Raw genomic sequence first — 53,778 nt, forward strand, 5'->3', positions numbered from 1 at the left:
AAACGCCCGGTTACATTCCGAACCCGGAAGCTAAGCCTTACAGCGCCGATGGTACTGCAGGGGGGACCCTGTGGGAGAGTAGGACGCCGCCGAACTCCTCTTAGAGCTCTGGCTCTTGGGCACACAGCCCGAGAGCCAGAGCTTTTTTGCGTTGAGGTAAGGTCAGGGAGCATCATTGGCTCGTTCCACCCCAGGAGGCCCCCGCGTGGAGGTCCAGGAGACCCGCGTGCAGACCGACCGGGTCCTCACCATCCCGAACATCCTCAGCATGGCGCGTCTCGCCGGCGTTCCGCTGTTCCTGTGGCTGATCCTCAGGCCCGAGTTCGGGGGCCCGCAGAGCGACGGCTGGGCGCTGTTGGTGCTGGCTCTGAGCGGAGTCAGTGACTACCTGGACGGGAAGCTCGCGCGGCGCTGGAACCAGATCAGCAGTCTTGGACGGCTTCTGGACCCCGCGGCCGACCGGCTCTACATCCTGTCGACCTTGGTGGGGCTCACCTGGAGGGAAATTCTTCCGCTCTGGTTGACCCTTGTACTGCTTGCCCGCGAAGCGGTCCTGCTCGTGATGGTCGGCATCCTGCGCCGGCACGGCTATCCGCCGCCGCAGGTGAACTTCCTGGGGAAGGCCGCCACCTTCAACCTCATGTACGCCTTCCCCCTGCTCCTGCTCAGTGACGGAAGCGGATGGATCGCGTCACTCGCTGCCGTTTTCGGATGGGCGTTCGCCGGATGGGGTACAACCCTGTACTGGTGGGCAGGTGTTCTCTACGTGGTGCAGGTCCGCCGCTTGGTCCGTGCGGACGCCACAGCCGATTGAACTCGTTCGCGATAGTGCGGCACTGACGCCGGATGGCCCGCGCTGCAAAAGTGCGGGACCCTGGACGGGTGAAGTCGGTCAATCCGTCGTCTCTTAGAGGAGGACGCTTCCGACATGAAGGCCGTCGTGATGGCTGGGGGCGAAGGCACGCGTCTTCGCCCGATGACCTCGAGCATGCCCAAGCCGCTCCTGCCGGTGGCCAACCGGCCGATCATGGAGCACGTTCTGCGGCTGCTGAAAAGGCACGGGCTCAACGAAACCGTCGTCACCGTGCAGTTCCTGGCCTCGCTGGTCAAGAACTACTTCGGCGACGGCGAGGAGCTCGGAATGGAGCTCACCTATGCCAATGAGGAGAAGCCACTCGGTACCGCCGGAAGCGTCAAGAACGCCGAAGAGGCGTTGAAGGACGATGCCTTCCTTGTTATCTCCGGCGATGCCCTGACCGACTTCGACCTCACCGACCTGATCAATTTCCACAAGGAAAAGGGCGCGCTCGTCACCGTGTGTCTGACACGCGTGCCCAACCCGCTGGAGTTCGGTATCACCATCGTCGACGACGAGGGCAAGGTCGAGCGGTTCCTGGAGAAGCCGACCTGGGGTCAGGTCTTCTCGGACACCGTGAACACCGGCATCTACGTCATGGAGCCCGAGGTGTTCGACTACGTCGACCCCGACGTGCCCGTGGACTGGTCCGGTGACGTCTTCCCGCAGCTGATGAAGGAGGGCAAGCCCGTCTACGGCTATGTCGCCGAGGGCTACTGGGAGGACGTCGGCACGCACGAGAGCTATGTGAAGGCCCAGGCCGACGTTCTGGAGCGCAAGGTCGACGTCGACATCGACGGCTTCGAGATCTCGCCCGGAGTATGGGTGGCAGAAGGCGCGGAGGTGCACCCCGACGCCGTGCTCCGGGGGCCCCTCTACGTCGGCGACTACGCCAAGGTGGAGGCCGGCGCCGAAATCCGGGAGCACACCGTCGTCGGCTCGAACGTCGTCGTCAAGAGCGGTGCCTTCCTGCACAAGGCCGTCGTGCACGACAACGTGTACGTCGGCCCGCACAGCAATCTGCGAGGCTGCGTCGTCGGCAAGAACACCGACATCATGCGTGCCGCGCGGATCGAGGACGGCGCCGTCATCGGAGACGAGTGCCTGGTCGGTGAAGAATCGATCATCCAGGGCAACGTGCGCGTCTATCCGTTCAAGACCATCGAGGCCGGTGCGTTCGTCAACACGTCGGTCATCTGGGAGTCGCGGGGCCAGGCGCACCTCTTCGGGGCCCGCGGGGTCTCCGGCATCCTGAACGTGGAGATCACACCGGAGCTGGCCGTACGGCTGGCGGGCGCCTACGCGACGACCCTCAAGAAGGGCTCCACCGTCACCACGGCCCGCGACCACTCCCGTGGTGCGCGTGCGCTGAAGCGGGCGGTGATCTCCGCGCTCCAGGCCAGTGCCATCGACGTACGGGACCTGGAGAACGTACCGCTGCCCGTCGCGAGGCAGCAGACCGCGCGGGGCAGTGCCGGCGGCATCATGATCCGGACCACGCCTGGCGTGCCGGACTCCGTGGACATCATGTTCTTCGACGGACAGGGTGCCGACCTGTCCCAGGGCAGCCAGCGGAAGCTGGACCGGGTGTTCGCACGGCAGGAGTACCGGAGGGCGTTCCCCGGCGAGATCGGTGACCTGCACTTCCCGTCCAGCGTTTTCGACTCTTACACCGGGTCGCTGCTGCGCAACGTCGACATCACCGGGATCGCTGAATCCGGGCTCAAGGTGGTCGTCGACGCCTCCAACGGCAGTGCGGGGCTGGTCCTGCCCAGCCTGCTCGGGAAGCTGGGTGTCGACTCGCTGACCATCAACCCCGGCCTCGACGAGTCCCGGCCCACCGAGTCCGCCGACATGCGGCGCTCGGGGCTGGTGCGCCTCGGGGAGATCGTGGCCTCCTCGCGGGCGGCGTTCGGTGTGCGGTTCGACCCGGTCGGTGAGCGGCTGTCGCTCGTCGACGAGAAGGGCCGCATCATCGAGGACGACCGGGCGCTGCTGGTGATGCTCGACCTGATCGCGGCCGAGCGGCGCAGCGGACGGGTGGCGCTGCCGGTGACGACCACCAGGATCGCCGAGCAGGTGGCCGCCTACCACGGCACCCAGGTCGAGTGGACGACGACTTCTCCCGACGACCTGACGCGGGTCGGGGGAGAGGACGGGGCGATCTTCGGCGGTGACGGCAAGGGCGGTTTCATCGTTCCGGAGTTCAGCAGCGTCTATGACGGTACGGCCGCCTTCGTGCGGCTGATCGGGCTGGTGGCGCGGACGCAGCTCACCCTGAGCCAGATCGACGCGCGGATCCCGCGCGCCCACGTCCTCAAGCGCGATCTGGCGACCCCGTGGGCCGTCAAGGGCCTGGTGATGCGGCGGGTCGTCGAGGCGGCCGGAGACCGCTTCGTGGACACCACCGACGGTGTGCGCGTGGTGGAGACGGACGGGCGCTGGGTGATGGTGCTGCCCGACCCGGCGGAGGCCGTCACCCACCTGTGGGCGGAGGGTCCCGACGACGCCTCCGCGCAGGCGCTGCTCGACGAGTGGTCCGCCGTGGTGGACAGCGCGGGCCGCTAGGAACACACCGCACGCGTGCGTGCCGGACAAGTGTCCCCAAGGGGGCCTGTCCGGCACGCCGGTGGGGCCGTTCGGAGGTAGCGGCCGGGGCGTGCGACGATGTGCGGCATGCCGCAGCAACCCCCCGTTCGGAGCACATCCACGCGGCCCGCGCGCCCGGACGCGTCCATGTCCTTGCTCACCAACGTCATGGACCACAGCCTCGACGACGGATACGCCGAGGCCGCCGCGCGGAAGAAGGCCGAAGGCAGTGGCGGTCTGCCCAAGACCCTCCGTGCCAAGCTCGGCCTGGCCGCCGGTCTGGTGCTGGCGGCGTTGGTCGTGACGGTCGGTGCCGCCCAGGCGAGGGTCGCCGCTCCGGCCCTCGCCAAGGAGCGCGAAGAGCTCATCGACCGCATCGAGGAGGAGACCTCCGCGGCCGACAAGCTCGAGGAGAGCATCGAGGAGCTGCGCGGTGACGTCAGCGCCCGGCAGCGCGAGGCGCTGGAGAAGAACGGCGACAGCGACCGGTCCGACCTGGTCGGCGTCCTGTCGGGTGCCGTAGCGGTGCACGGCCCCGGTGTGAAGCTCGTGGTGGACGACGCCAAGGACGTCGGTACCGGGGGCGACGGGCAGCCGCGCGGCACCTCCGGTTTCTCCGACACGGGCCGGGTGCGCGACCGGGACATGCAGCGTGTGGTGAACGGGCTCTGGGAGTCGGGCGCCGAGGCGATCTCCATAAACGGGCAGCGTCTGACGGCGCTGTCGGCGATCAGGGCCGCGGGTGACGCGATCCTGGTCGACAACAGGCCGCTGGTACCGCCGTACACGGTGCTCGCGGTGGGGGACGGCGAACGGCTCAGCAGCCGGTTCCAGGACAGCGCCGACGGGTACTACCTGCACGCCCTGCAGGAGAACTACGGCATCCGCACCGCCATCTCCGCCTCGGACGACCTCGAGCTGCCGGCCGCTCCGAGCGTGATCGTACGTACAGCACAGCCGATAACCGAGAAGGGCACATCGTGATCGCCGTACTGGGCCTCGTCGTGGGAGTCGTGGCCGGCCTGTTGGTCCGGCCGGAGGTCCCGGCGGCCGTCGAGCCCTATCTGCCGATCGCCGTCGTGGCGGCGCTCGACGCCGTCTTCGGCGGCCTGAGGGCCATGCTCGACGGCATCTTCGACGACAAGGTCTTCGTGGTGTCGTTCCTGTCGAACGTGGTCGTCGCCGCGCTGATCGTGTTCCTCGGCGACAAGCTGGGCGTCGGGGCCCAGCTGTCCACCGGTGTCGTGGTGGTCCTCGGCATCCGCATCTTCTCCAACGCCGCGGCCATCCGCCGCCATGTCTTCCGGGCGTGAGGCCGATGAGCGACCAGGACGACCGGCGGCAGAGCGGTCTGCGCAGGGAACTGCCCGACGAGGTGCCGCCGGCAAGGGAACTGCCCGACGAGGTGCCGCCGGCAAAGGCTCAGGCGGAGGCGGACGCCTCGGCCGGTGACAGCCCGGAATCCACCGGCAGCCCGGACGGGAGTCCACTGGGGCCGCGACAGCCCGGACTGACCGGCAGACAGCGGCTCGTCAAGGGCCTGTGGCCGCCGCGTCTCACACGGGCCCAACTGATCGTGGCCCTCCTCCTGTTCGGCCTCGGATTCGGCCTCGCGGTCCAGGTGGCCTCGAACAGCGAGGGCGACGGCGCGCTGCGCGGCGCGCGGCAGGAGGATCTGGTCCGCATCCTCGATGAACTGGACGACCGCAGTCAGCGTCTAGAAGACGAGAAGCAGGGTCTCGAGAAGCAGCGCGACGAGCTGGAGAACAGCTCCGACCAGGCAGAGGAGGCCCGCAAGCAGACGCTCGAAAGGGAGCGGCAACTCGGCGTCCTCGCGGGCACCGTGGCCGCGCAGGGACCCGGTATCACGGTGACGATCGAGGACACGAAGGGTGCGGTCGAGGCGGACATGCTGCTCGACGCGATCCAGGAGCTGCGCGCGGCGGGGGCGGAGGCGATCCAGGTGAACGGTGTCCGGGTCGTCGCCGGCACCTACCTCACGGACTCCGACAAGTCCGTGAGCGTCGACGGGAACAAGATCAACGCGCCCTATCGTTTCCAGGTCATCGGCAAGCCGCAGGACCTCGAACCGGCTCTCAACATTCCTGGAGGCGTGGTGCAGACTCTGGAGAAGGAACAGGCCACCGTTACTGTTGAGCGGTCGAGCAAGATCGTCGTGGACGCCTTGCGAGCGGCGAAGCGGCCTGACTACGCTCGGTCGTCCTCCCAGTGAACCGGCGGTGCATGGGGGACGTCCGGCGAGGGCATGAGGTTGCGGGGGGTCGGCGCACCGATTGGGTGGTGCGTGGTGGAAACTGTCTGGTGGAGACGGACGTTGTGAAGGTGTCCGGGTCGGCCAGTACGTTCAGTCAGGGTTCGTCCTGCCCCACGGGCGGGTCTGTTTCGGTCAAGGGGAATCGCCCGTGAAGTTGTTTGCGAAGTTGTTCGGCAAGAGTGCGCGAGAGGGCCGCGAGAACGCGACCGCTCGCCATCGGGCACAGCCTGACGCGGAGGGTGGGCGCCCGATGTTCCGGGACCAGGTGGCTGGTCCGGGCGGTGATGTTTCCGGTGGTCAGGGCGCGCCGTCTGTTGACCCTGCACAGTCCGGCGGCATAGGTTTCGGCCAACCGTCAGCCTCAGGTACGGGTGGAGGGTTCCCGCCCGGCCCGTACGCGTCGAACGCCCCGGCGGGGCAGCCGCGGCAGGAGGATCCGTCCATGTCGGCCCTGGTGTGCACGAGGTGCGGTAACCGCAACGCGGAGAACAGCCGCTTCTGCTCCAACTGCGGAGCGCCGCTGCGCCCGGGTGCCGTCCCGGAGCGTGCGTCCGAGACGACCTCCACGATCTCCATCTCGGGGCTGGAGGCGTACGACGCCGAGGCCACCGGCCAGACCGCGATGCCGTCGCTCTCGCCCGAGGCGCAGGCCGCCGTGGACGCGCTGCCGCTCGGCTCCGCCCTCCTGGTCGTGCGCCGTGGCCCGAACTCGGGCAGCCGCTTCCTGCTGGACGGCGAGCTGACCACCGCCGGGCGTCACCCGCAGAGTGACATCTTCCTGGACGACGTGACGGTCTCGCGCCGGCACGTTGAGTTCCGCCGCAGCCATGACGGCTCGTTCACGGTCGCCGACGTCGGCAGCCTGAACGGCACGTACGTCAACCGCGAGCGCATCGACCAGGTCGCCCTGTCGAACGGGGACGAGGTGCAGATCGGCAAGTACCGGCTGGTCTTCTACGCGAGCCAGCGGGGTTACTGACCGCCCCCGGGCCACCGCCCGGGGAACCTCCAGGGAAGGTCCATGCTTCAAACACCGAGCGGTGGTGCCGGGAACGGCACCACCGCCACGGACAGTGGGCTGATGAGCATCGGCGCGGTGCTGAACGCACTGCGCGACGAGTTCCCCGACATCACCATCTCCAAGATCCGTTTTCTGGAGTCGGAAGGGCTCGTCGAGCCGCGGCGGACCCCGGCCGGGTACCGCAAGTTCAGCGCGCACGACGTCGAGCGTCTCGGCCGGGTGCTGCGCATGCAGCGGGACCACTACCTGCCGCTGAAGGTGATCCGCGAGCACCTGGACGCCATGGAGCGCGGCGAGGCCGTACCGCTGCCGACGCTGGGCCGGCAACGGGACGGAGAGCCGGCGCCGGGGCGCGCGGAGGAGCCCGCGGCGGCCCGGATCGGCCGGGAGGAACTGCTCGCCGCGGCCGGTATCGGTGAGCAGGAGCTGAAGGAGTGGGAGTCGTACGGACTCGTCGCCCCGCTCTCCGACGGCGCCTACGACGCCGAGACGGTGACCGTGGCGTCGCTGGTGGTCCAGCTGGGCCGGTTCGGCATCGAGCCGCGCCACCTGCGGGTGATGAAGGCCGCCGCCGACCGGGAGGCCGGTCTCGTGGACCAAGTGGTGGCACCGCTGAAGCGGCACCGCAATCCACAGACCAGGGCTCACGCCGAGGCCCGCACCAGGGAGCTGGCGGGGTTGGCGGTGCAGCTGCACGCGGCGCTGGTGCAGACCGCCCTGGGGGTACGGCTGCCCTGACCGGGCCCGACGGCCGGCCGGTACGAGGCCTGGCCCACAACCCGGATCGCCCACCCGATCCCGGCCCGACTACCCAAATGTCCCGGGTACGGCCTAGGGTTGCTGTGTGAACGAGCTCGATGTCGTAGGTGTCCGGGTCGAGATGCCCTCCAACCAACCGATCGTGCTGCTGCGCGAGGTGGGAGGCGAACGTTACCTCCCCATCTGGATCGGGCCGGGGGAGGCGACGGCGATCGCCTTCGCCCAGCAGGGCATGGCTCCCGCGCGCCCGCTGACCCACGACCTGTTCAAGGACGTACTGGAAGCCGTGGGCCAGGAGCTCACGGAAGTGCGCATCACGGACCTGCGCGACTCCGTCTTCTACGCCGAGCTGGTCTTCGCGAGCGGCGTCGAGGTGAGTGCCCGGCCGTCCGACGCGATAGCGCTGGCGCTGCGCACCGGGACGCCGATCTACGGCAGCGACACGGTCCTCGACGACGCGGGCATCGCCATCCCGGACGAGCAGGAGGACGAGGTGGAGAAGTTCCGCGAGTTCCTCGACCAGATCTCGCCGGAGGACTTCGGGACCAGCAATCAGTGAGCCGTACGGGTGAGGTGCCCCGAGGCGGCGCACGGCCCTTTCCGGGCACATTCGGCTAGCCTTTCCCCGCGATGGGGCACGGGAAACCACTCGTAGGGTGATTATCACTCGGCGTGCCGAGTGTGGCGATCGTTGACGCACCCTTGGTGACTGCCTACCGTCGAGGAGGCAGGTCAAGGACGGAGGTCGGCGTGAGAATCAGCGGCGACGGTACGGCCGGGGGTGGCTCCGGGCACAGCCTCGGGGCAAGCGGTCCGTACCCTCCCCCGGGCTTTCGGCTCCGTGCGGGCGGGGGCTACCCGCAGCACGGCGGCGTGGCCGACCCGGCTCCACAGCGACCGGCTGCGGTGCCGAGCAGCGGAGGGGCGGCGTCCATGGCGTCCGAGCAGATCGGCTACCGCGGGCCGACGGCCTGCGCGGCCGCCGGTATCACCTACCGGCAGCTCGACTACTGGGCCCGCACCGGCCTGGTCGAGCCCAGCGTGAGGCCGGCGCACGGGTCCGGGACGCAGCGCCTGTACAGCTTCCGCGACGTGGTCGTACTGAAGATCGTCAAGCGCTTCCTCGACACCGGCGTCTCCCTGCAGAACATCCGCACCGCCGTCCAGCACCTCAGGGAACGCGGCTTCCGTGACCTGGAGCGGATGACGCTGATGAGCGACGGCGCCACGGTCCACGAGTGCACCTCGCCCGACGAGGTCCACGCATTGCTCCAGGGCGGCCAGGGCGTCTTCGGCATCGCCGTCGGCGTGGTCTGGCGGGACGTGGAGAGCGCGCTCTCCCAGCTGCACGGTGAGCGGATCGACACGGGCGAAACCCTGATCGGGCACAATCCCGCCGACGAACTGGCGCGGCGGCGCAACCGGGCCGTCTGAGCACTGCCGCACGCCGACGGGGCTTTGTCAGTGGTGTGAGGCACCATCGGACATGTGAGAGCCGCGCCCACGATCCTGCATCTCGACATGGATGCCTTCTTCGCCTCGGTGGAGCAGGCGTCCAAACCGAGTCTGCGCGGGAAGGCCGTGGTCGTGGGAGGCCTGGGCCCGCGCGGAGTGGTGGCCACCGCGTCGTACGAGGCGCGGGTCTTCGGTGTCCACTCGGCGATGCCCATGGGGCAGGCCCGGCGCCTGGCCCCCAACGCCGCGTACCTCGTCCCCCGCTTCGAGCTGTACCGGACGATCAGCGAGCAGGTGATGCGGCTCCTTCGGGCGCTGTCGCCGCTGGTGGAGCCGCTGAGCCTGGACGAGGCGTTCGTGGACCTGGAGGCCGGCGGCGCCGCCTGGGACGCGGACTCCGCGCGGCTGGCGGGGGCGAGGCTCCGTGCGGACATCCGCACCGTCACCGGTCTCACTGGCTCGGTGGGGCTGGCCGCCTCCAAAATGCTCGCCAAGATCGCCTCGGAGGAGGCCAAGCCCGACGGGCTGGTCCTGATCCCGCCGGGCACGGAGCGGGCCATGCTCGAGCCGATGTCCGTGCGGACGCTGCCCGGTGTGGGACCGGCGACCGGCGACCACCTGCGGCGGGCCGGCATCGCCACGGTCGGTGAGCTCGCCGAGGCGGGCGAGGACGAACTCGTACGGCTGCTGGGCAAGGCGCACGGGCACGCCCTGTACGCGATGGCCCTGGCACGTGACGAGCGGCCCGTGGTGGCCGAGCGGGAGACCAAGTCGGTGTCGGTCGAGGACACCTACGACGTCGACATCCACGACCGGACGCGGGTCGGCATGGAGGTGCGGCGGCTGGCGGACCGGTGTGTGCGCCGGCTGCGCGGCTCCGGACTGTCCGGGCGGACCATCGTCCTCAAGGTGCGCAGGTACGACTTCTCCACGCTGACCCGCTCGGAGACCCTGCGCGGGCCGACGGACGACCCCGCGGTGGTGCGGGAGGCGGCGGCCCGGCTGCTGGACCTGGTGGACACCACGGGCGGCGTACGGCTCCTGGGCGTCGGCGTGAGCGGCCTCGCCGACTACACCCAGGAGGATCTCTTCGCGCAGGCGGCGGGAGACCGGGCCGAAGAACTCGCCGAGGAGCCCGACGCCGAGCCCGCCGAGGAGCACCGTCCGGCGCCCGGTGAGCGCCGGTGGCCGGCGGGTCACGACGTGCGGCACACGGAGTACGGGCACGGCTGGGTGCAGGGCAGCGGACTGGGGCGGGTCACGGTGCGCTTCGAGACGCCGTACTCGGGGACGGGCCGGGTGCGGACCTTCCTGACGGACGACCCGGATCTGGCACCGGCGGATCCACTGCCGCTGGTCCCGCCGGCGGCGCGAAGACCCGGCAGCGCCGGGCCGGGGCCGGTGGAAGCCGGTGCGGAGAGGGGCCGGGGTTCCGAGGGGGAGACCGGCCCGGTGGCCGGCGCGGAGGCCTGTCCGGGTTCCGGCGCCCGGACCGGCCCGAACTCCGATGCGGGGGCGGGCCCGGGCGCCGACGGGGAGACGGCCCCAAGAGCCGGGGTGGAGGGGGGTCCGGGTTCCGAGGTCGGGGCCGGGTCGGTGGGCTCCGGCTGACGGTGGGTGTCGCCGGGCGGCGGGGCGGTCCGTCAGGCGTCCTCCTTGTCCTGGCCGGCCAGCTTGCCGAAGTCGTGGTCGGGCGGCGGGGGAGGGGCGGCGACGTCGAGGCCGTAGTGGTGGTAGAGCTGCAGTTCCTGTTCCGGAGAGAGGTGGCGGCCGACGCCGAAGTCGGGCGCTTCCTTGATCAGAGCCCGGTCGAAGGGCACGCGCAGTGTGCCGTCCACCAGCTCGCTCGGCTCCAGGGGCACGAAGGCGTCCCTGCTGAACAGGCCGGTGCGTATGGCCGCCCACTCGGGCACGCCGGTGGCGTCGTCGAGGTAGACCTCGTCGACGGTGCCGATCCGGGTGCCGTTGCGGTCGAACGCCTTGCGGCCGATCAGGTTGCGCGGGTCTATCTCGGTACGCACGGGCCCTCCACGTGGTCGTACTGGGGTCGTGCACCAGCCGACCCGCCAGCCGCCGAAATCATCCGTAGTACTACGAAAGAGCACATAGAGGCGGTCGGCCACTCGAAGGTTCGTGCGGCGGGCTCGCTGGTACCCTGACAGCGGCTGCTGACCCCGTGCGGGAGAGTCCTCCGGGCATCACCGGAGGCGCCGAAGGAGCAAATCCTCCCCGGAATCTCTCAGGCTCACGTACCGCACGGACGAGGTCACTCTGGAAAGCAGAGCGGGTGTCGACGGCTTCCGCTCTCACCGACGGTGAAAGCCGGCAGGGCCCTCGGGCCGCCCGGTGAAGCTCTCAGGTCGAGATGACAGAGGGGGAGGCCGTCCGGGTACCCGCGCCGTGGTGCCCCTCGAAGGTCGTCAGACCAGGAGGCCTCCGCAAATGACCGCCCATCGCACCCCGCTCACCGAACTCGAACAGGCACTGCCGTTCGAGCAGCGCCACATCGGCCCCGACCACGAGGCCCGGGCCAAGATGCTCGCGCAGGTCGGTTACGGTTCGCTCGACGAGCTGACGGCCGCCGCGGTGCCGGATGTGATCAAGAACGCCGACGCGCTGGACCTGCCCGGCGCACGCTCCGAGGCCGAGGTACTGGCCGAGCTGCGCTCGCTGGCCGACCGGAACCAGGTCCTCGACTCCATGATCGGCCTCGGCTACTACGGGACCTTCACGCCGCCGGTCATCCTGCGCAACGTCATGGAGAACCCGGCCTGGTACACCGCGTACACGCCGTACCAGCCGGAGATCTCCCAGGGCCGTCTGGAGGCCCTGCTGAACTTCCAGACGATGGTCGCCGAGCTGACCGGTCTGCCCACCTCCGGCGCCTCGCTGCTCGACGAGGGCACCGCCGCCGCCGAGGCGATGGCGCTGTCCCGGCGCATGGGGAAGAACAAGAAGGGCCTGTTCCTGGTCGACGCGGACGCGCTGCCGCAGACCATCGCCGTGATCCAGACCCGCGCCGAGCCGACCGGCGTGGAGGTCGTCGTCGCCGACCTGAGCGAAGGCATCCCCGCCGAGGTCGCCGAGCGGGAGATCAACGGCGTCCTGATCCAGTACCCGGGCGCCTCCGGGGCCGTACGCGACATCAAGCCGGTCATCGACCAGGCACACGAGCTCGGCGCCCTCGTCACCGTCGCGGCCGACCTGCTCGCGCTCACGCTGCTCACCTCGCCCGGCGAGCTGGGCGCGGACATCGCAGTCGGCACGACCCAGCGCTTCGGTGTGCCGATGGGCTTCGGCGGGCCGCACGCCGGATACATGGCCGTGCACGAGAAGTTCGCCCGCAGCCTGCCCGGCCGCCTGGTGGGCGTCTCGGTGGACGCGGACGGCAACAAGGCGTACCGCCTCGCCCTGCAGACCCGCGAGCAGCACATCCGCCGCGAGAAGGCCACCAGCAACATCTGCACCGCGCAGGTGCTGCTCGCCGTCATGGCCGGCATGTACGCCGTCTACCACGGCCCCGAGGGGCTGCGGGCCATCGCGCGCCGCACCCACCGGTACGCCTCGGTCACCGCCGCGGGCCTCGCGGCCGGCGGCGTCGAGATCGTGCACGGTTCCTACTTCGACACGGTCACCGCGCGGGTGCCCGGCCGAGCCGACGCGATCGTCCACGCCGCCCGCGAGAACGGCATCAACCTGCGCCTCGTCGACGCCGACCACGTGTCGTTCGCCTGCGACGAGACCACCACCCGTGCCCAGGTCGGCGGCGTGTGGAACGCCTTCGGTGTCGAGGGCGACATCGAAGCGCTGGACGCGGTGACCGAGGAGACGCTGCCCGAGGCGCTGCTGCGCACCGACGACTTCCTGACCCACCCGGTCTTCCACCAGCACCGCTCCGAGACGGCGATGCTGCGCTACCTGCGCCGCCTCGCCGACCGCGACTACGCGCTGGACCGGGGCATGATCCCGCTGGGCTCCTGCACCATGAAGCTCAACGCGACCACCGAGATGGAGCCGGTCACCTGGTCCGAGTTCGGAGCGCTGCACCCCTTCGCGCCCGCCGAGCAGGCGCAGGGCTACCTGACGCTCATCCGTGAGCTGGAGGAGCGGCTCGCCGAGGTCACCGGGTACGACAAGGTCTCCCTCCAGCCGAACGCCGGGTCGCAGGGCGAGTTCGCGGGTCTGCTCGCCGTACGCGGCTACCACCGGGCCAACGGCGACGACCAGCGCACCGTCTGCCTCATCCCGTCCTCCGCGCACGGCACCAACGCCGCGAGCGCCGTGATGGCCGGCATGAAGGTCGTCGTCGTCAAGACCGCCGAGGACGGCGAGATCGACGTCGAGGACCTGCGCGCCAAGATCGAGAAGCACCGCGACGAGCTGGCCGTGCTGATGATCACCTACCCCTCCACGCACGGCGTCTTCGAGGAGCACGTCGCCGACATCTGCGCCCGGGTGCACGACGCCGGCGGCCAGGTCTACGTGGACGGCGCCAACCTCAACGCGCTGGTCGGCCTCGCCAAGCCGGGCCACTTCGGCGGCGACGTCTCGCACCTGAACCTGCACAAGACCTTCTGCATCCCGCACGGCGGCGGCGGTCCCGGCGTGGGCCCGGTGGCCGTGCGGTCCCACCTGGCGCCGTACCTGCCCAACCACCCGCTGCAGCCCGCGGCCGGCCCGCAGACGGGCGTCGGCCCGATCTCGGCGGCACCGTGGGGCTCGGCCGGCATCCTGCCGATCTCCTGGTCGTACGTCCGGCTGATGGGCGGCGAGGGCCTCAAGCGCGCCACGCAGGTGGCCGTGCTGTCCGCCAACTACATCGCCAAGCGCCTGGAGCCCCACTACCCGGTGCTCTACACCGGCCCGGCCGGGCTGGTCGCGCACGAGTGCATCATCGACCTGCGCCCGCTGACCAAGGCGACCGGCGTCAGCGTCGACGACGTCGCCAAGCGGCTGATCGACTACGGCTTCCACGCGCCGACGATGTCGTTCCCGGTGGCCGGCACGCTGATGATCGAGCCGACCGAGTCCGAGGACCTGGCCGAGCTGGACCGTTTCTGCGAGGCGATGATCGCCATCCGCGCGGAGATCGAGAAGGTCGGTTCCGGCGCCTGGTCCGGGGACGACAACCCGCTCCGGGGCGCCCCGCACACCGCGGGCGCGCTGGGCGGTGACTGGGACCACGCGTACTCGCGCGAGGAGGCCGTCTTCCCGGCCGGGGTCTCCGCCGCCGACAAGTACTGGCCGCCGGTGCGCCGCATCGACCAGGCCTTCGGTGACCGGAACCTGGTCTGCTCCTGCCCGCCGCTGGACGCGTACGAGGACTGAGCCCGGGGCGAAGGCCCCGTCCGGGCCCCCGCCGGGGACCGGACGGGGCCTTCGTCGTCGCGTGCTCATCACCCCGTCGCCAAGGACACCTCCGTCGACTTGACCAGCGCCACGACGGGGGTGCCGACGGTGAGGCCGAGGTCCTCGGCGGCCTCCCTGGTGATCGCGGCGGTCAGTTCGGCGCCCTCGACGGCGACGCGGACGGAGGCCATCGCCGGGCCGGTGGTGAGGGCGGTGACCGTACCCGGGAGCCGGTTGCGGATGGACAGGTCCTCCACGCGGCCGGTGGCCAGCGAGACCTCCGTCGACTTCACGAGGACGCGCACGGCGGTCCCGGTGGCCGGCGCGAGGTCGTCGGCGGCGTCCCGGGTGATCGCCGCGGTGATGACCTGGCCGCCCGAGAGGCGGACCCTGACCGTCGCCATGGCCTCGCCCGGTGTGACGGTGATGACGGTGCCGGGGAGCTGGTTGCGGATGCTCAGGCTCATGGAGGGCACCGTAGCCCGGTGCGGGCGCTATGCCGGGTATGCGTGTGTCTGCGTCGCTTTGACCGTCGCCCACACCGGCGCGCCCGGATGGAGGCCGAGCTCGGCGGCGGCGACCGTGGTGAGGTCGGCGGCGAGCGGCAGTTCGCCGGTCAGGTCCGCGCGGATCTGGTCGCCGTGCGTCTCCAGGCCGACGACCTCGCAGTGCCACAGGTTGCGGGCGCTGGAACCGCCGGGGCGTTCCCCGTACAGGGTCACGGCGCTCGGCGGGAAGGCCACGAAGACCGGACCGGTCAGGTCCTCGGTGGTGGTGATGGCCGGACCGGCGTCCAGCCGGACCGTGTGGCCGTCGGCCCGCCCGCGATAGAGGTTCAGGCCGACCAGCCGCGCGATGTAGTCCGTCCGCGGCCGGCGGGCGATGTCGGCGGGGCCGCCCTCCTGCACGACCCGGCCGTGCTCGACCACGACCAGCCGGTCGGCCAGCACCATGGCGTCCAGCGGGTCGTGGGTGACCAGCACGGCCACCGCCTCGAACTCGGCCAGATGCCGGCGGAGCTGGGCCCGCACCTCCAGTCGCGTACGGGCGTCCAGTGCCGCCAGCGGCTCGTCCAGGAGGAGCAGCCGGGGGTTGGTGGCCAGGGCACGGGCCAGGGCGACGCGCTGGGCCTGGCCGCCGGAGAGGCGGCGCGGCTTGGCGCCCGCGTGGTCGGCCAGGCCCATCCGGTCCAGCCAGGCGGCGGCCTGCGCCCGGGCCTGTGCCTTGCTCGCCCCCCGGCAGCGCGGACCGAACGCGACGTTGTCGAGCGCGGACAGGTGCGGGAAGAGGAGGTAGTCCTGGAAGACCACGCCGACCGGCCGGGACTCGGGCGGCGTACGGTCCAGCGCGGTGCCGTCGAGTCGCAGGTGGCCGTCGGTCGGCGGGGCCAGGCCGGCGAGGGCGCGCAGTGCGGTGGTCTTGCCGGCGCCGTTGGGGCCGAGCAGCGCGATGACGTCGCCGGGGGCGGCGGTCAGTGTGACGTCCAGGCGGAACGTGCCGCGGTCCACCACGAGCCGGGCGTCGAGTCCGCCGCCGGTGGTGTGGCCGTCGGTGGGCTGCGCGGTGGTCGGTGCCCCGGTGTCGGTCATGTCGTCCCCGTCCGGCTCGCCGGACGCCTTCGCCCGGTCCGTCATGTCGCCCTCATCCAGCGGTCCCGCAGACCGGCCAGTACGGCGATGGAGACGGCCAGCAGCACCAGGCTGAGGGCGATCGCCGCCGCGGGGTCGTTCTGCAGGGCGAGGTACACCGCGAGCGGCATGGTCTGGGTCCGGCCCGGGAAGTTGCCCGCGAAGGTGATCGTCGCCCCGAACTCGCCCAGCGCCCGCGCCCACGCCAGGACGGCGCCCGCCGCGACGCCCGGGGCGATCAGCGGCAGTGTGACCCGGCGGAACGCGGTGAAGCGGGACGCGCCCAGGGTCGTGGCCGCCTCCTCGAAACGCGGGTCGGCGGCGCGCAGCGTGCCCTCCACGCTGATGACGAGGAAGGGCATGGCCACGAACGTCTCCGCGAGGATCACGCCCGTCGTCGTGAAGGGCAGCGTGATCCCGAACCAGGCGTCGAGCCACTGCCCGATGACGCCGTTGCGGCCGAACGCCAGCAGGAGCGCCACGCCGCCCACCACCGGAGGAAGCACCAGCGGCAGCGTCACCAGCGCCCGCACGAAGCCGCGGCCGGGAAACTCCGTGCGGGCCAGCAACCAGGCCAGGGGTACGCCGACGACCAGGCTCAGCAGGGTCGCCGACGTGGCGCACAGCAGCGACAGCCGCAGCGCCTGCCACACCTCCGGGCTGGCCAGCTGGCCGGGCAGTCCGCTCCACGGGGCCCTCACCAGCAGGGCGATCAGCGGCAGCAGCAGGAACGCCAGGCCGATCAGGGCGGGCACCAGCAGGGGTAGCGGCACCGCTCGGGTGCGGGCCTTGTGGGCGTCGGACCTCCTCATGGCGTGCGGAACCCGGCGTCCGTCAGCACCCGCTGCCCCTCCCCGGACCGCACCAGCTCGACGAAGGCCTTCGCCGCGCCCGCGTTGGGGGCGTCCTTGAGGACGGCGATCGGGTAGTCGTTGACGGCCTCGGCCGCCTCGGGGAAGTCCACGCCCGTCACCTTGTCACCGGCCGCCTTCACATCGGTGCGGTAGACGACGGCCGCGTCGGCCTCCTTCAGCTCGACCTTCGTCAGGGCCGCCTTGACGTCCTGTTCGTAGGAGGCCGGGGTGAGCTCGACGCCGCCTGCCTCCAGCGCCTTCTGCGCCGCGGCGCCGCACGGCACGGCCTTGTCGCACAGCACGACCTTGAGGCCGGAGGCGGTGAGGTCCTTCAGGGTGGAGATCCCCTCCGGGTTGCCCGGCAGGGTGGCGATCTCCAACTGGTTGCGGACGAAGGCGGACGGCTCGCCGGCCGTCGCCCCGGCGTCGGCGACGGTGGCCATCGTCTTCGGGCTGGCGGAGGCGAAGACGTCCGCCGGGGCGCCGCTGGTGATGCCCGCCGCGAGGGCGTCGCTGCCGCCGAAGTTGAAGGTGACCTCGGTACCCGGGTGCCGCCGCTCGAACCTCTCGCCGAGCGTCGTGAAGCTCTCCTTGAGCGAGGCGGCCGCGAAGACGGTGACCTGGCCGGAGACGCCGGCGGAGGAACCGGCCGAGTCCGCCCCCTTGTCCGAGCCGGTGGACGACGAGCAGGCGCCGAGGGCCAGCAGTACGGCTGCGCCCGCACCGCCCGCCCGCAGGCTCCGGCGGATGCGGCGGGTCTTGCACACCGAACGGGTCATCACGGCCACTCCCTCTGCGTCCTCCTGCGGGATACCGGCGGGCCCGGTGAGTGGCCGGACGCACGACGGACTTCCCCGTTGCGTCGATCATACTTCCGCATCTGCCATGTAAAAGTCTGCTGTTGCATCGCATGAGCAAGCTGCATAACGGAAAGAGCTGGCATGTGCGTTCGTACGGAGCGCCGGGGCGAGTGGGTCAGCTCCTGTCGATGTGCACGTTCGTCGACTTCACGCGGGCGGTGGCCTCCATGCCGACCTCGAGTCCGAGTTCCTCCACCGCCTCACGGGTCAGGAGGGAGACCAGCCGGTGCGGGCCGGCCTGGATCTCGACCTGTGCGGCGACGTCACCGAGCTTGATCGCCGTCACGATCCCGGGGAAGGCGTTGCGGACCGACGTGTACGGGGTCTCCTCGTCGGCACTGCCGGAGCCGGCGAGTTCGACCGAGAACGCGGCCAGGTCACGGCCGTCGACGAGCCGCCGCCCGGCGTCGTCCCGGTGGGTGGTGATCCGGCCCGCGTCGGCCCAGCGGCGGGCGGTGTCCGGGCTGACGCCGAGCAGCCGCGCCGCCTGGCCGATGGTGTAGGACTGCATGCCGGTCACGATAGGGCGCGGGGCGGGAACGGTTGCCGGAGGGCCGGCCGTTGGGCATAACGCGATATAGCTTTAGTCTTGGTGGGGTGGTGAGGTGTCCGCTCGGACGCCCGGCAGATCGGGGTGGAAGTATGACGGTGCAGCCCTCACGAGTCGGCGAGGCGTCCGTGCTCCGGGCCTCGCACGAGGACCGGGACCGGGTCGTGGACGCGCTGAGCGCCGCCGCGGCCGACGGCCGGCTGACCGCCGACGAACTCGACGAGCGTGTCGGAGCGGCGCTCGGCGCACGCACCCTGGGCGAATTGGCCGTCCTGACGGCCGACCTCCCCGTCGAGCCGGACGCGAAGCCGGCGCTCATGGCCAAGGACGTCGTCCGCATCGAGCAGGAAGGCGCGTCCACCCGGCGCGTCGGCGACTGGGTGGTGCCGCGGCGGATGGAGATCAGGTCGGCCTGGGGCGAGGTGACGCTGGACCTCACCCGTGCCGTGATCACGCACGACACCCTCCACATCGACCTCGACATGCGCGCCGGCGCGCTCAAGCTGGTGACCCGTCCCGGGATCGTGGTGGACACCGACGGGCTGCGGGCCGACTACGCGGAGGTGAAGGTGGCGAGGGCCGTCGATGCCGGGGTGCCCGTGGTACTGCGGGTGGAGATCACCGGAGAGATCAGCTGGGGGCAGGTCGTGGTGCGTGCGCGGCGCCGCCGGTTCGGAAGGAAGGCCCAGGCCGAAGCTGAAGGCGGTTGCTCCGGGGGCCGTTCGGGAGACTACGCGGAGTGACCAGCCCCGGACACGCGTCGGGGCCGGTGCGCGGGCGACGTGTCCGCGGGCCGGCCCCGTGTTCACCGAGCGGAGTGGTGCCGTACCGCCCGGCCGTTGCTCAGGCGGCGGGCATCAGTCCCGCACCGATGGGGCGGTGCGGGGCGATGACCCGGCCGTCGGGCAGGAGCTCACCGGTGTCCTCGAAGAGGACGACGCCGTTGCACAGCAGGCTCCAACCCTGCTCCGGGTGGTGCGCCACGAGGCGGGCGGATTCCCGGTCGGCGGAGTCGGCTGACGGGCACGGTGGCTGGTGCTGACACATGAGTGGGGTCTCTCGGTCTGTCGTGATGGGTGAGTGCGCTGTGTTGTCTGTCCCGCGGCGTGAAACGTCGTTCATGGCCGCCCCCCGTTGTTCCGGTCGGTCCGAACCCAGTGTTGCCCCACGGGCGTCGATCCGCAGGGATTTCGCGGTACCGCTTCTCACAGGTTGAGGACGCGTCACCCGCGCGGACGGTTCATTCCAACTGCACTGCCCCTTCGGGTGGTTCGACATGGCCGAAAGGGGCTAGTCCGCGCGGGTGCGAGGGAGACGCTCGGATCAGGCGGGGGAGCGCAGCAGCCGGGTCGGCGTCACCCGGTGCGTGAGGACCGGCAGGAGGTCGGAGACCCGGTGCGGCCGGTGGGCCGCGATGCCGGGAGGCGCCGGCGCCAGTGGCACAAGCAGGTCGGTCGCCGCGGGATGTCCGGCGGCCGGGTCCGCGTCGGTGTCGCCGTGCAGCCACAGCGTCAGCATGTACAGCCCGGGTACCGACAGCAGGCGCGGCTGGTGGGCCTGGGGCGCCGTCTCGGCCTGGCGCAGCGCGCGCTCGGTCGAGGTGACGTAGGGGCCTTCGAAGAAGTGCGAGAACGCCCAGCCGTCGGGCGTCAGCATGGTCTCGGCCGCCGCCACGGCCCGGTCGCCGCACCGGATGAGGAAGCGCCACCCGGCCAGCCGGGTCGCCGTCGCGCCCTCCGCGGTGATCCGGTCCAGGACGTGCACGGGCAGCGGCAGTTCGGGGGTGGTGGGTCCCTGCGCGCCGAGCAAGGAGGGCGTCCGGGCCTCACGGACCGCGGTGGGAGAGGAGAGGGCGGTGAGAACGGAACGCAGGGCGGGCGCGGGGGCCGGGGAGACATGCAGGGGCATGATGGGTCGCCTCTCATTCGAAGGCAAGGTGGCGCGGGGGCGGGGCGGACGACGCTGTCGGCTCACGGGGGCTGGGAAGGCAGGGGCCGGGGTCCGGGAACCGAGAAGTGGGTGGGACCTGCCGCGCCTCAGCTCGGCGGCAGGATCCATCGACCGTGGGCGCCGGTCAACTGCCTTGTTCGCGGAGTTTATACGACATGCGTTCAGACTGTGTTTCCGCTAGTCGATTCCGGGAACCCGTACAAGACTGCATTCGGCCGTCGAAATGAGGGAATCCTCCGGATTTCGGACCGGAGGTACGGCGGTGACCTCGAAAAATGTTCACCGAGCGGTCGGCCAATTGTCGTCGGCGTTTTTCACGAGGTGCCCCACCGGGAAACCGCTGGAGGCGCCATGCCCGATGAATGTGCCAGCGGTCACAACGGCACAGCGTAGCGTGTGGCGGACCGGTGCGGAGACGTTATCGATCGCTTCGGCTGGGCATCATCCATCCTGACCGGTCACCGGCGGCCGGATCTTCGACGCACCGCTCCGAGAAGGGACGTCTCCATGGGGGAGAAGGTCGTGGCAGGTCAGTTCGACCTGTCCGATCGCCAGCGCTACCGCGAGAAGCTCCAGCGGTGCCTGACGGGCCTGGAGCGACTCCTGGCGGAGAAGCGGTTCGACCACCCGAAGAACCTGATGGGGCTGGAGATCGAATTGAATCTCGTCGGTAAGGACGGGATGCCGAAAATGTTGAATGCGCAAGTCCTGGAACGCATCGCCAGCCGCGACTTCCAAACAGAACTCGCCATGTTCAACCTGGAAGTCAACATCGCTCCCCACCGGCTGGGCGGCCGGGTATTCGACCGTCTCGCCGAGGAGATCCGTACGTCGCTGGCATATGCGGACCGCAAGGCCGGCGAGGTCGACGCGGGAATCGCGATGATCGGCATTCTGCCGACGCTGGACCGCGACGACCTGGTCTCGTCCAATCTCTCCGCCGTCGACCGCTACGCCCTGCTCAACGAGCAGATCGTGGCCGCCCGGGGCGAGGACTTCACCCTCGACATCGAAGGGGTGGAACGCCTGACGTGCACCTCGAAGTCCATCGCTCCCGAGGCCGCCTGCACCTCGGTGCAACTGCACCTCCAGGTCACCCCGGACCGCTTCGCGGCCGTGTGGAACGCCGCCCAGGCGGTCACCGCCGCACAGATCGCCGTCGGCGCCAACGCGCCCTTCCTGTTCGGCCGCGAGCTGTGGCGCGAGTCGCGGCCCCCGCTGTTCCAGCAGTCCACGGACACCCGGCCGCCCGAGCTCCAGGCCCAGGGCGTCCGCCCGCGCACCTGGTTCGGCGAGCGGTGGGTGACCTCGGCGTACGACCTGTTCGAGGAGAACCGGCGCTACTTCCCGGCCCTGCTCCCGATCTGCGACGACGAGGACCCGCTGGAGGTCCTGGACGCGGGCGGCGTGCCCTCCCTCTCCGAACTCGTCCTGCACAACGGCACCGTCTACCGCTGGAACCGGCCCGTCTACGACATCGCCGACGGCGTCCCGCACCTGCGCGTGGAGAACCGCGTCCTGCCCGCCGGGCCCACCGTCACCGACGTCATCGCCAACGCGGCCTTCTACTACGGCGTCGTGCGCGCGCTCGCCGAGGAGCCCCGGCCGCTGTGGCACCGGCTGCCCTTCGAGGCCGCCGCCGCCAACTTCGAGGCCGCGTGCCGGCACGGCATCGACGCCCGCTTCGAGTGGCCCCGGCGCGGACGGCTGGGGGGCACCACCGAGGTCGACGCCGCCGTCCTCGTCCGCGACGAATTGCTGCCGCTCGCCGAGGCAGGTCTGGACGCGTGGGGCGTCGAGCCCGCCGACCGCGACCTGTACCTCGGTGTGATCGAGGAGCGGTGCCGGCGCCGGGTCAACGGCGCGTCCTGGCAGGCGGCCACCTTCCACCGGGCGCTGGAGGCCGGTCTGTCCCGGGAGGAGGCGCTGGCCGCCACGACCCGCCGCTACGTCGAGCTGATGCGCGAGGGCGACCCCGTGCACCGGTGGCCGGTGGGACTGCCGGAACCCGCGCCGACGGGCTGAGCCCACCGGCCGTACCCCGCCGCGCCCCGCCTCATACTGATCGGGCAAGCTGTGACGTCCCAGCTGGAGGCAGGTGTGCATGGCGGAGGCGGGCCCGGTGGACGATTCGTTCCCTCACAAGCCAGTTCCCGGGGAGCCCGCTCCCCAGGAGGGGCTCTCGCGACGCACGTTGCGTGACGAGACGCTGCTCGTCCTGGCGCTCTCGCTCGGCGCGAGCGGGGTGTCCGCCCTCATCAGCTTCATCGGGTCGGCCACCCGCCCCGGCGGGCTCAAGGACCAGGCGGCCACCCTCAACGCCTCCGCCGCGCCCGGCCGTCCCTGGCTTGATCTCGCCTGGCAGCTCTTCGGGATCACCACGGCCCTCGTCCCGGTCGCCCTCGTCGCCCACTTCCTGCTGCGCGAGGGGCGCGGCCTGCGCACCCTGGGCTTCGACCGCACCCGCCCGTGGCCGGACCTGGGCCGGGGGGCCGTGATCGCGGCCGTCATCGGCAGCACCGGCATCGCCTTCTACCTGGCCGCCCGGGGCCTCGGCTTCAACCTCACCGTGGTGCCCGAGGCGCTGCCGGACGTCTGGTGGAAGTACCCCGTACTGGTCCTCTCGGCGGTGCAGAACTCCGTCCTGGAGGAAGTCATCGTCGTCGGCTACCTGCTGCGCCGGCTGGACCAGCTCGGCTGGAGTCCGGGCGCGTCGCTGGCGGCCAGTTCGGTGCTGCGCGGCTCGTACCACCTCTACCAGGGCATCGGCGGCTTCATCGGCAACATGGTGATGGGCGTGGTGTTCGTGTACCTCTACCGCCGGTGGGGGCGCGTGGGTCCGCTGGTGGTGGCGCACTCGCTGCTCGACATCGGTGCCTTCGTGGGCTACGCGCTGCTGGCCGGGAAGGTGGACTGGCTGCCGACGGCCTGAAGGCGAGGAGGGGGCCGGGGAGCCCGCGCCCCCTCCGCCGCGTCATGCCAGCAGCTCGCCCTCGATCACCGTCACCGCGCGGCCGCCCAGCAGCGTGCGCTCGCCGCGCAGCTCCGTGCGGACCCGGCCGGAGCGGGGCGAGGCCTGGAGCCCGGTGAGGTCCGGGCGCCCGAGGCGCCGGGACCAGTAGGGGGCGAGGGCCGTGTGGGCGCTGCCGGTGACCGGGTCCTCGTCGATGCCGACGTTCGGGAAGAAGCACCGGGAGACGTAGTCGTAGCCGCGGGAGGGGTCCTGAGCGCGGGCGGTGGCGATGATGCCGCGCTCGGAGTGCGCGGCCAGGGCCTTGTGGTCCGGGGTCAGACTGCGGACGGTCTTCTCGTCGGCCACCTCGACCAGCAGGTCCCCGAGGCTCGGCCCGGTGTCGAGGACCGCGCGGGGCTCGGCGCCCAGGGCCTCGGCGACGCCCGCCGGGGCGTCGACCGGGGTGAGCGGCGCGGTCGGGAAGTCCAGGGTGATCGAGCCGTCCTCGCCCGGTGACGCGACGAGGACTCCGCTGTGCGTGGCGAAGCGCACCGGACCCTGGTGAGCGCCGGTGGTGCGCAGGACGTGGGCCGTGGCGAGTGTCGCGTGGCCGCACATCGCCACCTCGGTGGCCGGCGTGAACCAGCGCAGCGCCCAGTCGGCGTCGCCGCCCTCGGGCAGCCGGTGGGCGAAGGCGGTCTCGGCGTGGTTGACCTCCAGGGCGACCTTCTGGAGCCGGTCGTCGTCCGGGAAGGTGTCGAGGAGCAGGACCCCCGCGGGGTTGCCGGCGAAGGCGCGGTCGGTGAAGGCGTCGACGATTCGAATGCGCATGCCCCGACGCTAGCCGCCCGCCGAAGCCGTGGGCCAAGGCCAATCCGCAGGTTCTGGACCGGTGCTTCCCGGTCGGACGCTGCCCGGCCGAGTGTTTGCCAGTCGATAAGTTCCGATATATCGTTGAGGCATCGCGAATAGTTCGCGACAGATCAACGACTGAGTGGGAGTGATCAAGATGCACAAGCACGGACACGAGCACGGACGCGGTGGGCACGGCCGCGCGGAGAGGGCCTTCGGCGGCCGGGGCGGTTTCGGGGGCTTCGAGGGTTACGACGGCCGCCGTGCCGCCTTCGGTCCCTTCGGCCCGGGCGGACCCGGCGGAGGTCCCGGCGGCCCCTTCGGGCCGGGTTTCGGTCACGCGGGCCCCTGGGGCGGCCGGGGCCGCGGCGGACCCAGGGGCAGGGCCCGGCGCGGAGACGTACGGGCGTCGATCCTGGCCCTGCTGAAGGACCGCCCGATGCACGGCTACGAGATGATCCAGGAGATCGCCGAGCGCAGCGGCGGGGCGTGGAAGCCCAGCCCCGGATCGGTCTACCCGACCCTCCAGCTGCTGGAGGACGAGGGCCTGATCGCCAGCGAGAGCGAGGGCGGCAAGAAGCTCTTCGCGCTCACCGAGGCCGGCCGCACCGCCGCGGAGGAAGGTCCCGAGGCACCCTGGGAGGAAGCCTCGCGGGGGGTCGACTGGGAGGCGCTGAGTGAGATCCGGCAGGCCGGTTTCGGGCTGCTGGAAGCCTTCGGCCAGGTCTGGAAGACCGGCAGCAAGGAGCAGCGGGAGAAGGCTCTCGCCGTCATCGGCGACGCCCGCAAGAAGCTGTACCTGATCCTCGCCGACGAGGACTGATCAGCACACCTCGCCCGCCCCCGTGCCCCGCGGAGCGATCCGCGGGGCACGGGGCTGTGCGGGCGCGTTCAGCCGACCCGCCGTATCACCGCCGCGTCGAAGAGATCGCACGCGCGCGGGAAGGCGCTCTCGTCGTGGCAGTGCCACGCCTCCCAGAACAGGTCGGCGAGCAGCGCCTCCTCGGGGGCGTACACCCGGTATACGTACTGCCTGCCGTCGACGGCGGGCAGGGCCACGAGCCAGCAGCTGCTCCTCATACCCCTGTCGGACCCGCGAGGGTACGCTTCGGTTGCCCGGGAGGCGCGCGGCAGGACGGCACGCGCACGGCGGGGCGAAACGGCTTGATCTCATCCGTAAGGAGGAGATTCCGGCCAGGTGGGTCCACTCTGCGTGGGACGCCGAAATGCTTCCCGTCGGGGATGCCCCCGTCTCCTGGGACTGATGAGCTGGGGGATGTGCAGCCCCGTATCCCCCGGCAGTCGGCCGGTGAGCAAGGCGTCCGGCCCCCGGACGGTACCGACGCCGATGCCCGGTTCAGCCCGGAACTGGCATCGGTGGTCTCGGGTGCCCGCCGCAGGGCGGTGCGGGACGGCGACCGGCAGATCGACACGGCCCACCTGCTGCACTCCCTCCTGGAGTACGACCCCGAGGTGCGTGCCGTCCTCGGCGAGGGCCCGCAGATCGCCCGGCTGCTCGGTTACCTCGTGCAGCGCAGCATCGGCTACGGCCTGCGCTGGCAGAGCACCGTGGAGGACTCCGGCGCCGTACCCGTGGTGAGCGGGGTCGCCGGCTTCTCACCGCTGGCCGCCGCGGCCATGGAGGACGCCCGCGTGCGCGCCGCCCGCCGCGGGGCCGACCGGGCCTGTGGCGTCGACCTGCTCGCCGCCCTCGTGGCCGACCCGCAGGCGCGCGCCGTCGAGGTGCTCGGCCGTGCCGCCGTCGAACCGCGCACGGTGCTCGCCCGGGTGGCGGACCACCTGGGCACGTCCAGTCGGTGAGACAGGTGTCATTGGGGGTGACGCTCATGTCGTCCCCTGTCATCATGTGCCGGTGCATACGTCTGACAGCGCCCGCGGCAGCAGCGGGAAGGGAGCCGGACTCGGTCTCGCGCTCGCGTCCGCGGTCGCCTTCGGCGGTTCCGGGGTCGCGGCCAAACCACTGATCGAGGCGGGACTCGACCCGCTCCACGTGGTCTGGCTGCGCGTGGCCGGCGCGGCCCTGGTGATGCTGCCGCTCGCCGTGCGCCACCGCGCGCTGCTGCGCAGCCGGCCGGCCCTGCTCGCCGGGTTCGGACTGTTCGCCGTGGCCGGGGTCCAGGCCTGCTACTTCGCGGCCATCTCCCGCATCCCCGTGGGCGTCGCGCTGCTCGTCGAGTACCTGGCGCCGGCCCTGGTGCTCGGCTGGGTGCGGTTCGTGCAGCGACGACCGGTGACGCGGGCCGCGGCGCTCGGGGTGGTCCTCGCGGTCGGCGGCCTCGCCTGCGTCGTGGAGGTCTGGTCCGGGCTGCGCTTCGACGCCCTCGGACTGCTGCTCGCGCTCGGCGCCGCCTGCTGCCAGGTCGGCTACTTCGTCCTGTCGGACCAGGGCAGCGACGCCGGTGACGAGGCGCCCGACCCGCTCGGCGTCATCGCCTACGGGCTGCTCGTCGGAGCGGCCGCGCTCACCGTGGTGGCCCGGCCCTGGTCGATGGACTGGTCGGTCCTCGGGGACACCGCCCCCATGGACGGCACCCCCGTCGCCGCCGCCCTGCTGCTGGCCTGGATCGTGTTCATCGCCACGGTCCTCGCCTACGTCACCGGCGTGGTCGCCGTGCGCCGCCTGTCGCCGCAGGTCGCCGGCGTCGTGGCCTGTCTCGAGGCGGTCGTCGCCACCGTGCTGGCCTGGGTGCTGCTCGGCGAGCACCTCTCCGCCCCGCAGATCATCGGCGGTGTCGTCGTCCTGGTGGGCGCCTTCATCGCCCAGTCTTCCACCCCCGCCAGGGGCTCCGCCGACCCGGTGGCGAGCGGCGGGCCGGAACGGGAGTTGTCCGGCCGTGGGACGGCGACCTAGAGTGCTGATCATGCATTCAGACGCACTCGTCCTTCCGCCTCCGGCCGCCTGAGGCGGGCCCCTTGATCAGCCCGGCGTGCTGTCGCCGGGCCGGACGGTGCTGCCCGCAGACGCAGTCCCCGCGCCCCCGGTCGTTCCGGGGCCGCTCACAACTCCCGCGCCTCGTGCGCGTCTGCGGAGAGAAACGTGTCGAATGCCGTTGCCGGCCTGCCCGTCGGGCGTGGCCTCCTCTATCTGATCGTCGCCGGTGTCGCCTGGGGCACCGCCGGTGCCGCCGCCTCGCTGGTCTACCGGGCCAGCGACATGGGGCCCGTCGCCCTGTCGTTCTGGCGCTGTGCGATCGGGCTGCTCCTGCTGCTCGCAGCCCGGCCGTTGAGTCCCCGCCGCGAGCGCGCCGCCGTGCGCGAGCCGTTCGCCCGCAAGGCCCTGCGCGCCGTCGTCACCGGCGTCGGCCTCGCGGTGTTCCAGACCGCCTACTTCGCCGCGGTGCAGTCCACCGGCCTCGCGGTGGCCACCGTCGTCACGCTCGGCGCCGGCCCGGTGCTGATCGCGCTCGGCGCCCGTCTCGCCCTCGGGGAACACCTGGGCCTGGGCGGAGTCGCGGCGGTGGCCGGGGCGCTCGCCGGGCTGGTGGTGCTCGTCCTCGGCGGCGGGGGAACCACCGTGCGGCTGTCCGGGCTGCTCCTCGCCCTGCTGTCCGCGGCCGGGTACTCGGTGATGACCCTGCTGACCCGCTGGTGGGGGCGCGACGGCGGCGCGGACGCGGCCAGTACGTCCGTCGGCGCGTTCGCCGTGACGAGCCTGTGCCTGCTGCCGCTCGCCCTGGCGGAGGGCCTGGTGCCGCACACCGCGGACCCGGTGCGGCTCGTGTGGCTCCTGGCGTACGTCGCGGCCGTGCCGACCGCCCTCGCCTACGGGCTCTACTTCGCCGGCGCGGCCGTCGTCCGGTCCGCCACCGTCTCCGTGATCATGCTCCTCGAGCCGGTCAGCGCGGCGGCGCTCGCCGTCCTGCTGCTCGGTGAGCACCTCACCGCGGCGACCCTGGCCGGCACGCTGCTGATGCTCGGCTCGGTGGCGGGGCTCGCGGTGGCGGAGACCCGGGCGGCGAGGACGCGACCGGCACCGGCGTGACGACGGGGCTCCGGTAGGGGGCCCCGCCGAGGGGCCCTCTACCGTCCGGCCGGAGGCGCGAGATACTCCGGCAGCCCGGTGCCCGCGTCCAGGCCGGGGTCGGCGACCGGGGCGTCGTAGCCCTTGCGCAGGGGGACGAGGCCGGCCCAGTGCGGGAGGGCGAGGTCCTCGGGCTCGTCGTTCACGCCGCCGGTGCGGAGCTTGGCGGAGACCTCGTTCAGGTCGAGGCGGATCACGGCGGTGGCGGCCAGCTCCTTCTTGTTGGCCGGCCGGGAATCCCGGGAGCGGCCGGGCACGACGTGGTCGACCAGGGCGTCCAGGGCCGTGCGCTTCTCCTCCGGGTCCGTCACGTCGTACGCGGTGCCGTGCACCACCACCGAGCGGTAGTTGATCGAGTGGTGGAAGGCCGAGCGGGCCAGCACGAGCGCGTCCACGTGCGTCACCGTCAGGCAGACCGGCAGACCCGGGTCGGCCGCGCCCGTCATCCGCAGCGGGCGCGAGCCCGTCGAACCGTGCACGTAGAGCCGCTCGCCGACCCGGCCGTAGAGCGTCGGCAACACCACCGGGGCGCCGTCGCGGACGAAGCCGAGATGGCAGACGTAGCCCTCGTCGAGTATCGAGTGCACCAGCTCCTTGTCATAGGAGGCCCGCTCGGGGGAGCGGGTCGGAACGGTGCGGTCGGTGGACGGGTAGGCGGTACCGGGCTGTGACGGTGTGTGCGTCCGCGTGGACCCCTGCATGGCGCTCTCCATTGCACTAGTGCATAATTGGGTTTGTGCTAGGAGAGTATCGGATCACTGGGCGAGGAGCAGCGGAGATTTCCGCGAGCGTCGAGCGCGCGGTGGCCTCCGGAGAGCTGGGGCCGGGCCAGCCACTGCCGCCGATGCGGGAGTTGGCCGAGCGACTGGGCGTGAACCCGAACACCGTCGCCGCCGCCTACCGCACCCTGCGCGAGCGCGGGGTCATCGAGACGGCCGGGCGCCGGGGCAGCCGAGTGCGCGCCAGACCGGCCACCACCGGACGCGAGTTCATCCGGGTCGACGTCCCGGAGGGTGTGCGGGACGTCTCCGACGGCAATCCGGACCCGGCGCTGCTGCCCCCGCTGGGCCCGGCGTTCGCCGCCGCGGCCGAGCAGGCCGACCGTGAGCCGGTGCTGTACGGGGCCTCGCCCGTGGAAGCCGGTCTCGTGCGCCTCGCGCGGGCCGGACTCGACGCCGACGGGGTGCCGGACGGGCCCGTCGCCGTCACGTCCGGATCGCTGGACGCCATGGAACGGGTCCTGGCGGCCCACCTCAGGCCGGGGGACGCCGTCGCCGTCGAGGACCCGGGCTGGGGCAGCCTCCTCGACCTCGTCCCGGCGCTCGGCCTGCGCACGGTGGCCGTCGGCGTCGACGACGAGGGGCCGCTGACCGGCGACGTGCGCCGCGTCCTGGCGGCCGGCGCGCGCGCCCTGGTCGTCACGGACCGCGCGCAGAACCCGACGGGCGCGGCACTGAGCGCCGCACGCGCGCGTGAACTGCGCGCCGTGCTCCGCGAACACCCGGGGACGCTGCTGATCGAGGACGACCACGGCCACCGCATCGTCGACCTTCCCCTGCACCCCCTCGCCGGTACGACGCACCACTGGGCCTTCGTCCGTTCCGCCGCCAAGGCCTACGGACCCGATCTGCGCCTCGCCGTGCTCACCGGGGACACCGTCACGCTCGACCGGGTGCGCGGCCGGCAGCGGCTGGGCCCCGGCTGGGTCAGCCGCGTCACCCAGCGTGCCGTGGCCCGGCTGTGGGCGGACGGCTCGGTGGACACGCCGGCCGTGGCGGCGGCGTACGGACGGCGCCGCGAGGCGCTGCTCGGCGCGCTCGCCGACCGGGGGATCACCGCGTACGGGCGCAGTGGCATGAACGTGTGGATCCCGGTGCCGGACGAGACCGGCGCCGTCGCCCGGCTGCTGCAGGCCGGCTGGGCCGTCGCCCCCGGCGCCCGCTTCCGCGTGAGCGCGCCGCCCGCCGTCCGCATCACCGTCTCCACCCTGGGGGAGGGGGACGTCGGACCGCTGGCGGACGCGGTCGCGTCGGCCGTGGGGCCGGGGCCGGGGTGGCTGCGCAGTCAGGTCTGACGCGCGCGGCCGCTCGTTCCGGCCGGGGCCGGAAGCCGCCCCGCCCTGCCGGTGCCGTCGTCCTGTGCCGCTCAGGCCGCCGTCGCCCTCTGGCGTTCCCGCGTCCGCCCGGCCCGCTCCGTGGTGTCCGCGGCCCTTCTGGGCCGTGCCTGGGTCAGGGCGGCGCCCGCCAGGACGATCACCGCGCCGACCGGCGTCGACCAGGACAGGGACTCGCCGAGGAGGACCACGCCCGCGGCCGTGGCGATGACGGGCGTGAAGTACGTGACCATCTGGGCCGTCGTCGGGCCGACCTCGGCGACCAGGTCGTACTGGATCAGGAAGGCGAGCCCGGTGCCGAGGGTGCCCAGCGCCGCGACCGCCAGCAGCGGCACGACCGGGAAGCTGGCGGGCATCGAGGTGAACAGCGGTGTCACGACGGCCAGTTGCAGGGTGGCCAGGCCCAGCTGGGCGCCGGTCAGCGAGAGGTGGGAGTGGCTGGAGCCGGCCAGCGTGCGGCGGACGTAGATCCAGCCGACCGGATAGCTGAACGAGGCCAGCAGCGCCAGCGCGGTGCCCGTGACGTCCAGGCCGTGGAAGCCCTGCCAGACCCCCAGCACCGTCAGGACGCCGAGGAAGCCGATGCCGAGGCCCGCCACCCGGCGCCGGGTCGGCCGGTCCTCCGACAGGGCGACCAGCGACAGGGCCATGCCCCACAGCGGCGAGGTCGCGTTGCAGATGCCCGCCAGGGACGACGGAATGGTGAGCTCCGAGAAGGCGAACAGGGAGAACGGCAGCGCGTTCAGCAGGAATCCGGCGACCGCCAGATGCACCCAGGTCCACGCCCCGCGCGGCAGCCGCTCCCGCTTCACCGCCATCGCCACGGCCACCACCGCGGCACCGGACACCAGCCGCCCCAGCGTGACCTGGAAGGGGGCGAAGGCCTCGGTCCCCACCTTCATGAAGAGGAAGCTGAAGCCCCAGACGAGGGACAGGAGCCCGAAGCGCAGCCGCCAGTCGAAGGCGCGCCGGACCGTGGGGAAGGAAGTGACACCGCTGCTCATGCGGTCAACGATGCTGGAGACATCCTCGTAGCACAATCGAGATTTCGCACCCGGTATCTCGTAGAATCGCTTACATGTTGAACCTGGAGCGCCTGCGCACCCTCGATGCCCTGGCCCGGCACGGATCGGTGAGCGGCGCCGCCGCCGGTCTGCACATCACCACCTCCGCCGTCTCCCAGCAGATGGCCAAGCTGGAGCGCGAGGCCGGACAGCGACTGCTCGCCAAGAACGGGCGCGGCGTACGGCTCACGGACGCGGGCCGGCTGCTGGCCGAGCACGCGGCCCGCATCCTGTCCCAGGTGGAGCTGGCCCAGGCCGACCTGGAGGCGCAACGCGGACAGGTGGCGGGCGAGCTGCGGATCTCGGCGTTCCCGACGGCCGCCCGCGGACTCTTCCCCGCCGCACTGGCCGCCCTGCGCGCCGAGCACGCCGCGCTGCGCATCCGCTCCTGCGAGCTGGAGCCGGAGCGCGGCGTCAGCGGCGTGGTGCGCGGCGACCTGGACCTGGCCGTCGTACTCGACTGGTACAACAAGCCGATGCCGCTGCCCGACGGCCTGGTCAAGGCGCCGCTCCTGGACGATCCGGCAGACGTGGCCCTGCCCGCCGGCCACCGGCTCGCGGGCCGGGAAGAGGTGGACCTCGCCGAGTTCGCCGAGGACGAGTGGATCACTTGGGGGGAGGGCGAGTTCTGCCACGAGTGGCTGATGTTCACGCTGCGCTCGAAGGGCATCGAGCCGATCATCGGCCACCGCGCCGCCGAGACCCACACCCAGCTCGGCCTGGTCGCCGCGGGGCTCGGCGTGTGCATCGCCCCGCTGCTCGGCCGCCATCCGATGCCTCAGGGGGTCCTCACCGTGCCGCTCAGGCAGCGGGTGCGCCGGCACGTGTACGTCGTCTGGCGCGCGGACGCCGACCGCCGCCCGTCGATCAGGGCGGCGGTTGAGGCGCTGCGGACGGCGGCGGGACGGCTCGGCTGAGGGGGCCCGCGGGGAGCGCCTACCGGGGCGCCAGCTTGCGGAAGTCCCAGGAGACGACCTTCTCGGGCGTCAGCCGCAGCCAGGCGTGACGGCCGTCGTGCGGCATCTCCTCCAGACCGAGGTTCTTGCGGGCGAACAGCGTCTCCGGGAAGTCGAGTTCGGCGCACAGCTCGCCCGTGCGCGGCGCCTCGCCCACGCATTCCACCCGGCCGGACAGCTCCGCGCCCCGCAACTCGTCGTACTCCTCGCCGGTGTCGATCACGATCGCCACCCTGGGGTCGCGCCGCAGGTCCGCCCAGCGCCGGCTGCGCACCACCGAGTACAGCCACATGGAGGAGCCGTCCCAGACGAACCAGAGCGTGCTCACGTGCGGGGCGCCGTCGGCCGACACCGTGGCGACGCGGCAGGAGCGCTGGGTGGTGAGGAAGGCGTCCAGCTCGCCGGGCGTCATCATGATCTTCCGGCCCCGGCGCTGGGCGACGGTCATCCGGCCAGCCGGATCGAGTCCCCGCTGACCGTGATCTGTACGGCCGGCAGCGGTTTGGGCGCCGGGCCGCCCTGCACACTGCCGTCGGTGATCGAGAAGTTGCTGTTGTGGCAGGGGCAGTTGATGACGCCGCCGGACACGCTCTTCACGGCGCATCCCTGGTGCGTGCAGGTTGCGGAGAACGCCTTGAACTCGCCCGCCGTCGGCTGCGTGACCACCACCTTCTGGTCGGCGAAGACCTTCCCGCCGCCCTCGGGGATGTCCGCGGTGGCCGCCAGCGCGGCTCCGGCGTCCTCGCCGCCCGCGCCCTCGGAGGCGGGCGGCGAGGCGGCGGCGCCGCTGTCGTCCGACGCGTCGTCGCCGGAGCCCGAGCACGCGGTCAGCGCGACGGCGAGCCCCGCCGCTCCGGCCGCCGCCACGACGGTACGACGGGCCGGTCCTGCGGGGTGGAACGGTGCGCTGGCCATGCTGGGGTTCCTTCCGGGTGGATGCGTGATGATCTGCCGAGAGGTACGGCCCCGGGACACATGCTGTTCAGACCGTGCCGAGATGTTGTCGCGCCGGCGGTCGGACGGGCGTAAAACACGGCTGTCGTTTCGCTGTCGGCCCGTCCGTCACCGCGACATGCCGGTGTCCGGCGGCCGAGCGGCCTGGACCGGAACGTGGGAGCTGAAGGAGACCGGCAACGCCGGCGTCAGCGACTTCGGATACGGCGCCGGTCTGAACGGTCAGCCGAACCAGTCCTCCTACGCCGCGGCGAAAGAGGCGATCCGCGGTCTGAGACGGGTCGCCGCCAACGAATGCGGCCCAGCACGACATCCGGGTCAACGTGGTCTGTCCGATGGCCCTGACCGCAGGTGTCGCCGCCGTACGGGCCGAGGCCCGTCCCGAGCAGTACGCCCAGCCCGCCGCCGCGGTGCCGCTGTGCCGCTTCGGCGACCTCGACCGGGACCTCGCTCCCGTCATGGGCTTCGTCGCGAGCGACGACGCGCGGTACATGACGGGGCAGACGGTCATGGCCGACGGCGGGGCCGTGAAGCTGCGCTGAGAGGAACCCGTGGACGTGTGAAGGCCGAGATGGTTGTACCGGAGGTCGCACCGCTTCGTGTGGGATTACGCACGTCCCGAAGTCGTGACGGCTTCGCGGAGGCATCCGCTTGGTCATGTGGAAGACGGGAGCACGTCCTCCACTGATCAGGCGGAGGGGAGCGGACCCATGGGTGACATGGGCGAACGTGTGCCTTGTGCGCGGGAAATGCGGGCCGTCTCAGCGGCCTTCGTCCGGCGTGTCACCGTCCGCAGCAGGCTTCCGCTGGACCATTCCGTGGCGAGCCTTCGCGTCGTCGACTTCCTCGTCGACGGACTGCGCAAGAACACGGCGGACGAGACACGGGTCGCGCAGGTGCTGTTCGGGCTCGGGGCGTACGTCGGGGAGGTTCTCGTCCGCCGTGCCGGCGGGACGTGGGTCGACTTCGACGCCGACGAACGCGCCTACTTCGGCCAGCCGGTCGGGGTGCGGATGCCGGACGGACGAGCCTGGAACCCCCTCGGCAAGGTACGCAACTGCTTCGCGGTGGGCAGCTCGGAGGAATCACTGCGCACGTTCTACCTGACCCTGCACGGCAGGGTTCGCAGGTCCGCTACTCCCCAGCGGTCCCGCCCGCCGGCCGATCCACTGCCGGGCAGCTCTGGCCGCGGTGCAGGAGACGCTGCCCGGCAGTCGCCCCCGCGGCGACCGCCCCAGCCCCACGGACGACGGCAGTCGGCCGGGCGAAAGTGAGGCAGTACGTGCCGCGACCAGGGCCCGGTTCAGTCCGTGCCGTCCGTGCTGCGGCCGGCGGGAAGGAGCTCGCGAATGTCGGCGGGCAGTGCTCCGGCCATCTTGTCCGTCAGCTCCGGAGTGAGGGCGGCGTCGAGCACCTCCAGCACAGCCGCGGCCTGCTGTACTGCCGAGTCGTCGTCCGTCGCCGCGCGGCCGGCGATGCGGCCGGTGAACGCGGTCAGGCCGAATCGCTCCCCCGAAGTGGCCGGATCGCCGTCGGCGGCGGGCTCCTGCGTCACCTGGCGCATGGCGGTGGCCAGGGCAGGGGGCAGCTGAGCGGCGATGTGGTCCCCCAGTGCGGACGGCAGCCGTTCGGCCAGTGTCTCCAGCACGGCCCGTGTCGCCTGTTCGGCCGACCCTCGGTCCGGCAGCTGAGCGAGGTCCTGCACTTTCCCGATCATCTCGTCGTGCTGCATGAGGTGACTGTCCTTCCTCATGGTGCCTTGTTGCGGGCAGAGCCAGGGCGGCCACCGGCCGGGTACCCGACGTGATGCCGCTACACAAGGCCGCCGGCATCCCGGTGCCCGGGGACCGCTCGGTCCGAGACGTCAAAGGAGGCCGAGGCGTCGGCGCCGCCGGGCCCCCACCGACGAGGCGGCTACTATGCACACTTCATGCCAGAAGCCGGAAGCGAAGGCGGACGGCCATGGAAAGCACGGCCAAAGGGACAGGTTGGCTCCGGAATGCTGAGACACGTCACCGCCACCCGCTACATCACGCCCCTGCGTGAGGGTGGCTCGCTCCCGGGACTGATCGAGGCCGACGACCTCGGGACGTACGTCCTGAAGTTCACCGGCGCCGGCCAGGGGCGCAAGACGCTCGTCGCCGAGGTGGTCTGCGGGGAACTCGCCCGCAGGCTGGGCCTTCGGGTGCCGCGGCTGGTGACGGTCGGCCTCGACCCCGTGCTCGGGCTCGGCGAGCCCGACCAGCAGGTGCAGGAACTGCTCAAGTCGAGCGGCGGCACCAACCTTGGCATGGACTTCCTCTCCGGCGCCCTCGGCTTCGACCCGCTCGCCTTCGAGGTCGGCTCCGCGGAGGCCGGGCGGATCGTGTGGTTCGACGCGCTGGTCAACAACGTCGACCGGTCCTGGCGCAATCCCAACCTGCTGTGCCGGCAGGGCGAGGTCTGGCTGGTCGACCACGGCGCGACCATGATCTGGCACCACAACTGGCCCGGCGCCGAGGCCTCCGCCGCCCGGCCCTACGACGCCTCGGACCACGCCCTCGCCCGCTTCGCTCCGGACATCCGCTCGGCCGCCGCCGCGCTCGCGCCCCTGGTCACCGAGGAACTCCTCGCCGAGGTCACCGCTGAGATCCCGGACGTCTGGCTGCTGGACGAACCCGGTTTCGCCACCCCCGACGACCTGCGCCGCGCCTACGCGCGGCCCCTGGTCGAGCGGGCCGCGACCATCCACGAGCGCGTCAGTACCGAGGGGGACCGGTGAGCGACCGCCACGTCTACGAGTACGCGCTGCTGCGCGTCGTCCCCCGCGTCGAGCGCGGGGAGTGCGTCAACGCCGGAGTACTCGTGTACTGCCGGGCCAGGTCCTACGTCGGTGTCCGCACCCACCTCGACGAGAACCGGCTGCTGGCCCTCGACCCGCACGTGGACCTGCCCGGCGTCCGCGCCGCGCTCCGTGCCGTAGAGGGCGTCTGCGCCGGCGGGGACGCGGCGGGGCAGGCGGCCGGCGACGATCCGGGGCGCCGTTTCCGCTGGCTGATCGCGCCCCGCTCCACGATCGTCCAGCCCGGCCCCGTCCACACCGGCCTCACCGGCGATCCGGCGGCCGAGACGGAACGGCTCCTCGAACTGCTGGTGCGGTAGGCGGCCCGCCTGCCCGGTGTCAGACGCGACGGCGGTGCCTGAGTACGAAGGCGGCGGCGATCGCGACGCCCGCCACGCCGGTCAGGCCGATGCCGATGTCCCTGCCGCTCGGGCCCGTGCCCGAGGCTCCGCCCAGTCCGCCCTGGGTGCCGAGCGTCGGCGTGGCCGCCGGCGACGTCGCGGGACCCGGCACGGCAGTGGTCGGTGCGGCTGTGGCGACCGGGGCCGGGGTGGTGGGACGCGGCTTGGAGGTCGCGGAGATGGTCGGCGGCGCGTCCCGACGCGGCGGCGCCCCACCGGCCGCGCCTCCGTCCGCCTCCCGGGCGGCACCGATCCCGGCCTGGTCGAGGCCCGTCTGACCGGGGACGGCCTGTTCGGTCCGGCCCTCTTCGGGGCGGTCCTGGCCGAATCCCGACTCACTGCTCCCGCCCTGGTCCGGGCGGTACTCCTCCAGCCCTGTCTCGTCGGGGCGGTACTCCTCGAGCCCGCCCTCACCGGGGCGGCCCGTGCCGGCTCCGGCTTCGCCGGTCCCTCCGTCGCTCGGCGGTCCGTCGTCGAGTGCGTCCGGCGAGAGTGCGTCCGGGGACAGCGCGTCGGGCGACCACGGGTCGGCGCCGCCCGGGTCGCTGTCGGAGACGGGCTGGACCGCCTTCTGGTGGGTGAGGGTCCAGGAATCCGGGTCCTGGGCGTGTGCGGGGTCGGCCAGCGGCACGATCGCGGCGATCGCGACGGCTATGCCTGCGGCACCGGTACGACGGCGCATGGACGCCTCCTTTCCGGCCACGAATGGCTCCGCTCCGACGCTAGGCGCGCGGCGGCACGGCGGCCCGCAGCGCTGGGCCGATCGGGCGAGCGCGGCACCGGGACCGGCGCTCGGCCGCCGGGGAATGGATCACACCGCACCGGTGTCCCGTTGACACCGGGTGCCAGGGCTTCTAGCGTCACGTCTGCGGAAGGTACTAAGCGGTCGCTCACCCAAGGTGAGGCCGTGGAATCCCGCACGGGCCGCATCCCCAGGACGAGGAGAAGCAGCAATGTCCACCACTGAGCAGCGGGTCGCCGTCGTCACCGGAGCCGCGCGCGGCATCGGTGCCGCCACGGCCGTACGACTGGCCGCCGAAGGCCGCGCCGTCGCCGTCATCGACCTCGACGAGGCCGCCTGCAAGGACACCGTCGAGAAGATCACCGCGGCCGGCGGCAAGGCCATCGCGGTCGGCTGTGACGTCTCCGACGAGGCGCAGGTCGAGGCGGCCGTCGCCCGGATCGCCGAGGAGCTGGGCGCGCCGACCATCCTCGTGAACAACGCGGGCGTGCTGCGCGACAACCTGCTGTTCAAGATGAGCGTCTCCGACTGGGACACCGTCATGAACGTGCACCTGCGCGGCGCCTTCCTGATGTCGAAGGCGTGCCAGAAGCACATGGTGGACGCCGGCTTCGGCCGCATCGTCAACCTGTCCTCGTCCTCCGCGCTCGGCAACCGCGGCCAGGTCAACTACTCCGCCGCCAAGGCCGGTCTGCAGGGCTTCACCAAGACCCTGGCCAAGGAGCTCGGCAAGTTCGGCGTCACCGCCAACGCCGTCGCCCCCGGTTTCATCGCCACCGAGATGACCAAGGCCACCGCCGACCGCGTCGGCATGGGCTTCGACGACTTCAAGGCCGCCGCCGCCACCCAGATCCCGGTCGCCCGGGTCGGCGAGCCCGACGACATCGCCAACGCCATCGCCTTCTTCACCGGCGAGGCGGCCGGATTCGTCTCCGGCCAGGTGCTGTACGTCGCCGGCGGACCGCTCGACTAGGGCGGGCGGAGACTAGGGAACACTGGGATTAGGGACCACTGACATGACTGAACTCCCCGCCCTCTCCGGCAAGGTCGCGCTCGTCACCGGCGCCAGCCGGGGCATCGGCTACGGCGTCGCCGAGGCGCTCGTCGCCCGCGGCGACCGCGTCTGCATCACCGGCCGCAACGAGGACACGCTGAAGGAGGCCGTCGACAAGCTCGGCGCCGACCGGGTCATCGGCGTCGCGGGCAAGGCGCACGACGAGGCCCACCAGGCCGTCGCCGTCGAGCGCACGATGGAGGCCTTCGGCCGCGTCGACTTCCTGGTCAACAACGCCGGCACCAACCCGGTCTTCGGGCCGATCGCCGACCTCGACCTGAACGTCGCGCGCAAGGTCTTCGAGACCAACGTGGTCTCGGCGCTCGGCTTCGCCCAGCGCACCTGGCACGCCTGGCAGAAGGACAACGGCGGCGCGATCGTCAACATCGCCTCTGTCGCTGGCCTGTCGCCCTCGCCCTTCATCGCCGCCTACGGCGTCAGCAAGGCCGCGCTGATCAACCTCACGGCTCAGCTGGCGCACGAGTTCGCGCCGGGAGTGCGGGTCAACGCGATCGCCCCGGCGGTCGTGAAGACCAAGTTCGCCGCCGCCCTGTACGAGGGCCGCGAGGAGGAGGCCGCGGCGGGCTACCCGCTGGGCCGGCTCGGCGTGCCCTCGGACATCGGTGGCGCCGCCGCCTTCCTCACCTCGGAGCAGTCCGCCTGGGTCACCGGTCAGACGCTCGTGGTGGACGGCGGGATCTTCCTCAACGCGGGCGTGGCCTGATCTCACCCCTCCCGCCCGCCGGAACACACACCCGGGACACGGGCGCCGTCGAACGACGACGACGCCCGTGTCCGCGTTTCGAGACCGCGGGGTGATGACAACGTAGTCATCGCCAAATGATCAAAACCCCTGTTCAGAAGGGGGTTCAGGTGGCGTGGGGCTGCGGTATGGTCTGCCGACCCTTGGTACGGCGGATCGAGGAGCGTGCGCGTGTTCAACCGGAACCGAGGCCTGCGGCGGATCGCGGCCATCGTGTCCATATCAACGCTGGTGACCGGGTGCGGCATCCTGTCGTCCGACAGTTCGGAGGACGAGGGGCCGATCGTGGTGGGCACGACCAGCGCACCCAGCACCCTCGACCCGGCGGCCTCCTGGGACGGCTCCTGGGAGCTGTTCCGCAACGTCTACCAGACGCTCCTCAGCTACCCCAACGGTGCGACCGCGCCCGAGCCCGACGCCGCCGAGAACTGCGCGTTCACCGACTCCACGAACCAGGTGTACCGCTGCGAGCTGCGCAAGGGCCTCACCTTCTCCAACGGGGAGCCGCTGGACGCCCAGGCGGTCAAGCACTCGATCGACCGGATCAAGGACATCAACGTCAACGGCGGCCCGGCCGGACTGCTGGGCACCCTCGACAGGGTCCAGGCACCGAGCGAGCGGGAAGTGGTCTTCCACCTCGACAAGCCCGACGCCACCTTCCCCTTCGTGCTCGCCACACCCGCCATGTCGATCGTCGAACCGGGCGGCTACCCGGCGGACGCCCTGCGCGAGGACGGCAAGATCGTCGGCTCGGGCCCGTACACGCTCCAGTCGTACGAGGACGGAGAACGGGCCGAACTCGTCCGCAACGACCGCTACAAGGGCTTCGCCGAGCGCCACAACAACGCGGTCACCATCCGCTACTTCGACGACTCCGCCGGCATGGTGAAGGCCCTGCGCGACGGGGACATCCACGTCACCTACCGGGGGCTGGCGGCCGACGACATCATCACGCTGCAGGGCAGGACCAGCAAGGACGAGGACCTCCAGCTGGTCGAGGGCAGCGGCACGGAGATCCGCTACCTCGTCTTCAACCCCGAGGACCCGTGGGCGGGCCGCAAGCAGGTGCGCCAGGCCGTCGCCCAGGTGATCGACCGGAACGCGATCGCCCACGAGATCTACCAGGACACCGTCGACCCGCTGTACTCGATGGTCCCCAAGGGCCTGACCGGTCACACCACGGGCTTCTTCGACGACTACGGCGACCCCAGCGTCGACAAGGCCCGCGAGATCCTCACCGACGCCGGCATCACCGAACCCGTCCCGCTCACCCTCTGGTACACGAGCGACCGCTACGGCTCGGAGACGGCGCTGGAGTTCAAGGAGATCAAGCGCCAGCTCGACGCCTCGGGCCTGTTCGACATCACGCTGAAGAGCCGGCCCTGGAAGACGTACGTCACCGGCTACCAGAAGGGCGAGTACCCGGTGTTCGGACGCGGCTGGTCGCCCGACTTCCCCGACGCGGAGAACTTCATCGCGCCCTTCGTCGGTGAGCAGAACGCGCTGGGGACGCCCTACCCGGCACCGGAGATCACCGGTGAGCTGCTGCCGCGCTCACGCCAGGAGAGCGACCGCGCCAACGTGGAGAAGGACTTCGAACGCGCGCAGCAGATCATCGTCGACGACGCGCGGCTGCTGCCGCTGTGGCAGGGCAAGCAGTACGTGGCCACCAGCACCGAGATCTCGGGCGCGGAGCGGGCCATGGACCCGTCGACGATCATGATGATGTGGCAGCTGTACCGCAAGACCAGCTGGTAGGCGCCGCGGTTCCCCCGGTGGGTGCGTCCGTTGTCAGTGGTCGCCGGTAGGTTCTTGAGGACTGGAAGCGACCGCACAGCGTAAGGAAGTTGACGTGACCGACATCGCCATGCTGCCCGAGTCCTGGCGCGAGGTGCTGGGCGGCGAACTGCAGGAGCCCTACTTCAAGGAGCTGATGGAGTTCGTCGAGGAGGAGCGGGCGAACGGCCCCGTCTACCCCCCGCGCGAGGAGGTCTTCGCCGCGCTGGAGGCCACGCCGTACGACCGGGTGAAGGTGCTGGTCCTCGGGCAGGACCCGTACCACGGCGAGGGACAGGGCCACGGGCTGTGCTTCTCGGTCCGGCCCGGCGTGAAGGTCCCGCCGTCCCTGCGCAACATCTACAAGGAGATGCACGCGGAGCTGGACACCCCGATCCCGGACAACGGCTACCTGATGCCGTGGGCCAAGCAGGGCGTCCTGCTGCTCAACGCGGTGCTCACGGTCCGGGCCGGCGAGGCGAACTCGCACAAGGCCCGCGGCTGGGAGCTGTTCACCGACGCGGTGATCCGCGCGGTGGCGAACCGGCCCGACCCGGCGGTGTTCGTCCTGTGGGGCAACTACGCGCAGAAGAAGCTGCCGCTGATCGACGAGGCGCGGCACGCGGTGGTCAAGGGCGCGCACCCCTCGCCGCTGTCGGCGAAGAAGTTCTTCGGTTCCCGCCCGTTCACGCAGATCAACGAGGCGGTCGCGGCGCAGGGCCACGAGGCGATCGACTGGACCATCCCGAACCTGGGCTGACTCGCGCGTTTCGGGCCACCTGACCGGGATTACCGGTATGTGCCGTTAGCGTCGTCGGGGACAGCCGACGACGGGCACGGAGGACGCGGTGGCCAAGGGACAGGAGCAGGCGGCGCCGGACGCCGTCCTGACGCGGATCGGGCAGGTCGCGATGCTGCACCACGCGGGTGACCGCGAGGAGGCCCGGCTCCGGTTCCTGAGCCTGTGGGCGGAGATCGGTGAGCACGGCGACCCGCTGCACCGCTGCACCCTCGCCCACTACCTGGCCGACACCCAGGACGACCCGGGTGACGAACTGGCCTGGGACCTGCGGGCTCTGTCGGCCGCCGAGGAACTGGCGGACGGCGCTCCGGCCGGCCGAGGCGGGGACGGGGGCGAGGGCGAGGGCGGCGAGCTGGCCGCGCGGGCCCTCTACCCCTCGCTGCATCTGAACCTGGCCGCCGACTACGACCGCCTCGGCCACCGCGAGGCCGCCCGGCTGCACCTGCGGCGCGCTCGCACGGCCGCCGGCGCCTTGGCGTTCGACCGTTACGGCGAGGGTGTGCGCGCGGCGATCGACCGGCTGGCCCGGCGCCTGGCCGACGCCGGGCCGACGGGCGACGCCGGGCCGCCCACGGACGGGCCCGACCGCCCCGACGGGTGGTGGGGGCCGCCGCGGCAACGGCCGTAGTCCGGCCGCCGGCGCAGGGCTCGCCCCGGCCTCAACGGCCGTACGTCCGGTCGCAGATGACCGCCTCGGGGCTGCCCGGACGCCAGCCGCCGTACTTCTTGCCCAGGGAGCAGATGTCCGCGTCCTTGCCGGTGTCGGCGCCGGGCGACCGCGGGACGTCGGGAACCACGGCACGGGGGTGCTCGGGCGCACGGGTCCGCTCCGGCGCCTCGGGGCGGGTCAGGGGCGGCTGGTGTCCCGGGCGGACCCGGGCGGTCGGCGGCTCGTGCTCCGGCGGGTCCGCCGGGGGTGTCGTACGGCGCGTCTCGTCGGCCGGGCGGTCCGGGGCCCGGGAGGGGCCGATCATCTCCAGGGCCTCGCGGGCCGGCGCCTGCACGACCCGTGGTTCGGCCGGACCGTCCGGACGCGGCGCGGTCGAGCGGGCGCCGGCTGCCGACGGGTCGGCCGCGGTCGGGCCCTGGACCGTCGTACAGCCGGTCAGGGCCGCGGCCACGGTCACCAGGAGAGCTGCGGTGGTCGTCGTTCGATGCACTCGCGCCACTCTGGCGGGTCGGGCCCCTGCCGCGACGGCGGACAGGCGGAGGTTGCCCCGCACGGGTGATCTCCGGCCCCGTACGGAGACCCGTGCACCGCCGGGGGTGACGTCAGTCGCCCGTGACGCCGTCGACGCGTTCGCGGAGCAGGTCGGCGTGCCCGTTGTGGCGCGCGTACTCCTCGATCATGTGGGTGTGGATCCAGCGCAGGGTGTAGCGCTCACCGGTGCGCCGGTGCTTGCCCCGGGTCGGTGCGTCGAGGGGAACGCCGGCCGCGTTGCGCCGGGCCGCCTCGATCTCGGCCTGCCAGGTGGCGTGGGCGTCCGCGTAGGTGTCCGACTCGGTCAGGCGGAACTCGCCGTCCGGGTCGGCGTCGGTGTAGTAGATGGGGCCGGCGTCCTCGTCGGCCAGCACTCTGCGGTACCAGCTGCGCTCCACCTCGGCCATATGCCGCACCAGTCCCATCAGGGACAGCGTGGAGGGCGCGACGGACGTGGTCCTGAGCTGGGCGTCGGTGAGGCCCTCGCACTTCCACGCGAGAGTCTGCCGGTGGTACTCCAGCCAGCCCTCCAGCATGGTGCGTTCGTCGGATTCGGGGGCGGGTTCGCGGCGCTCGGTCGTCATGGCGGCATCCTCGCTCACCCGGTGTCCCGCCCACCATCGGGTTTTCCGCCCAGCAGCCCGTCCAGCACCTCGCGCAACCCGGCCCGCACCTCGGCCAGGCCCGGAACCTCGGCGTGGAAGGACCCGGCCACGCAGCTGAACATCAGCCCGTCCGCCCACGCGACCAGCGACAGCACATGCCGGGCGGGGTGGGCCGAGCCCATGCCGGTGACGAGCGCGCCCAGCTGCTCCCGGAACCGGACGCCCGCCGCATCGAAGTGGGCCCGCAGTTCCGGGCGGCGCGTGGCCTCCAGGGCCAGTTCGTAGCGGGCCAGGGTCAGTTCGCGGTTCCGGGTCAGTGCCCGGTGTGTCGCCAGCGCCAGCGAGTCCACCAGGGCGTCGAGACCGGCCCGCGGGTCCGGCATCTCGTGCAGCGCCAGCACCCGCGCCTCCCGGTCGGCCAGGCGGCGCACCGCCAGTTCCAGGAGCGCCTGCCGGGTCCGCGCGATGTTGGAGGTGGAGCCCTGGGGGAGCGCGGCCGCCTCGTCGACCGCGCGGTGCGTGAGTCCGCGCATACCGCGCTCGGCGAGCAGCGCGAGAGCGGCGTCGGCGACGAGGTCGGCGCGGGAGGCGCCCGTGGGGGGCGCGGGGGGTGCGGTGCGTGCGGACATGAAGGCCAACCTACCTTCCGCACTACGGCTGTAGTACAGTCGAGTCGAAGGCTTCACTACATCTGTAGTGAGCAGTGGTGGGCCGGAGAAGGGACAGAGTCATGCCAGGCACGGAACGGGCCGTCGTGATCGGCGGCGGAATCGGCGGGCTGACCGCGGCGGCGGCCCTGCACCAGCGCGGTCTGCGCGTCACCGTCCTGGAGCGGGCCGCCTCGCTCCAGCCGATCGGCGCGGCGATCTCCCTGTCGCCCAACGCGCTGCGCGCCCTGGACGTCATCGGGCTCGGAGACGAGATCCGCGGCCTCGCCGCCTGGCAGGGCGACGGAGGACTGCGCACACCGGGCGGACGCTGGCTCTCCCGCTCGAACGCCGAGGCCGCCGCGGCACGGTTCGGCGGTCCGCTGGTGCTGCTGCACCGGGCCACGCTCATCGACCGTCTCGCCGCGCTGCTGCCGGCGGACGCCGTCCGCACGGCCGCCGACACGCGGCTCACCGACCCCGGCGACCGCGACCGGCCGGCACGCGTGCGCACCCCGGACGGCGAGCTGGAGGCCGACCTGGTCGTCGCGGCCGACGGCATCCACTCCGGCGCGCGCGGCACGCTGTTCCCGCACCATCCGGGTCCCGTCTACTCCGGCTTCACCACCTGGCGGGTGGTGATCCCGGTCCCCGGCGCCGACTTCGCCTCGCACGAGACGTGGGGCCGGGGCCGCATCTGGGGCACGCATCCGCTCAAGGACGGCCGGGTCTACGCCTACGCCGCCGCCGTCGCCCCGGCGGGCGGGCACGCGTCCGACGAGAAGGCCGAGCTGCTGCACCGGTACGGCGACTGGCACGACCCCATCCCCGCCGTCCTCGCCGCCGCCCGCCCCGAGGACGTCCTGCGCCACGACGTGCACCACATCACCGAGCCGCTGCCCGCCTACCACCAAGGCAGGGTCGCCCTCGTCGGCGACGCCGCGCACGCCATGCCGCCCACCCTCGGCCAGGGCGGCAACCAGGCGATCGAGGACGCGATCGTGCTCGCCCACCACTGCGACGACCTCGCCGCCTACACGGCAGCGCGCCTGCCCCGTACCACCGCCGTCGCCCGCCAGGCCGTGAAGGTCGCCCGCCTCAACCTGATGACCGGCCGGGCCGGCACCGCCGTACGCGACACCGCGATCGCCGCGCTCTCCAAGGCCGGACCCGCCCTCTTCCTGCGGAGCTTCGACGGCATCGCCGACTGGCGGCCCCCGCAACCCCCGTATGCTTCCCGGCAGACCCAGGCAGGCGAGCGTTAGAGGAGCACACCCCGTGAAGGTCGGCGTCATCGGACTCGGCGACATCGCGCAGAAGGCCTACCTGCCGGTGCTCGCCGTCCTGCCCGGGGTGGAACTGCACCTGCAGACCCGCACCCCCGCCACGCTCACCCGGGTCGGCGAGAAGCTGCGCCTCCCGCCGGAGCGGCTCCACGCCGACCTCGACGCACTCCTGGCCGCGGGCCTCGACGCCGCCTTCGTGCACGCGCCGACCGCCGTCCACCCCGAGATCGTGACCCGGCTGCTCGAAGCGGGCGTGCCGACCTACGTCGACAAGCCGCTCGCCTACGAACTCGCCGACTCCGAGCGCCTGGTCGCCCTCGCCGAGGAGCGCGGCACCAGCCTCGCCGTCGGCTTCAACCGGCGCCACGCCCCCGGCTACGCGCAGTGCGCCGAGCACCCGCGCGAGCTGATCCTCATGCAGAAGAACCGGACGGGCCTGCCCGAGGACCCCCGCACGATGGTCCTCGACGACTTCATCCACGTCGTCGACACGCTCCGCTTCCTGGCGCCGGGCCCGGTCGACGACGTCACCGTGCGCGCCCGCGTCCGGGACGGCCTGCTCCACCACGTCGTCCTCCAGCTCGCCGGGGACGGTTTCACCGCCCTCGGAGTCATGAACCGGCTCAGCGGCTCGGCGGAGGAGATCCTCGAGGTCTCCGGCCAGGACACCAAACGCCAGGTGGTCAACCTCGCCGAGGTGATCGACCACAAGGGCCAGCCGACCGTGCGGCGGCGCGGCGACTGGGTCCCGGTGGCCCGGCAGCGCGGCATCGAGCAGGCGGTGCTCGTCTTCCTGGACGCGGTGCGCGCCGGCAAGGTGCTCAGCGCCCGGGACGCGCTGGAGACCCATGAGCTGTGTGAGCGGGTGGTACGCGCGGTCCACGAGCGTTCCGCCTGAACCGCACCGCCCGTACGCCCTCGCCGGCGCCCCAGGCCGCGAGGATCAGCAGCGACGCGTGCAGCGTCCAGTCGCCGAAGCGTACGTACGGCGTCGTCCCGTGCGTCACCGGGACCTCGTACACCCGCGACTCGCTCGCTTCCGTACCGAGCCACGAACCGATCCGCGCGCCGTTCGCGTCGTAGACGGCCGAGACGCCGGTCAGCGTGGAGTGCACCATCGGCCGGCCGGTCTCGGCGGCCCGCAGGGCGGCGAGCGAGGCGTGCTGCTCCGGCGCCCAGGTGTGCTGGAAGGTCGACGTCGACGACTGGGCGAGCAGCACCTCGGCGCCGTCGGCGGCGAGCCGGCGGCTCATGTCGGGAAACGCGCTCTCGAAGCACACCATCGGCCCGACCCGCAGCCCGTCCCCGACGTCCATCACCACCTGCTCACTGCCCCGCCGCCGGTCCTCGCCCGCCGCCTCGCCCACCGAGGTGGCCCAGCCCAGCAGGGAGCGCGCCGGGACGTACTCCCCGAAGGGGACGAGCCGCATCTTGTCGTACCGGTCGCCGGTCGGTCCGCCGGGGCCGACGAGTACCGAGCTCTTGTAGATACCCGGCTTGTCCGAGCGCCGCGCGTCCACGTTGACCAGGATGTCCGCGCCGGTCTCCCGCGACAGCGCCGCGAGCCGCCGCGACAGGTCGGGGCGGTCGTCCAGGTCGAAGCCGACGCTGCTCTCGCCCCACACGATCAGGTCGAGATCCCGGCCGGCGAGCCCGCGGGTCAGCTCCTCCTCGCGGTCGAAACGGCGGTCGGCGCTCTCCGCCCCGGCGACGACGCCCGGCTGCACCACACCGATCGCCACCCGCTCACCGCCTTCGGGGCGCGGGGACCAGACCCAGGCGGCGGAGGTCGCGGCGGCGGTGGCCAGGAGCCCGGCGAGGGCGGGCACCCGGGCCCGGCGGACGGCGACGAGCACCGCCACGGCGACGTTGACGGCCACCACCAGGAAGCTCAGCAGCCACACCCCGCCCACCGAGGCGAGGCGGAGCGCCGGCGCCACCTGCCACTGACTCGCGCCGAGCACGCCCCACGGACCGCCGAGCCCCTCCCAGGAGCGGACCAGTTCCACCGCCAGCCAGCCCGACGGCAGCACCACGAGCGCCGCCGCCACCCGGCCGGCCGAGGGCGCCCCGCCCAGCATCCGGCGCACCAGCCAGCCCCAGGGCGCCCACAGCGCGCCGAGCAGCGTGGCGACGACGAACGTGAACACGTGCAGGTTGGGCAGCAGCCAGTGGTGCATGGCGAGCATGAATCCGAAGCCGCCGCACCACCCGTCGTACAGGGCGCGCTTCCCGCTCGGCGCGGCGCGGGCCAGCAGCAGCCAGGGCACCAGGGCGATCCAGGCCCACCACCACAGGGCCGGGCCCGGAAAGGCAAGCACGGGCAGCGCGCCGGCGAGTACGGCGGCGGCCGAGCGGCGCCACGGGGAGGCGAGCCAGTGACCGAGCGTCTTCATGGGCGCCTCCCTACCCCGTCGTCCCTTCAGTGTGCGCTCTCGACGAGGGCGGATTCAGTTGATCACATCGGATCTCCGCGCCCCGTGAAGCGCGACCTGGGCCTAGGATGATCGATGATCGATCAAAAGCCGGGACCCTTCTTCCCGGCCCTCGCTCGCTGGAGGTCTCATGTCACGTCCCATCACGGTGGTCACCGGTGGCAGCCGGGGCATCGGTGCCGCGACCTGTCTGCGGCTCGCGGCCGACGGGCACGACGTCGTCGTGGGCTATGTGCGGGACGCCTCGGCCGCCGAGGCGGTCGTGGCCGGGGTGCGCGAGGCGGGCGGCCGCGGCCTCGCGGTGCGGGCGGACACCTCGGCCGAGTCCGACGTCGAGCGGCTCTTCGAGGTGGCTCAGGAGCGGCTCGGCCCGGTGGCGGGCCTGGTCAACAACGCGGCGGTGACCGGTCCGCTCGGCCGTCTCGCCGACAGCGACACCGCGACCCTGCGCCGGGTCCTCGACGTCAACCTGCTGGGTGTGCTGCTGTGCTCCCGCCGCGCCGCACAGCTGATGACGGCGCGGGGCGGCGGCGTGATCGTGAACGTGTCGTCGGGCGCCGCGACCATCGGCAGTCCGGGGGAGTACGTCCACTACGCGGCGAGCAAGGCGGGCGTCGACGCCCTCACCGTGGGGCTGTCCAAGGAGCTCGGACCGGACGGGATCCGCGTCAACGCCGTCGCGCCCGGGGTCACCGACACCGAGATGCACGCGGCCATGGGCGATCCGGAACGCGCCCGGCGGATGGGCGCCGCCGTACCGTTGGGCCGCCCCGGCCGGGCGGAGGAGATCGCCGCGGCGATCTCCTGGCTGATGTCGCCGGACGCCTCGTACACGACGGGGGCGGTGCTGCGGGTGGCCGGCGGACGCTGACGTCCGGCCCGGGTCCGCTCAGGCCGCCTCGATGACCTCGCCGCGGATCGCGGTGGCCCATTCGACCACCAGCAGCTCGTACTCCACGCGCTCCTGTGCCGACAGGGTCCCGCCCGCTCGCCGCCACAGGGCACGGATCTGATCGTTCAGCTCCGCCGCGGACCGCACGGAACCAGGAGTCACGGAATCGGGGGACATGCGGACAAGCCTAGGGGTACGCACTGACAGTGCGCTACCGGACGGCTACGGAAACGGGTGGGGTCAGCCGGCCGACTCCGCGGCGTGCGGGCTCAGGACGCCCGCGAAGACCAGGACGATGATGACGATGCCGAGGGCGATCCGGTACCAGACGAACGGCATGAAGCTCTTGGTCGAGATGAACTTCATGAACCACGCGATCACCGCGTACCCGGTGGCGAAGGCGATGATCGTCGCGAAGAGCGTCGGGCCCCAGGAGACGTGGTCGCTCTCCATCGCGTCGCTCAGCTCGAACAAGCCGGAGGCCAGCACCGCCGGGATGGCGAGCAGGAAGGAGTACCGGGCCGCGGCCTCGCGCCGGTAGCCCATGAAGAGGCCGCCGCTGATGGTCGCCCCGGAGCGGGAGACGCCGGGGACGAGGGCCATGGCCTGGCAGAGGCCGTAGATCAGGCCGTCCCGGACGCTCAGGTCCGTCAGTTCCTTGCGCTGCTGCGGCGCGCGGTGCCGGCCGCCCTTCTCGTCCCGCGCGGCCCTGCGGTCCGCGATGCCGATGATCACGCCGACGACGATCAGCATGGTCGCGGTGATCCGCAGGTCGCGGAACGGTCCCTCGATCTGGTCCTTCAGCGTCAGCCCCAGCACACCGATCGGGATCGAGCCGACGATCACCAGCCAGCCCATGCGGGCGTCGGGGTCGTGGCGCATCTCCTTGTTCGTCAGCGACCGCGTCCAGGCGGAGAGGATCCGCCCGATGTCCTTGCGGAAGTAGATGAGCACGGCGGCCTCGGTGCCGATCTGAGTGATCGCGGTGAAGGCCGCGCCCGGGTCGTGCCAGCCGGAGAAAGCCGCGGTCAGGCGCAGGTGCGCGCTGGAGGACACGGGAAGGAACTCGGTCAGCCCCTGGACGAGTCCGAGGATGAGTGATTCAAACCAAGACATGAAGTTACGGAGTCCAAGTGCCGATCGAAAACGGGCATGGACACACCGAACCGCCGTGCGGTGATCAGGATCAGGCGTGTCGAGGGGCAGCGTAGCGCCCCAAAGTGAAGATCAGCCCACAGGGAGCTGAAGGCCTCCGGGAGCTTTCCGTCAGTGCCCGCGCAGCCGGTGCCGCTTGCGCCAGGCCACCACCGCGCCCGCCAGCCCCGGCAGCGCGATGCAGGCCAGCGCGATCAGGAAGGCCGGCGAGGTCGGCGTCGAGGCGCGGGCGCCGGCCACGACGTAGGCGGCGGTGTTGGGGATCGAGCCGAGCCCCGTCGCCAGCAGGAAGGGCAGCAGCCCCATGCGGGAGACCGCCGCGCAGTAGTTGGCGGCGGCGAAGGGCACACCAGGGAACAGCCGTGCCGCCAGCATCGAGCGGAAACCGTGCCGGCTCAGTTGCCCGTCCGCGGCCTTCAGCCACTTGCCCCGCAGCAGCGGGCGCAGTGCCTCCTGACCCAGCATCCGGCCGAGGCAGAAGGCGATCCCCGCGCCGAGCACCGTTCCCGCCAGCGCCGAGGCGAGGCCGAGCTGGGAGCCGAACAGGGCGCCGGCGGCCAGGTTCAGCAGCGGACGCGGTACGAACGCGACGGTGCACAGCCCGTACGCCACCGCGTACGCGACCGCCGCCGCGAGTCCGCCGAGCTGCGGGGGCCAGCCGTCGGTCAGCAACTGCTGCGGCTGGAACAGCAGGACCATCGTGGCGGCGGAGGCCAGCAGCAGGACGAGCAGGGAGAGCCGGGACCACGGAGAGAGCAGAACTCTCGTCACGCGGGCGGCGATACCGGCCGGTGGGACCGGCCCGGCGGCCGTGGCGACGGCGAGCTCTGTCGCGGCGGTCCGGGGAGAGACCGTGGCGGTGCCCCCAGAGCGGGTGGTGGCATCGAACATCCGGTGACACTAACCGACACATGTGTGTGATCGCCGTATGGTGCGTCTCATGAGCGTCACAGCCAGGGAAGTGCCGGACGTGCCGCGCAGCTCCTACGCGGACACCGTGACGGAGCGGCTGACCGCCGTGTACGGCGCCGCGGCCGAACCCGAACGGGCCGCCGGCATGCGGGCGTACATGAAGGACGTCGCTCCCTTCCTGGGGCTGACCTCGCCCGTTCGCCGCGCCCTGACCCGCACCGTCCTGCAGGGAACACCCCGTCCGGCGGAGGCGGACCTCACCGCCGTGGCGCTCCGCTGCTGGCGGCTGCCCGAGCGCGAGTACCAGTACTTCGCCGTCGACCTCCTGCGCCGTCATGTGACGCATTGCTCTTCCGGATTCCTGCCCGTGGTCCGGCATCTGCTCACCACGGTGCCGTGGTGGGACACCGTCGACCCGCTCGCGGCGCACGTCGTCGGCGGGCTGGTCGCGGCCGACCGCGGCCTCACCGCCGACATGGACGCCTGGAGCGCGCACGAGGACATGTGGCTGGTCCGCACGGCGCTGCTCCACCAACTGCGGTACAAGGAACACACCGACACCGACCGGCTCTTCGGCTACTGCCTGCGCCAGTGCGGCCACGGCGACTTCTTCGTCCGCAAGGCCATCGGCTGGAGCCTGCGGGAGTACGCCAAGACCGATCCGGACGCCGTACGCGCCTTCGTGGCCGAACACCACTCGCGCCTCGCGCCGCTGTCCGTGCGGGAGGCGCTGCGGAACATCGGCCCGTAGCGGACCGGGACGGCACGCTGCGAACTTCCGTGCCGCCGAAAACCATTCGACCCCGGGCAGCGCGTCGGCGATGATCGGCGTCATGTTCCGGCACGCCTTCCACCTCACAGCATCCGCGGTCGCGGATGCCTCGAAGGCTGCCGTCATCCTCTTCCCGGCAGCCGTCGACGGCGCCCGAAGCTGACCCTCCCCGGATCGTCCGGCGGACCCCGCAGGGGGAGGGTCGGCCACCCCCCTGGGGTCCCGCCACCGCCACGAGGCTTCGAGGAACCGCCATGTCCAAGACGGCGTACGTCCGCACCAAACCGCACCTCAACATCGGCACGATGGGCCACGTCGACCACGGCAAGACCACCCTGACCGCCGCCATCACCAAGGTCCTCGCCGAGCGCGGCGCCGGCACGTTCGTGCCGTTCGACCGCATCGACCGCGCCCCCGAGGAGGCGGCGCGCGGCATCACGATCAACATCGCGCACGTCGAGTACGAGACCGACACCCGGCACTACGCGCACGTCGACATGCCCGGCCACGCCGACTACGTCAAGAACATGGTCACCGGCGCCGCCCAGCTCGACGGGGCGATCCTGGTCGTCTCCGCGCTGGACGGGATCATGCCGCAGACCGCCGAACACGTCCTGCTGGCCCGCCAGGTGGGCGTCGACCACATCGTCGTCGCCCTCAACAAGGCCGACGCCGTCGACGACGGCGAGGACGCGGTGCTCGCCGACCTCGTGGAGCTGGAGGTCCGCGAGCTGCTGACCGCGCACGGTTACGGCGGGGACGCCGTGCCCGTCGTACGGGTCTCGGGGCTGAAGGCGCTGGAGGGCGACCCGCGGTGGACGGCGTCCGTGGAGGCGCTGCTCGACGCCGTGGACACATACGTGCCCATGCCCGAGCGGTACCTGGACGCGCCGTTCCTCCTGCCGGTGGAGAACGTGCTCACCATCACCGGCCGCGGCACGGTCGTCACCGGCGCCGTCGAGCGCGGCACGGTCCGCGTCGGCGACCGCGTCGAGGTGCTCGGCGCGTCCGTCGAGACGGTCGTCACCGGTCTGGAGACCTTCGGCAAGCCGATGGAGGAGGCCCAGGCCGGGGACAACGTGGCGCTGCTGCTGCGCGGCGTCGCCCGCGACACGGTGCGCCGGGGACACGTGGTCGCCGCACCCGGCACCGTCGTACCGGCACGGCGGTTCACGGCGCGGGTGTACGTGCTGTCGGCGCGCGAGGGCGGGCGTTCGACGCCCGTCGCCACGGGCTACCGGCCGCAGTTCTACATCCGGACCGCCGACGTGGTCGGGGACGTGGACCTCGGTGAGGCGGCCGTCGCCCGGCCCGGGGACACGGTCACGATGACCGTGGAGCTGGGGCGGGAGGTGCCGCTGGAGACCGGGCTCGGGTTCGCCGTCCGTGAGGGCGGGCGGACCGTGGGGGCGGGCACCGTGACGGCCGTCGCCTGAGGCGGCCCCCGGGCACGGGCGGCGCGTGACACGGCCGGCTCCCGACGCGGCCGTGGGGTTGGCACAATGGGCAGGTGAACGAAGCCATACCCGTCACCCGCGTCACCGACCACGGCACCGCCAAGCTCATGCCCGACGTCGACCGGGAACGGGCCTGGCTGCTCACCGTCGACGGGGCTCCGCAGTCCTACGTCGACCTGGACGAGCCGGCGCACCTGGAGTTCGAGTACACGCGCCGGCTCGGCCACGTGCTGGACACGGTCGCCGAGCCGGCGCGCGCACTGGACGTGCTGCACCTGGGCGGTGGCGCGTTCACCCTGCCCCGGTACCTGGCCGCGACCCGGCCCGGTTCCCGGCAGGACGTCGTGGAGGCCGACCGGGGACTGCTGGACATGGTCGCCGAGCACCTGCCCCTTCCGGACGGCGCGGGGGTCACCGCCCACCGCGCCGATGCCCGCGCCTGGCTGGAAGCCGCCCCCGAGGACTCGGCCGACGTCCTGGTCGCCGACGTCTTCGGGGGCTCACGGGTGCCCGCGCACCTGACCTCCGTCGGCTACGCCCGTGCGGCGGCCCGCGTCCTGCGCGCCGACGGCGTGTACGTGGCCAACCTGGCCGACACGGCGCCGTTCGGCTTCCTGCGCTCCCAACTGGCGACGTTCGCCACGCTCTTCGCGGAGCTGGCGATCATCGCCGAACCGGGTGTGCTGCGCGGACGCCGCTTCGGCAACGTCGTCCTCGTCGCCGCGCACCGGCCCCTGGACACGGCGGCGCTGGCCAGACGCACCGCCGCCGACGCCTTCCCGGCCAGGGTCGAGCACGGGCCCGCCCTGCGGGACTTCACCGGCGACGCGCGGCCGGTGCCGGAGGAGGACGCGGTGCCCTCTCCCGTGCCTCCCGCGGGGGCGTTCGGCATCGGCTGAGTGCCGTACGCGGCGCCCGGCGCCGGGTGGCCGCCGGATGCCTACGACTCGGTCGGCGGCTCCTCGGTGAGGCGGACG

The 53,778-nt window shown here is 72.1% G+C and carries 59 protein-coding genes, 1 rRNA gene and 1 riboswitch (1 of these 61 only partly in view); of the genes, 36 read left to right on the forward strand and 24 right to left on the reverse strand.

Translation table 11 applies throughout. From position 1 onward, the window contains the following. The 11 genes from rrf to ACFW47_RS26095 all read left to right on the forward strand — a co-directional run. Positions 1-95: ribosomal RNA gene (gene rrf, locus ACFW47_RS26045) — 5S ribosomal RNA — on the forward strand; the annotation flags it as partial. A 110-nt stretch (positions 96-205) separates the two neighbouring features. Then, positions 206-814, forward strand: coding sequence for a CDP-alcohol phosphatidyltransferase family protein (locus ACFW47_RS26050; protein ID WP_073731463.1), 609 nt, complete (start codon positions 206-208; stop codon positions 812-814). 114 nt (positions 815-928) lie between these two features. Further along, complete coding sequence (locus tag ACFW47_RS26055) at positions 929-3,424, forward strand: sugar phosphate nucleotidyltransferase (protein ID WP_386307311.1); 2,496 nt, start codon at positions 929-931, stop codon at positions 3,422-3,424. Between the two features lie 168 nt (positions 3,425-3,592). Continuing rightward, the gene (locus tag ACFW47_RS26060) at positions 3,593-4,429 is read left to right on the forward strand and encodes a DUF881 domain-containing protein (protein ID WP_386307312.1); all 837 of its coding nucleotides are present in this window, start codon (positions 3,593-3,595) and stop codon (positions 4,427-4,429) included. Continuing rightward, positions 4,426-4,758 (forward strand): small basic family protein, encoded by a 333-nt coding sequence (locus tag ACFW47_RS26065; RefSeq protein ID WP_003977440.1) that lies wholly within the window; start codon positions 4,426-4,428, stop codon positions 4,756-4,758. The genes ACFW47_RS26060 and ACFW47_RS26065 overlap by 4 nt, the downstream gene beginning before the upstream one ends. Positions 4,759-4,763: 5 nt before the next feature. Then, positions 4,764-5,678: a DUF881 domain-containing protein gene (locus ACFW47_RS26070; protein WP_386285700.1), complete on the forward strand. Its 915-nt coding sequence runs from the start codon at positions 4,764-4,766 to the stop codon at positions 5,676-5,678. 61 nt (positions 5,679-5,739) lie between these two features. Then, positions 5,740-6,699 (forward strand): FHA domain-containing protein, encoded by a 960-nt coding sequence (locus ACFW47_RS26075; RefSeq protein WP_386285698.1) that lies wholly within the window; start codon positions 5,740-5,742, stop codon positions 6,697-6,699. Positions 6,700-6,741: 42 nt separating this feature from the next. Beyond that, on the forward strand, positions 6,742-7,479 hold the full coding sequence (locus ACFW47_RS26080) for a MerR family transcriptional regulator (protein ID WP_386285696.1): 738 nt from the start codon (positions 6,742-6,744) through the stop codon (positions 7,477-7,479). A gap of 106 nt (positions 7,480-7,585) precedes the next feature. Beyond that, positions 7,586-8,059: a bifunctional nuclease family protein gene (locus ACFW47_RS26085; protein WP_019327631.1), complete on the forward strand. Its 474-nt coding sequence runs from the start codon at positions 7,586-7,588 to the stop codon at positions 8,057-8,059. Positions 8,060-8,373: 314 nt separating this feature from the next. Beyond that, positions 8,374-8,934, forward strand: coding sequence for a MerR family transcriptional regulator (locus ACFW47_RS26090; RefSeq protein ID WP_386285694.1), 561 nt, complete (start codon positions 8,374-8,376; stop codon positions 8,932-8,934). Between the two features lie 54 nt (positions 8,935-8,988). Then, complete coding sequence (locus ACFW47_RS26095; RefSeq protein WP_386307313.1) at positions 8,989-10,566, forward strand: DNA polymerase IV; 1,578 nt, start codon at positions 8,989-8,991, stop codon at positions 10,564-10,566. Positions 10,567-10,598: 32 nt separating this feature from the next. Here the strand turns inward: ACFW47_RS26095 and ACFW47_RS26100 are convergent, their stop codons facing one another. Further along, positions 10,599-10,976, reverse strand: a complete 378-nt coding sequence (locus ACFW47_RS26100; RefSeq protein ID WP_073731454.1) for a PRC-barrel domain-containing protein — start codon at positions 10,974-10,976, stop codon at positions 10,599-10,601. 148 nt (positions 10,977-11,124) lie between these two features. After that, positions 11,125-11,220, forward strand: a riboswitch (glycine riboswitch). 177 nt (positions 11,221-11,397) lie between these two features. On the opposite strand from ACFW47_RS26100, the gene gcvP reads away from it, so the two are divergent. After that, on the forward strand, positions 11,398-14,283 hold the full coding sequence (gcvP, locus tag ACFW47_RS26105; protein WP_386285690.1) for an aminomethyl-transferring glycine dehydrogenase: 2,886 nt from the start codon (positions 11,398-11,400) through the stop codon (positions 14,281-14,283). Positions 14,284-14,351: 68 nt separating this feature from the next. Here the strand turns inward: gcvP and ACFW47_RS26110 are convergent, their stop codons facing one another. From ACFW47_RS26110 to ACFW47_RS26130, 5 genes are all read right to left on the reverse strand, one after another. After that, positions 14,352-14,771: a molybdopterin-binding protein gene (locus ACFW47_RS26110; protein ID WP_386285688.1), complete on the reverse strand. Its 420-nt coding sequence runs from the start codon at positions 14,769-14,771 to the stop codon at positions 14,352-14,354. Positions 14,772-14,798: 27 nt separating this feature from the next. Further along, a complete protein-coding gene (locus tag ACFW47_RS26115) occupies positions 14,799-15,893 on the reverse strand; it encodes an ABC transporter ATP-binding protein (RefSeq protein ID WP_386285730.1) in 1,095 nt (364 codons plus the stop codon). 41 nt (positions 15,894-15,934) lie between these two features. Then, positions 15,935-16,744 carry a molybdate ABC transporter permease subunit gene (gene modB / locus ACFW47_RS26120; protein ID WP_386307315.1) on the reverse strand — a complete coding sequence of 270 codons (810 nt, stop codon included), beginning with the start codon at positions 16,742-16,744 and terminating at the stop codon, positions 15,935-15,937. Further along, the gene (gene modA, locus ACFW47_RS26125) at positions 16,741-17,565 is read right to left on the reverse strand and encodes a molybdate ABC transporter substrate-binding protein (protein WP_386285684.1); all 825 of its coding nucleotides are present in this window, start codon (positions 17,563-17,565) and stop codon (positions 16,741-16,743) included. Before modA ends, modB begins: the two co-directional genes overlap by 4 nt. Before the next feature lie 196 nt (positions 17,566-17,761). Next, complete coding sequence (locus ACFW47_RS26130; protein ID WP_386285682.1) at positions 17,762-18,157, reverse strand: molybdopterin-binding protein; 396 nt, start codon at positions 18,155-18,157, stop codon at positions 17,762-17,764. A gap of 131 nt (positions 18,158-18,288) precedes the next feature. Between ACFW47_RS26130 and ACFW47_RS26135 the strand changes: the two genes are divergently transcribed. After that, positions 18,289-18,939 carry a DUF1707 domain-containing protein gene (locus tag ACFW47_RS26135; RefSeq protein ID WP_386285680.1) on the forward strand — a complete coding sequence of 217 codons (651 nt, stop codon included), beginning with the start codon at positions 18,289-18,291 and terminating at the stop codon, positions 18,937-18,939. A 100-nt stretch (positions 18,940-19,039) separates the two neighbouring features. Here the strand turns inward: ACFW47_RS26135 and ACFW47_RS26140 are convergent, their stop codons facing one another. Both ACFW47_RS26140 and ACFW47_RS26145 read right to left on the reverse strand, forming a co-directional pair. Continuing rightward, positions 19,040-19,243 carry a DUF5999 family protein gene (locus ACFW47_RS26140; RefSeq protein ID WP_386285678.1) on the reverse strand — a complete coding sequence of 68 codons (204 nt, stop codon included), beginning with the start codon at positions 19,241-19,243 and terminating at the stop codon, positions 19,040-19,042. A 276-nt stretch (positions 19,244-19,519) separates the two neighbouring features. Continuing rightward, the gene (locus ACFW47_RS26145) at positions 19,520-20,104 is read right to left on the reverse strand and encodes a hypothetical protein (protein ID WP_386285676.1); all 585 of its coding nucleotides are present in this window, start codon (positions 20,102-20,104) and stop codon (positions 19,520-19,522) included. A gap of 549 nt (positions 20,105-20,653) precedes the next feature. Here ACFW47_RS26145 and ACFW47_RS26150 point away from each other — a divergent pair. Both ACFW47_RS26150 and ACFW47_RS26155 read left to right on the forward strand, forming a co-directional pair. Beyond that, complete coding sequence (locus tag ACFW47_RS26150) at positions 20,654-22,171, forward strand: glutamate--cysteine ligase (protein ID WP_386285674.1); 1,518 nt, start codon at positions 20,654-20,656, stop codon at positions 22,169-22,171. 79 nt (positions 22,172-22,250) lie between these two features. Further along, positions 22,251-23,078, forward strand: coding sequence for a CPBP family intramembrane glutamic endopeptidase (locus ACFW47_RS26155; protein WP_386285672.1), 828 nt, complete (start codon positions 22,251-22,253; stop codon positions 23,076-23,078). 42 nt (positions 23,079-23,120) lie between these two features. Here the strand turns inward: ACFW47_RS26155 and ACFW47_RS26160 are convergent, their stop codons facing one another. Beyond that, complete coding sequence (locus ACFW47_RS26160) at positions 23,121-23,930, reverse strand: PhzF family phenazine biosynthesis protein (RefSeq protein ID WP_386285670.1); 810 nt, start codon at positions 23,928-23,930, stop codon at positions 23,121-23,123. A 178-nt stretch (positions 23,931-24,108) separates the two neighbouring features. Between ACFW47_RS26160 and ACFW47_RS26165 the strand changes: the two genes are divergently transcribed. Beyond that, positions 24,109-24,774 carry a PadR family transcriptional regulator gene (locus tag ACFW47_RS26165; protein ID WP_386285668.1) on the forward strand — a complete coding sequence of 222 codons (666 nt, stop codon included), beginning with the start codon at positions 24,109-24,111 and terminating at the stop codon, positions 24,772-24,774. Between the two features lie 68 nt (positions 24,775-24,842). On the opposite strand, the gene ACFW47_RS26170 is transcribed toward ACFW47_RS26165, so the two are convergent. Next, entirely contained in the window at positions 24,843-25,010 is a 168-nt protein-coding gene (locus ACFW47_RS26170; protein WP_386285666.1) for a hypothetical protein, read from the reverse strand. Between the two features lie 219 nt (positions 25,011-25,229). Between ACFW47_RS26170 and ACFW47_RS26175 the strand changes: the two genes are divergently transcribed. The 3 genes from ACFW47_RS26175 to ACFW47_RS26185 all read left to right on the forward strand — a co-directional run bounded on the left by ACFW47_RS26175 (position 25,230) and on the right by ACFW47_RS26185 (position 27,954). Next, positions 25,230-25,772: a Clp protease N-terminal domain-containing protein gene (locus tag ACFW47_RS26175; RefSeq protein WP_386285664.1), complete on the forward strand. Its 543-nt coding sequence runs from the start codon at positions 25,230-25,232 to the stop codon at positions 25,770-25,772. Between the two features lie 46 nt (positions 25,773-25,818). Continuing rightward, positions 25,819-26,823, forward strand: a complete 1,005-nt coding sequence (locus tag ACFW47_RS26180; RefSeq protein WP_386285662.1) for a DMT family transporter — start codon at positions 25,819-25,821, stop codon at positions 26,821-26,823. 186 nt (positions 26,824-27,009) lie between these two features. Continuing rightward, entirely contained in the window at positions 27,010-27,954 is a 945-nt protein-coding gene (locus ACFW47_RS26185) for a DMT family transporter (protein ID WP_386285660.1), read from the forward strand. Between the two features lie 38 nt (positions 27,955-27,992). Here the strand turns inward: ACFW47_RS26185 and ACFW47_RS26190 are convergent, their stop codons facing one another. After that, positions 27,993-28,694, reverse strand: coding sequence for a pyridoxamine 5'-phosphate oxidase family protein (locus tag ACFW47_RS26190; RefSeq protein ID WP_386285658.1), 702 nt, complete (start codon positions 28,692-28,694; stop codon positions 27,993-27,995). A 35-nt stretch (positions 28,695-28,729) separates the two neighbouring features. Here ACFW47_RS26190 and ACFW47_RS26195 point away from each other — a divergent pair, with 35 nt between their 5' ends. Then, positions 28,730-30,067 carry an aminotransferase class I/II-fold pyridoxal phosphate-dependent enzyme gene (locus ACFW47_RS26195; RefSeq protein WP_386285656.1) on the forward strand — a complete coding sequence of 446 codons (1,338 nt, stop codon included), beginning with the start codon at positions 28,730-28,732 and terminating at the stop codon, positions 30,065-30,067. A 71-nt stretch (positions 30,068-30,138) separates the two neighbouring features. Here ACFW47_RS26195 and ACFW47_RS26200 read toward each other — a convergent pair whose 3' ends face one another. After that, the gene (locus ACFW47_RS26200) at positions 30,139-31,110 is read right to left on the reverse strand and encodes a DMT family transporter (protein ID WP_386285654.1); all 972 of its coding nucleotides are present in this window, start codon (positions 31,108-31,110) and stop codon (positions 30,139-30,141) included. A 74-nt stretch (positions 31,111-31,184) separates the two neighbouring features. On the opposite strand from ACFW47_RS26200, the gene ACFW47_RS26205 reads away from it, so the two are divergent. Beyond that, on the forward strand, positions 31,185-32,087 hold the full coding sequence (locus tag ACFW47_RS26205) for a LysR family transcriptional regulator (protein ID WP_386285652.1): 903 nt from the start codon (positions 31,185-31,187) through the stop codon (positions 32,085-32,087). Between the two features lie 19 nt (positions 32,088-32,106). Here the strand turns inward: ACFW47_RS26205 and ACFW47_RS26210 are convergent, their stop codons facing one another. Both ACFW47_RS26210 and ACFW47_RS26215 read right to left on the reverse strand, forming a co-directional pair. Next, entirely contained in the window at positions 32,107-32,574 is a 468-nt protein-coding gene (locus tag ACFW47_RS26210) for a pyridoxamine 5'-phosphate oxidase family protein (RefSeq protein WP_386307316.1), read from the reverse strand. Continuing rightward, the gene (locus tag ACFW47_RS26215) at positions 32,571-33,041 is read right to left on the reverse strand and encodes a Rieske (2Fe-2S) protein (protein ID WP_386285648.1); all 471 of its coding nucleotides are present in this window, start codon (positions 33,039-33,041) and stop codon (positions 32,571-32,573) included. Before ACFW47_RS26215 ends, ACFW47_RS26210 begins: the two co-directional genes overlap by 4 nt. A 374-nt stretch (positions 33,042-33,415) precedes the next feature. Between ACFW47_RS26215 and ACFW47_RS26220 the strand changes: the two genes are divergently transcribed. Both ACFW47_RS26220 and ACFW47_RS26225 read left to right on the forward strand, forming a co-directional pair. Then, positions 33,416-33,622, forward strand: coding sequence for an SDR family oxidoreductase (locus ACFW47_RS26220; protein WP_386307318.1), 207 nt, complete (start codon positions 33,416-33,418; stop codon positions 33,620-33,622). Between the two features lie 276 nt (positions 33,623-33,898). Then, positions 33,899-34,354, forward strand: coding sequence for a hypothetical protein (locus tag ACFW47_RS26225; RefSeq protein ID WP_386285644.1), 456 nt, complete (start codon positions 33,899-33,901; stop codon positions 34,352-34,354). A gap of 29 nt (positions 34,355-34,383) precedes the next feature. Here the strand turns inward: ACFW47_RS26225 and ACFW47_RS26230 are convergent, their stop codons facing one another. Continuing rightward, complete coding sequence (locus ACFW47_RS26230; RefSeq protein ID WP_386285642.1) at positions 34,384-34,812, reverse strand: DUF2267 domain-containing protein; 429 nt, start codon at positions 34,810-34,812, stop codon at positions 34,384-34,386. A gap of 267 nt (positions 34,813-35,079) precedes the next feature. On the opposite strand from ACFW47_RS26230, the gene ACFW47_RS26235 reads away from it, so the two are divergent. Beyond that, entirely contained in the window at positions 35,080-35,841 is a 762-nt protein-coding gene (locus ACFW47_RS26235; RefSeq protein ID WP_386285640.1) for a HipA family kinase, read from the forward strand. Beyond that, positions 35,838-36,221 (forward strand): DUF3037 domain-containing protein, encoded by a 384-nt coding sequence (locus ACFW47_RS26240; protein WP_386285638.1) that lies wholly within the window; start codon positions 35,838-35,840, stop codon positions 36,219-36,221. The genes ACFW47_RS26235 and ACFW47_RS26240 overlap by 4 nt, the downstream gene beginning before the upstream one ends. 19 nt (positions 36,222-36,240) lie before the next feature. Here ACFW47_RS26240 and ACFW47_RS26245 read toward each other — a convergent pair whose 3' ends face one another. After that, positions 36,241-36,984 carry a hypothetical protein gene (locus ACFW47_RS26245; protein WP_386307319.1) on the reverse strand — a complete coding sequence of 248 codons (744 nt, stop codon included), beginning with the start codon at positions 36,982-36,984 and terminating at the stop codon, positions 36,241-36,243. A 271-nt stretch (positions 36,985-37,255) separates the two neighbouring features. Between ACFW47_RS26245 and fabG the strand changes: the two genes are divergently transcribed. From fabG to ACFW47_RS26270, 5 genes are all read left to right on the forward strand, one after another. Next, positions 37,256-38,017, forward strand: coding sequence for a 3-oxoacyl-ACP reductase FabG (gene fabG / locus ACFW47_RS26250; protein ID WP_386307321.1), 762 nt, complete (start codon positions 37,256-37,258; stop codon positions 38,015-38,017). Between the two features lie 43 nt (positions 38,018-38,060). Continuing rightward, positions 38,061-38,822: an SDR family oxidoreductase gene (locus ACFW47_RS26255; protein ID WP_386285632.1), complete on the forward strand. Its 762-nt coding sequence runs from the start codon at positions 38,061-38,063 to the stop codon at positions 38,820-38,822. Between the two features lie 210 nt (positions 38,823-39,032). Further along, positions 39,033-40,619, forward strand: coding sequence for an ABC transporter substrate-binding protein (locus ACFW47_RS26260; protein WP_386285630.1), 1,587 nt, complete (start codon positions 39,033-39,035; stop codon positions 40,617-40,619). Positions 40,620-40,713: 94 nt separating this feature from the next. Then, a complete protein-coding gene (gene ung / locus ACFW47_RS26265) occupies positions 40,714-41,397 on the forward strand; it encodes a uracil-DNA glycosylase (protein ID WP_386285628.1) in 684 nt (227 codons plus the stop codon). 88 nt (positions 41,398-41,485) lie between these two features. Next, positions 41,486-42,067 (forward strand): hypothetical protein, encoded by a 582-nt coding sequence (locus ACFW47_RS26270; protein ID WP_386285626.1) that lies wholly within the window; start codon positions 41,486-41,488, stop codon positions 42,065-42,067. A gap of 31 nt (positions 42,068-42,098) precedes the next feature. Here the strand turns inward: ACFW47_RS26270 and ACFW47_RS26275 are convergent, their stop codons facing one another. From ACFW47_RS26275 to ACFW47_RS26285, 3 genes are all read right to left on the reverse strand, one after another. Further along, entirely contained in the window at positions 42,099-42,599 is a 501-nt protein-coding gene (locus tag ACFW47_RS26275) for a hypothetical protein (protein WP_386307322.1), read from the reverse strand. Between the two features lie 112 nt (positions 42,600-42,711). After that, positions 42,712-43,224 (reverse strand): DinB family protein, encoded by a 513-nt coding sequence (locus ACFW47_RS26280; protein WP_386307323.1) that lies wholly within the window; start codon positions 43,222-43,224, stop codon positions 42,712-42,714. 14 nt (positions 43,225-43,238) lie between these two features. Then, complete coding sequence (locus ACFW47_RS26285; RefSeq protein WP_386307325.1) at positions 43,239-43,874, reverse strand: TetR/AcrR family transcriptional regulator; 636 nt, start codon at positions 43,872-43,874, stop codon at positions 43,239-43,241. A gap of 101 nt (positions 43,875-43,975) precedes the next feature. Here ACFW47_RS26285 and ACFW47_RS26290 point away from each other — a divergent pair, with 101 nt between their 5' ends. Both ACFW47_RS26290 and ACFW47_RS26295 read left to right on the forward strand, forming a co-directional pair. Then, positions 43,976-45,157, forward strand: coding sequence for an FAD-dependent monooxygenase (locus ACFW47_RS26290; protein WP_386285618.1), 1,182 nt, complete (start codon positions 43,976-43,978; stop codon positions 45,155-45,157). Positions 45,158-45,170: 13 nt separating this feature from the next. Beyond that, positions 45,171-46,076: a Gfo/Idh/MocA family protein gene (locus ACFW47_RS26295; protein ID WP_386307327.1), complete on the forward strand. Its 906-nt coding sequence runs from the start codon at positions 45,171-45,173 to the stop codon at positions 46,074-46,076. Here the strand turns inward: ACFW47_RS26295 and lnt are convergent. Then, positions 46,000-47,574, reverse strand: a complete 1,575-nt coding sequence (lnt, locus tag ACFW47_RS26300) for an apolipoprotein N-acyltransferase (protein WP_386307328.1) — start codon at positions 47,572-47,574, stop codon at positions 46,000-46,002. The two genes, ACFW47_RS26295 and lnt, sit on opposite strands and share 77 nt — an antisense overlap. Before the next feature lie 169 nt (positions 47,575-47,743). Here lnt and ACFW47_RS26305 point away from each other — a divergent pair, with 169 nt between their 5' ends. Beyond that, a complete protein-coding gene (locus ACFW47_RS26305) occupies positions 47,744-48,484 on the forward strand; it encodes an SDR family oxidoreductase (RefSeq protein ID WP_386285612.1) in 741 nt (246 codons plus the stop codon). A gap of 18 nt (positions 48,485-48,502) precedes the next feature. Here ACFW47_RS26305 and ACFW47_RS26310 read toward each other — a convergent pair whose 3' ends face one another. The 3 genes from ACFW47_RS26310 to ACFW47_RS26320 all read right to left on the reverse strand — a co-directional run bounded on the left by ACFW47_RS26310 (position 48,503) and on the right by ACFW47_RS26320 (position 50,551). Then, positions 48,503-48,682, reverse strand: coding sequence for a hypothetical protein (locus ACFW47_RS26310; RefSeq protein WP_073731417.1), 180 nt, complete (start codon positions 48,680-48,682; stop codon positions 48,503-48,505). 63 nt (positions 48,683-48,745) lie between these two features. After that, complete coding sequence (locus ACFW47_RS26315) at positions 48,746-49,621, reverse strand: undecaprenyl-diphosphate phosphatase (RefSeq protein ID WP_386285610.1); 876 nt, start codon at positions 49,619-49,621, stop codon at positions 48,746-48,748. 150 nt (positions 49,622-49,771) lie between these two features. Further along, positions 49,772-50,551: a TVP38/TMEM64 family protein gene (locus tag ACFW47_RS26320; protein ID WP_386307330.1), complete on the reverse strand. Its 780-nt coding sequence runs from the start codon at positions 50,549-50,551 to the stop codon at positions 49,772-49,774. Positions 50,552-50,600: 49 nt separating this feature from the next. Between ACFW47_RS26320 and ACFW47_RS26325 the strand changes: the two genes are divergently transcribed. The 3 genes from ACFW47_RS26325 (at position 50,601) to ACFW47_RS26335 (ending at position 53,700) form a co-directional block, all read left to right on the forward strand. Continuing rightward, a complete protein-coding gene (locus tag ACFW47_RS26325) occupies positions 50,601-51,323 on the forward strand; it encodes a DNA alkylation repair protein (protein ID WP_386285606.1) in 723 nt (240 codons plus the stop codon). Between the two features lie 275 nt (positions 51,324-51,598). Further along, entirely contained in the window at positions 51,599-52,780 is a 1,182-nt protein-coding gene (gene tuf / locus ACFW47_RS26330) for an elongation factor Tu (RefSeq protein WP_386285604.1), read from the forward strand. A gap of 74 nt (positions 52,781-52,854) precedes the next feature. Continuing rightward, a complete protein-coding gene (locus ACFW47_RS26335) occupies positions 52,855-53,700 on the forward strand; it encodes a spermidine synthase (protein ID WP_386285602.1) in 846 nt (281 codons plus the stop codon). A gap of 41 nt (positions 53,701-53,741) precedes the next feature. Here the strand turns inward: ACFW47_RS26335 and ACFW47_RS26340 are convergent, their stop codons facing one another. Next, positions 53,742-53,778: the final stretch of a hypothetical protein gene (locus ACFW47_RS26340; protein WP_386285600.1), read on the reverse strand. 1,016 nt of this gene lie beyond the right edge of the window; 37 of the gene's 1,053 nt are visible here — the last part of the coding sequence; the start codon falls outside the window, past its right edge; the stop codon is at positions 53,742-53,744.

It is taken from the genome of Streptomyces sp. NPDC058796 (assembly GCF_042745235.1).
GTDB lineage: Bacteria > Actinomycetota > Actinomycetes > Streptomycetales > Streptomycetaceae > Streptomyces.

Bases quoted from the DNA above. Each gene is read 5' to 3' on its own strand.
- ACFW47_RS26145 (WP_386285676.1), bottom strand. From the start codon at position 20,104: ATGCCCCTGCATGTCTCCCCGGCCCCCGCGCCCGCCCTGCGTTCCGTT.
- ACFW47_RS26320 (WP_386307330.1), bottom strand. From the start codon at position 50,551: ATGTTCGATGCCACCACCCGCTCTGGGGGCACCGCCACGGTCTCTCCC.
- modA (WP_386285684.1), bottom strand. From the start codon at position 17,565: ATGACCCGTTCGGTGTGCAAGACCCGCCGCATCCGCCGGAGCCTGCGG.
- gcvP (WP_386285690.1), top strand. From the start codon at position 11,398: ATGACCGCCCATCGCACCCCGCTCACCGAACTCGAACAGGCACTGCCG.
- ACFW47_RS26255 (WP_386285632.1), top strand. From the start codon at position 38,061: ATGACTGAACTCCCCGCCCTCTCCGGCAAGGTCGCGCTCGTCACCGGC.
- ACFW47_RS26130 (WP_386285682.1), bottom strand. From the start codon at position 18,157: ATGCAGTCCTACACCATCGGCCAGGCGGCGCGGCTGCTCGGCGTCAGC.
- ACFW47_RS26210 (WP_386307316.1), bottom strand. From the start codon at position 32,574: ATGACCGTCGCCCAGCGCCGGGGCCGGAAGATCATGATGACGCCCGGC.
- ACFW47_RS26230 (WP_386285642.1), bottom strand. From the start codon at position 34,812: ATGCAGCACGACGAGATGATCGGGAAAGTGCAGGACCTCGCTCAGCTG.
- ACFW47_RS26140 (WP_386285678.1), bottom strand. From the start codon at position 19,243: ATGTGTCAGCACCAGCCACCGTGCCCGTCAGCCGACTCCGCCGACCGG.
- ACFW47_RS26200 (WP_386285654.1), bottom strand. From the start codon at position 31,110: ATGAGCAGCGGTGTCACTTCCTTCCCCACGGTCCGGCGCGCCTTCGAC.
- ACFW47_RS26080 (WP_386285696.1), top strand. From the start codon at position 6,742: ATGCTTCAAACACCGAGCGGTGGTGCCGGGAACGGCACCACCGCCACG.
- ACFW47_RS26155 (WP_386285672.1), top strand. From the start codon at position 22,251: ATGGCGGAGGCGGGCCCGGTGGACGATTCGTTCCCTCACAAGCCAGTT.
- ACFW47_RS26150 (WP_386285674.1), top strand. From the start codon at position 20,654: ATGGGGGAGAAGGTCGTGGCAGGTCAGTTCGACCTGTCCGATCGCCAG.
- ACFW47_RS26165 (WP_386285668.1), top strand. From the start codon at position 24,109: ATGCACAAGCACGGACACGAGCACGGACGCGGTGGGCACGGCCGCGCG.
- ACFW47_RS26245 (WP_386307319.1), bottom strand. From the start codon at position 36,984: ATGCGCCGTCGTACCGGTGCCGCAGGCATAGCCGTCGCGATCGCCGCG.
- ACFW47_RS26115 (WP_386285730.1), bottom strand. From the start codon at position 15,893: ATGACCGACACCGGGGCACCGACCACCGCGCAGCCCACCGACGGCCAC.
- ACFW47_RS26310 (WP_073731417.1), bottom strand. From the start codon at position 48,682: ATGTCCCCCGATTCCGTGACTCCTGGTTCCGTGCGGTCCGCGGCGGAG.
- ACFW47_RS26135 (WP_386285680.1), top strand. From the start codon at position 18,289: ATGACGGTGCAGCCCTCACGAGTCGGCGAGGCGTCCGTGCTCCGGGCC.
- ACFW47_RS26235 (WP_386285640.1), top strand. From the start codon at position 35,080: ATGCTGAGACACGTCACCGCCACCCGCTACATCACGCCCCTGCGTGAG.
- tuf (WP_386285604.1), top strand. From the start codon at position 51,599: ATGTCCAAGACGGCGTACGTCCGCACCAAACCGCACCTCAACATCGGC.
- ACFW47_RS26220 (WP_386307318.1), top strand. From the start codon at position 33,416: ATGGCCCTGACCGCAGGTGTCGCCGCCGTACGGGCCGAGGCCCGTCCC.
- ACFW47_RS26325 (WP_386285606.1), top strand. From the start codon at position 50,601: ATGAGCGTCACAGCCAGGGAAGTGCCGGACGTGCCGCGCAGCTCCTAC.
- ACFW47_RS26055 (WP_386307311.1), top strand. From the start codon at position 929: ATGAAGGCCGTCGTGATGGCTGGGGGCGAAGGCACGCGTCTTCGCCCG.
- ACFW47_RS26110 (WP_386285688.1), bottom strand. From the start codon at position 14,771: ATGAGCCTGAGCATCCGCAACCAGCTCCCCGGCACCGTCATCACCGTC.
- modB (WP_386307315.1), bottom strand. From the start codon at position 16,744: ATGAGGAGGTCCGACGCCCACAAGGCCCGCACCCGAGCGGTGCCGCTA.
- ACFW47_RS26160 (WP_386285670.1), bottom strand. From the start codon at position 23,930: ATGCGCATTCGAATCGTCGACGCCTTCACCGACCGCGCCTTCGCCGGC.
- ACFW47_RS26290 (WP_386285618.1), top strand. From the start codon at position 43,976: ATGCCAGGCACGGAACGGGCCGTCGTGATCGGCGGCGGAATCGGCGGG.
- ACFW47_RS26305 (WP_386285612.1), top strand. From the start codon at position 47,744: ATGTCACGTCCCATCACGGTGGTCACCGGTGGCAGCCGGGGCATCGGT.
- ACFW47_RS26205 (WP_386285652.1), top strand. From the start codon at position 31,185: ATGTTGAACCTGGAGCGCCTGCGCACCCTCGATGCCCTGGCCCGGCAC.
- ACFW47_RS26315 (WP_386285610.1), bottom strand. From the start codon at position 49,621: ATGTCTTGGTTTGAATCACTCATCCTCGGACTCGTCCAGGGGCTGACC.
- ACFW47_RS26215 (WP_386285648.1), bottom strand. From the start codon at position 33,041: ATGGCCAGCGCACCGTTCCACCCCGCAGGACCGGCCCGTCGTACCGTC.
- ACFW47_RS26280 (WP_386307323.1), bottom strand. From the start codon at position 43,224: ATGACGACCGAGCGCCGCGAACCCGCCCCCGAATCCGACGAACGCACC.
- ACFW47_RS26285 (WP_386307325.1), bottom strand. From the start codon at position 43,874: ATGTCCGCACGCACCGCACCCCCCGCGCCCCCCACGGGCGCCTCCCGC.
- ACFW47_RS26070 (WP_386285700.1), top strand. From the start codon at position 4,764: ATGAGCGACCAGGACGACCGGCGGCAGAGCGGTCTGCGCAGGGAACTG.
- ACFW47_RS26060 (WP_386307312.1), top strand. From the start codon at position 3,593: ATGTCCTTGCTCACCAACGTCATGGACCACAGCCTCGACGACGGATAC.
- fabG (WP_386307321.1), top strand. From the start codon at position 37,256: ATGTCCACCACTGAGCAGCGGGTCGCCGTCGTCACCGGAGCCGCGCGC.
- lnt (WP_386307328.1), bottom strand. From the start codon at position 47,574: ATGAAGACGCTCGGTCACTGGCTCGCCTCCCCGTGGCGCCGCTCGGCC.
- ACFW47_RS26190 (WP_386285658.1), bottom strand. From the start codon at position 28,694: ATGCAGGGGTCCACGCGGACGCACACACCGTCACAGCCCGGTACCGCC.